Raw genomic sequence first — 57,671 nt, forward strand, 5'->3', positions numbered from 1 at the left:
TGACGATCAAGGCGGCGAATGGCACGGTGCTGTCGACGTCGAAGACGAAGCTGGAGCCGAATCCGCTGGTGTTCTTTGTGGCGGCTTCGTACAAGTTTTGAGGGCTGCGGCGTCTGTCATTTGCTGAGGCGCGCTCCCTCTCCCGCTTGCGGGAGAGGGTTGGGGTGAGGGCGGGAGCGTCGACGAAGTACAGGCCGTCGCAATTGCCAGCGCCTGCCCTCTCCCCCGGCCCCTCTCCCGCAAGCGGGAGAGGGGAGCAAACCCGCGAAAAAAAACGACGCGCCAAGGCGCGTCGTTTTTCGTTAAGGCAACCGTTAAGGCAAGGACTTACTGCGTCACCGTCCCCTGCTGCGCCGGCGTGCCCTGCTGCGCCACTGCACTGTTCTCCTGCAAGCCGCCGCCCAGCGACCGGTACAAATCGATCGCATTGTTCAGCCGCAGCTGCCGCGCCTGCACCAGCGCCTGCTCCGCGGTGAACAGCTGGCGCTGCGCATCGAGCTCGTCCAGGTAGCTGGCCACGCCGCTGCGGAAGCGCAGGCGCGACAGCTCGTAGCGAGCCGCCTCGGCGTTGCGCGCCTGTTCCTGGCCCGCGACCTGGTCTTCCAGCGTGCCGCGCGCCACCAGCGCGTCCGCCACTTCCGCGAAGGCCGTCTGGATGGTCTTCTCGTAGTTGGCGACCTGGATGTTCTTGCGCACGTTGGCCACGTCCAGGTTGGACAGATTGCGGCCGAAGTCGAAGATCGGCAGCACCAGTTGCGGCGCGAACGACCAGGCGCGCGTGCCGGCATCGAACAGCCCGGAGAACGTCGGGCTGATGGTGCCGCCACTGGCGGTCAGCGTGATGCGCGGAAAGAACGCCGCGCGCGCCGCGCCGATATTGGCGTTGGCCGACAGCAGCTGCTGCTCGGCCTGGCGGATATCGGGACGCTGCTCGAGCAGGTCCGAAGGCAGCCCCGGCGGGATATCGCTGATGATGCGCTCGTCCGACAGGCGCATCGGCTCGGGCAGGTTCTCGATGGTGCCGATGGGCTTGCCCACCAGCACTTCGAGCGCGTTATGCGCCTGCGCGCGCTGGCGTGCCAGCTGCGCCGCGGCGACGCGTGCCTGCGCCACCAGCGACTCGTTGTCGCGCAGGTCCAGCGCCGAGGTGGCGCCGGCCTCGAAGCGCTGTTTGGCCAACCCGTAGGTGCTTTCGCGCGCCTTCAGGGAGTCGCGCGCCAGCTCGTACTGCTCGGCGTACGCGCGCTCGGCCAGATAGGCCTTGGCGACTTCCGAGACCAGCGAGATGTGCGCCGAGCGGCGCGCCTCTTCGGTGGCGAAGTACTGCGCCAGCGCGGCATTGGACAGGCTGCGCACGCGCCCGAAGAAATCGAGCTCGTACGACGAGATCCCCAGGCCGACCTGGTACACCTCGGTCACGCCCGGCTGGCCGAGCACCGTCGCCGACTGGGCGGCGGTGGTGCGGGCACGGGTGTAGCTGCCGTTGACGTTTACCGTGGGCAGCAGGTCGGCGCGCTGCACCTGGTACAGCGCGCGCGCTTCCTCGATGCGCAGCGCCGCGGTGCGCAGGTCGCGGTTGTTTTCCAGCGAGGTCGCGATCAGCGCCTGCAGGCGCGGGTCGCGGAAAAACTCGCGCCAGCCGATATCGGCGGCGCGGCGGGTTTCGCCGCTCTTCACCTCGGCCGTGGCATAGCCTTCGGGCGCGGTCGGGAAGCTGTCTGCCACCGGCGGGGCAGGGCGGTCATAGTGGGGTGCCAGCGTGCACCCCGTCAGAACGCCGGCCACCAGCAGCAGTGTGGTCAGAGTCTTGGTCATGTTCAGATTTCCTCTTGGGGATCGTGCCACTTCTGGTCCAGCATGCGCTGGCGGGCACTGCCCTTGAAGCGCTTGCGCACCACCACGAAGAACACCGGCACCAGGAAGATCGCCAGCACCGTGGCCGTGATCATCCCGCCCATCACGCCGGTACCGATGGCGCGCTGGCTGCCCGAGCCCGCGCCGGTGGCGATCGCCAGCGGCAGCACGCCGAGGATGAACGCCATCGACGTCATCAGGATCGGGCGGAAGCGCAGGTGCACCGCTTCCAGCGTGGCTTCGATCAGGCCCTTGCCCTGCGCCTGCAGGTCCTTGGCGAATTCCACGATCAGGATGGCGTTCTTCGCCGACAGGCCGATGGTGGCGATCAGGCCCACCTTGAAGTACACGTCGTTGGGCATGCCGCGCAGCGTCACGCCCAGCAGCGCGCCGAGCACGCCCAGCGGCACCACCAGCAGCACCGAGAACGGGATCGACCAGCTTTCATACAGCGCGGCCAGGCACAGGAACACGATGATCAGCGACAGCGTATACAGGATCGGTTCCTGCGAGCCGGCCAGGCGTTCTTCGTACGACTGGCCCGACCACTCGAAGCCGAAGCCCGGGGGCAGCTTGGCGAAGTTCTCCTCCATCACGCGCATGGCTTCGCCGGTACTGCGGCCCGGCGCGGCCTGGCCCGCCAGCTTCACCGCCGGCATGCCGTTGTAGCGCTCCAGGCGCGGCGAGCCCATCACCCACTTCGAGGTCGCGAACGCCGCGAACGCCACCATGTCGCCGTTGCTGTTGCGCACGCGCAGCTTGGTCAGGTCGTCCGGCAGCCTGCGGTCGGCGCCCTCGGCCTGCACGATCACCTTGCGCACGCGGCCTTCGTAGATGAAGTCGTTGACGTAGTTGGAGCCGAAGGCGATCGACAGCGTCGAGTTGATGCTCGCCACCGAGACGCCGAGCGCCTTGGCCTTCTCGCGGTCGATGTCGATCTGCAGCTGCGGCGCGTCTTCCTGGCCTTCCGGACGCACGCCCATCAGCACCGGGCTCTGCGCGGCCATGCCGAGCATCATGTTGCGCGCTTCCATCAGCTTGGCGTGGCCCTGGCCGGTGCGGTCCTGCAGGCGGAAGTCAAAGCCCGAGGAGTTGCCCAGCTCGGAAATCGCCGGCGGATTGAGCGGGAAGATGATCGCGTCCTTGATGAACGACAGCGCGCCGAAGGCACGGCCGACCAGCGCCTGCGCGGTCTCGCCCTCGCCGGTACGCTCCTTCCAGTCCTTCAGGCGCACGAACGCGATACCGCCGTTCTGGCCGCGGCCGAAGAACGAGAAGCCCGCCACCGTGATCATCTGGTCCACCACCTTGCTTTCCTTCTGCAGGTAGTAGTCCTCGATCTGCTTGAGCACGCCGATGGTACGGTCCTGGGTCGCGCCGTTGGGCAGTTGCACCACGGTGATCATGTAGCCCTGGTCTTCATCGGGCAGGAACGACGACGGCAGGCGCTTGAACAGCACCACCACGCCGGCGATGATCAGCGCGTAGATGATCAGGTAACGGCCGGTGCGCTTGAGGATGCGCGCGACCACGCCCTGGTAGCCGGTCGAGGCCGTGGCGAAGGTGCGGTTGAACCAGCCGAAGAAACCCTTCTTCTCATGGTGATGGCCCGCTTCCACCGGCTTGAGCATGGTCGCGCACAGCGCCGGGGTCAGCGTCAGCGCCAGCAGCGCCGAGAACGCCATCGAGGCGATCAGCGACAGCGAGAACTGGCGGTAGATGTTGCCCACCGAACCCGAGAAGAATGCCATCGGGATGAACACCGCGGTCAGCACCAGCGTGATGCCGACGATGGCGCCGGTGATCTGGCCCATGGCCTTGCGCGTCGCTTCGCGCGGCGACAGGCCTTCCTCGCTCATGATCCGCTCGACGTTCTCGACCACCACGATGGCATCGTCCACCAGGATACCGATGGCCAGCACCATGCCGAACATGGTCAGCACGTTGATCGAGAAGCCGAACGCCAGCAGCGCGCCGAACGTGCCCAGCAGCGCGATCGGCACCACCAGCGTCGGGATCAGCGTGGCGCGGAAGTTCTGCAGGAACAGGTACATCACCAGGAACACCAGCACCACGGCTTCGAGCAGGGTCTTGATCACTTCCTCGATCGAGATCTTGACGAAGGCCGAGGTGTCGTACGGCACCGAGTACTCGTAGTCTCCCGGGAAGTTCTTCGACAGCTCTTCCATCTTGGCGCGCACCGCGGTGGCGGTGGCGAGCGCGTTGCCGGTCGGGGCCAGCTTGATGGCGATGGCCGCCGACGGCTTGCCGTTGGTGCGGGCCTGGGTTGAGTAGTCGGCGCCGCCCAGTTCCACGCGGCCGACGTCCTTGATGCGCACCGACGACCCGTCCGGGTTGGTACGCAGCAGGATGTTGCCGAACTGCTCCGGCGTGGTCAGCCGGCTTTCGGTGGTGACGGTGGCGTTGAGCTCGGTGCCCTTGGGCGAGGGCGTGCCGCCCAGCTCGCCCACGGCGACCTGGATGTTCTGCTCGCCCACCGCCGCGGTGACGTCGGTCGGGGTCAGGTTGAAGCCGGTCAGCTTGGCCGGGTCCAGCCAGATCCGCATCGCGTACTCGGTGCCGAACAGGTCGGCCTGGCCCACGCCGGGCACGCGGCGGATCGAGTCGATCACCTGCGCCGAGACGTAGTTGCCGAGCTGGATCGCGCTGGCCGTGCCGGACTTGGACGACACGGTCAGGAACATCATGTAGTTGTTCCCGGCCTTGTCGACGCGCACGCCCTGCTGGCGCACTTCCGCCGGCAGGCGCGCTTCCACGCGCTTGAGTCGGTTCTGCACCTCGACCGAGTTCAGGTCGACGTTCGAGCCCGGCGCAAAGGCGATGGTGATGCTGGCCAGGCCGGACGACTCGCTGGTGGAGCTGTAGTAGAGCAGGTTGGGGGCGCCGTTAAGCTCCTGCTCGATCACCGAAGTGACGGAATCCTCCAGCGTCTTGGCCGACGCACCCGGATAGGTGGCGGTGACCGAGATCGTCGGCGGGGCGATGTTCGGATATTGCGCGATCGGCAACTGCAGGATCGACAATATGCCGCCCAGCACGATGATCAGCGCGAGCACCCACGCGAACACCGGCCGGTCGATAAAAAACTTGGCCATAAGACTGGCTCCCTCTTTGTCTAGCCCTGTGTGCCGCGGCGGCTGGCGTCAGCCGCCGCGGCCCGGCGGTGTTCAGCCTTGCTTGCCCTCGGCCTTCGCTTCCTGCTTCGCTTCGGCCTTGGGGGCCGAGGCCGGGGCAGCGGAAGCTGCGGTCGGCGTTGCGGCCGGCGCCGAGGCACCCGCCTGCACGAACGGCACCGGCTTGGCCGGCGCGCCGACCTTGACCTTCTGCAGGCCCTCGACGATCACCTTCTCGCCGCCCTTCAGCCCTTCGGTCACGATCCAGCGGTCACCGATCGCCTGCGGCGCCTTGACCGGCACCGCCGCGACGTTGCCGTCGGCACCCACCACCATCACGCTGGCGCCCTGGGCGCCGCGGATCAGCGCGCGCTGCGGCACGGTCAGGGCGTTCTCGTCCACGCCCTGCTCGATCTTCACGCGCACGAAGGTGCCCGACAGCAGCTCGCGGTTCGGGTTGGGGAACTGCGCCCGCAGCGTGATCGCGCCGGTGGTCGGGTCGACCGTCATGTCGGAGAACAGCAGCTTGCCGGTGTGCGCATACTCGCGGCCGTCTTCGACGAACAGGTGCACGTTGGCACCGCCGTTGACGCCCTTGACCGCGCCGGACTCGATGGCGCGGCGCAGGCGCGTGACTTCGGAGGCCGGCTGGGTAAAGGTGACCCACATCGGGTCGACCTGCTCCACCAGCGCCAGCTTGGTCGCCTCGCCCTTGCCCACCAGCGCGCCCTCGGTCACCAGCGCGCGGCCGGCGCGGCCGCTGATCGGCGCGGTCACGGTGGTGTAGCCCAGGTTGATCTGGGCGGTGCGCACCGCGGCCTTGGCCGACGCCACGTCGGCATTGGCCTGGCCGGCGGCGGCGACGGCGTCGTCGTACTCCTGCTTGCTGACCGCGTTGACCGCCACCAGCGGCTTGTAGCGGTCGGCCTTCAGGCGCGCCGACACGGCGTTGGCTTCGGCGCGCTGCAGCGCCGCCTGGGCCGAGGCCAGCTCGGCCTGGTAGGGCGCGGGGTCGATGCGGAACATGACCTGGCCGGCCTTCACTTCGCCGCCTTCGGTGTAGTTGCGCGACAGCACGATGCCTTCGACGCGTGCGCGCACTTCGGCGGTGCGCACGCCTTCCAGGCGGCCCGGCAGTTCATTGACGACGGCGACCGGCGACGGCGTCACGGTGACCACGCCCACTTCAGGCGGCGGCGGGGCGCCGCCCTCGGCCTTCTTGTCGCCGCAGGCGGACAGCGCCACGGCCGACAGGGCCGCTAGTGCGTAAGCTGCAACGCGACTGATACGTTGGGACTTCCTCATCGATAACCCCATGATGGCAATTTGAGATCCGCCGTGGCGCCCCGGCCTGTCATCGGACAAGCGGGAACGACATGGCGCGCCGCAAGGCTTTGCGGCGGGCAAAAGCGTGATGCTAGCCACAAACCGCGGCGTCGCGGTGACGATTGCGACGAACGGTGGCTTTTGTGTAACGACTGGATAAATTGTCCGGCTGGCCTGCGGCAGGATCGCCCGCCGTGCTGGGTAGGTCACAGAGGGCGGCTGGCCGAATGCCGGGCAAGCGCGTATTATATATACATTCAAGCATGTATGTTAAGTTGATGTGGCGAAAGGGCCTTTCGGCGCACAACCTGCCCGAAAAGGCACGGCTAGACGCAAGACCATGCCGCTCCAGCGATCGGATCGGTACGAAAAGCGTCCACTCCGCCCCCGGATCACGGCGCAAACCGCCGGCTCGGGTTAGGATGCGCGCCGTCGTGTCGGCTCGCAAGCTTGGCAATGCCCATCATGTGATGACAACGACCCGCCGGGGCCCAGGCCACCGGCATGTGCGGCTGCCATGGCAGGCGCATCAGGGAGAGAACCAACCAGGCCGGCCATGCGCGCCCGATCGCGCCATGTCGCCGGCACCAGAGACAATCATGGTCAGACGCACCAAGGAAGAGGCGCTTGAGACGCGCCACCGGATACTCGACGCGGCCGAGGCCGTGTTCCACGCCCGCGGCGTGGCACGCCCGTCGCTGGCCGACATTGCCGAGGCCGCGGGGGTGACCCGCGGCGCGATCTACTGGCACTTCAAGAACAAGAGCGATGTGTTCGCCGCCATGTGCGACCGCGTCCATTTGCCGGTGGAAGCGCTGATCGAGCCGGAGCGGCTGGCGCGCCAGGAAGATCCGCTCGGCGGCATCCGCGACATCTGCGCCTATGTGATGCGCCAGACCGTGATCAACCCGCGCTGGCGCCGGGTCTTCGAGATCATCTTCCACAAGTGCGAAATGGTGCAGGACAACGGCGCCATCTTCGAGCGCCAGCGCCAGTCGCACCAGGACGGCCTGATCAAGATGCGCGAACACCTGCGCCTGGCGGTGGAGCGCGGCCAACTGCCGGCCGACCTTGACCTGGACCTGGCCGTCAACGCCTTCCATGCCGCGGTGGGCGGGGTGCTGGCGCACTGGCTGTTCTCGCCGCAGGACTTCAACCTCGACGCCAATGCCGAGCGCCTGTCCGACGCCTTCATCGATACCCTGAAATTCTCCCCGGCGCTGCGCCACGGCTACGTGCCGCGCCCGATGGCCGAGCTGGACCAGGAGCTGTCCACGCTGTGCCGGCAGGCTTGCGCCGGCGCGCAGGAGGGCGGTCTCGATACCCCCGACCTGGTGCCCTGAACCCAGCTGATTGCGGACGCCGCGCTAGCCGCGCATCGCCTCGCGCCAGCGCGCCAGGAACGCGCGCTTGCGCATCGCGTCCTGCGCCGCCAGCAGCCCCGGGCCGACGCTGATCGGCTTGAGCGCGTAGCCGAGCCGCTCCGACAGCGCCGCGGCGGTGTGCACGCTGTCGGTATCGGTGCGGATGGTATAGAGCTGCGAGGTCGACTTGGCCAGCAGCGCCTGGCCCTCGCGCGACAGCAGGTAATCCAGCCACAGCCGCGCCGCATTGGGCCGCGGCGCACGCCGTGCGATAAAGGCCACGCGCGACATCACCAGCGTGTAGTCGCTGGGGGCGATCACGTCGATCGCCGCGCCGCGCTGCATCAGCGACAAGGCATAGGACCCCAGCAGGTTGTAGCCCATCACCAGCTCGCCGCTGGCGATGCGCTCGATCATCTCGGCGGTCGACGCCGACAGCTGCACCCCGGCCCGGCCCAGCGCCTGCGCCAGGTACCAGAACTCGCTGCCCATGCGCGCGTCCTGCTGCGCCAGCAGGTAGCCCACCCCCGAGCGCTCCACGTCGTAAGTCACCACCTTGCCATGCCAGCGCGGCGCGTGCTCCTGCAGCAGCCGCGCCAGCCCGCTGCGGCTGCGCGGCGGGCGCATGCCGGCCAGGTGGTGGCGGTTGTAGACGATCACCGCGGGCTCGAAGGTGGTGCCCCAGGCCTCGTCGCGCCACACCGCCCAGCCCGGCAGGCCGGCGCGCTCGGGCGAGGCGTAGCGCTGCGCATGGCCGTCGTTGACCAGCTTGATCTGCAGGTCCATCGCGGTGCTCCACAGCACATCGGCATAGATGGCGCGCGGCCCCGGCGACTGGCCCGACAGCGCCGCGGTCTCGGCCAGGAAGCGCTGGTTGAGCTCGACCGTGTTGAGATCCTGGTAATGCACGCGGATGCCGGGGTAGCGCGCCTCGAACGCGGCAATCAGCGGCCGCGCCACCTCCAGGTCGGTCGACGCGTACACCGTGACCATGCCTTCGCGCAGCGCGCCGGCAATGGTGGCGTCGTATCCCGACGGATACCCCGGCGGCGCAGCCGGCGGCCTGGACTGGGCATGAAGGGGCCAGGCGGCGCCACCCAGCAGCGCGGCGCCCAGCAGGCGGCGGCGCTGCCCCGAAGCGGGCGAAGCGCGGTCGGTCAGGCACGGCGGGGAAGGCTGGAACGGCGGGGACGAACGCGGGGACACGGTGCTCGGGACGGAGGGACTGCCGGTGGTGCCGGGGAAAGCGGCAAGCGCGCCGGGACCGGCGGGGCGAGGGTATTATAGGCGCCCGCGGCGGGCGCGCTCCATCGGTGCTGCCCCCGGTTTTGCGGGCGCTTTCCAGGCCTTGTCCCACGCGTGTGCGCGCCGCAACTAACATAGAACCAACCGGCACAGGAGGAGACCGGCATGCGCATCCTGCTGGTGGAGGATGAAGTCGAACTGGCACGCTGGGTCGCCCGCGCGCTGGAGCAGGGCGGCTTTGTGATCGAGCACGTCGCCGACGGGCTGCAGGCCGAGGCGCGCCTGCAGGCCGAGGAATACGACGCCGTGCTGCTCGACCTGCGGCTGCCCGGCAAGGACGGGCTGGCCGTGCTCAAGTCGATGCGCGGGCGCGACGACCGCACCCCGGTGCTGATCCTGACCGCGCAGGACACTTTGGACGAGCGCGTGCGCGGCCTGAACCTGGGCGCCGACGACTACCTGCCCAAGCCCTTCGCCATTGCCGAGCTGGAAGCGCGGCTGCTGGCACTGATCCGCCGCAGCCGCGGGCGCGCCCATCCGCGCCTGCAGTGCGGCACGCTGGTGTTCGATGGCGAGACCCGCAGCTTCACGCTGGGCGGCGCGCCGCTGGCGCTGACGCCGCGCGAATCGACCCTGCTGGGCGCGCTGCTGGCACGCAGCGGCCAGCCGCTGACCAAGGCGCAGCTGCTCGACAAGGTGTTCTCGCTCGACGCCGACGTCTCGCCCGATGCGATCGAGGTGCTGGTCTACCGGCTGCGCAAGAAGCTCGCCGGGCACGGGGTCACCATCGTCACGCTGCGCGGCTTCGGCTATCTGCTGGAGCCGGAGGCGAAGGGCTGAGATGCGGCACCCGGTGCTGCTGTGGCGCCGCGGCAGCCTGCGCCGGCAGCTGCTGTTGCTGTTGCTGCCGGCGCTGGCGGCGATGATGGCGCTCGACACCTGGCTTACCTACGGCACCCTGCGCGACGCCGCCAACACCGCCTACGACCGCTCGCTCTACGGCTCGATCCGCGCCATCGACAATGCCATCGGCATGGCCGGCGACAACGTCCAGCTGACGCTGCCCGACGCCGCCATGGAGATCTTCGAGACCGCGGCGCAGACCCACGTGTTCTACCGCGTCTCGACCGAGCGCGCCGGCCAGGTCGAGACCGTGACCGGCTACAGCGACCTGCCGCTGCCGCGCGGCCCGCTGGTCAACAACCAGCCGCGCTTCTACGACGCCGAATACCTGGGCGAGGCCGTGCGCATCGCCGCGATGGCGCGCCCGGTGTACCGGCCCGACGCGCGCATGCGCGTGATCATCCAGGTGGCCGAGACCGCCGAGCCGCGCAGCGCGCTGATCGGCTCGGTGTGGCGCAGCGCGCTGGCGCGCGACCTGCTGCTGATCCTGCTCAGCGCCGCGATCCTGGTGGGCGGCGTCACCTACGTGCTGCGTCCGCTGGCGCGCGTGCGCGACGATGTCGAGGCGCGCTCGCCCGAAGACCTGACCCCGCTCGCGTTCGAGCGCGTGCCCGCCGAGGTGCGGCCGCTGGTCGATGCGGTCAACCTGCACGTGTCGCGCTCGGCCGCGATGGCGCAGTCGCAGGCCCAGTTCATCGCCGATGCCGCGCACCAGTTGCGCACCCCGCTGGCCATCCTCAAGACTCAGGCCGAGTTCGCCCAGCGCCAGCTCAACGCGCCCGATCCCGAGGCCGCGCGCGCCGCCGCCGGCGAAGCGGTGGGCGGCATCGTCACGCAACTTGAACAGGCCGCGCGGCTGACCAACCAGCTGCTGGCGCTGGCGCGGGTACGCCAGCACCGCGCCGACGCCGCGGCGCAACCGGGCGAGGCCGGCGAAGGCATCGACATCATCGATGCCGTCACCGTGGCCGAGCAGGTCGCGCTGGACTACCTGCCGCTGGCGCGCGGCAAGCAACAGGACTTCGGCTGGGAGCCGGTGCCGGGGCTGGCACTGCCGGTGCGCGCCGACCCCGCGCTGCTGCGCGAGGCGCTGGCCAACCTGGTCCACAACGCCATCCAGTACTCGCCGCGCGGCAGCCGCATCACGCTGTCGGCGACGCGCGCGGGCGATCACGCCTGCCTGGTGGTCGAGGACGATGGCCCCGGCATCCCGGCCGAGGAACGCGAGAAGGTGTTCGCGCGGTTCTACCGGCGGGTGGGGAATGCCGAGCCGGGCTCGGGGCTGGGGCTGGCGATTTCGCGGGAGATGGCGGCGCGGTTTGGCGGGACGGTGGAACTAGGCGAAGGCGGGCAGGGTACCGGGGTGCGGGCGGTGTTGAGATTGCCGGTGGAGGCTGGCTAGGTTTACGACAGGGTCCGGGCGTGCGTGGAGTTGGACGCCGGTCTTCGTCGATGCGCCGGCCCTCTCCCCCGCCCCTCTCCCGCGAGCGGGAGAGGGGAGACAACAAGCGGCTATGAAGGCGCGCCGTTAGCCGAACAATTCCTCCGCCACCGTAGGATGCACCTGCACCGTACTCTGCAGATGCGACTCCCTCACCCCCAGCCTTAACGCCACCGCCAGCGCCTGCACGATCTCCGGCGCCGCGTTGTCCATCAGATGCACGCCCAGCACGCGCCCGCTGCGCGCGTTGAGCACCAGCTTGAACACCGACTGATGCGGCGTCCCGGCAAAGCGATGCTCGAGCGAGACAAAGCGCTTGACCACGGTACGGATGCGCTCGGGCTTGCCGGCAGCCTCGATGGCCTGCGCTTCAGTCAAGCCCACCGCGCCGATGGCGGGCTCGCAGAACACCGCGGTCGGCACGATATCGAAATCCGCGCGATCGCCGCGCCGCCCGAACAAGCGGTCGGCCAGCCAGCGCCCCTGCGCGGTGGCCACCGGCGTCAGGTGCAGGCCGTCGATGGCATCGCCCAGCGCATAGACGCTGCGCACGCTGCTGCGGAACTGGCGGTCGACGCGGATGCCGCCGCGCTCGCCGAAGGCCACGCCCAGCGCTTCCAGCCCCAGGTCCTGCACATTGGAAACGCGCCCGATCGCCGCCAGCGCGGCTTGCGCGCGCACGGCTTCGGTCTGGCCCGCGCGGCTCGGGTCGTTGGTGGGCTGGTAGCAGACTTCGACCGCGCCGTTGGCCTGGCTCAGCAGGTGCACGCGCGCATTCAGGTGCAGCCGCACGCCGCGCGCGGTCAGCGCGTCGGCCAGCGCCGTGCCGATGTCGTGGTCGAAATGCGGCAGCAGCCGGTCGCCGGCGACGACCAGCTCGACCTTGACGCCGTAGCGCGACAGGATCGAGGCCTGTTCCACGCCGATATAGCCGCCGCCGATGACGGCGACGGATGCGGGCAGGCTTTGCCAGGTGAAGACGTCGTCGGAGCTCGCGGCCAGGTCGCCGCCGGGCACGTCGAGCGTGCGCGGACGCGCGCCGGTGGCGATCAGGATGCGGCGCGCCTGGATGGTCTCGTCGCCGACGCAGACTTCCTCCGGGCCGGTGACGCGCGCCTCGCCGCGCAGCACTTCCACGCCCGCATCGGTCAGGCGCTGGGTGTAGCCCACGTTCAGGCGCGCGACCTCGGCGTTGACGCGCACGATGGCATCGCGCCAGTCCTCGTGCCCGCCGGTGTGCGACAGGCAGCCCGACAGGATCGCCGACCACGAGGCGCCGTAGGACAGCATCTTCTTGGGCACGCAGCCGCGATTGACGCAGGTGCCGCCGATGGCGTCGCGCTCGACCAGGATCACGCGCGCACCGTGCGCCGCCGCGCGCCGCGCGCAGGCCACGCCGGCCGAGCCGCCGCCGATCACCACCAGGTCGGCCGCACGCGCCTTGTCGCTGCGCCGGGTGCGGCCGCTGCGCGCGCGCGGCACCTGCTGCACTGGTGGCGCCGCGCTGACTTCGCGGGCGCGCCGCGGCGCGCTGGTTCCCTGCACGGTGGAAAGCGGTGTCTGGCGTTTGGTCATCCAAGCCTCCTGTCGCGGCACGCGGGCCGCATCGACAATCATCAGGCCAGCGCCGGCAACACGGAAACTAGGCAGCGGGCCGCAGTTCGGTATTCAGGATCGACGGCCACTCGCGCAGGAAAGTTTCCCCGTCGCGGCGGCCCAGTTCATAGGCGTGCGTCATGGCATCGGGCCGGGTGTAGTCCCAGCTCGAGATCGGCACGCGCTGCGAAGGCTGCAGGTACAGGCGGCGCTGGCCGCCTTGCTCCAGCACGAAACGGCGTGGGCGCGGGTACAGCCGCGTCACCAGCACCAGCACATTGCCGGGCGCGCCATCGAGCGCGTCGACCGGCACGTTGTCGACCAGCCCGCCGTCCAGCACCGGGCGGCCGTCGCGGCGCAGCACCGGCGTGAACGGCGGCGTCGACGCCGACTGCAGCAGCAGGTCGGCCAGCTGCTCGGGCGAGGCGCAGTCCTGCGCGCGCACGAATTCGGGCCGGAAGCCGAGCTTGCGCCCCAGCCGCGGGTGCAGCGTCTTGAGCACGTGCTTGTCGATGTTGTAGGCCAGCAGCCCGGCCGCCACCGCCAGGCGCGGACCGCTCCAGCGCGGGATATGCGCCACGCCGATGCGGATCTCGGGGGCCTGCTGCAGGTGCGCGAGGCGCCCGTCGGCAAAGATGCTCAGCAGCGCGGTGCGGTAGATGCCGTAATGCGGGAATACGCGCTCGTTGCGCAGCAGGTTGCCCCAGTAGGCATTGCGGCGGTTGCTGGCCAGCACCGCGCGGTAGTAGTCCATGGTCTGGTGCGAGTCGTGCGCATAGACCATGCAGGCGGTGGCCGCGCCGGCCGAGATCGCGGCGATCACGCGCGGGCGCAGCTGCAGCTCCGGCGCGACCGTGTCCCACCAGCCCGCCTGCCACCAGCAGCGGTTGCCGCCGCCGGCAAAGACGACCTGGTCGAAGGGATTGGCGTCGCCGGAAAGCATCGGAGCTCCGCAGCGCGTCAGAGCAGCGCGTAGGTGGTGGTGGCCTGCACCGCCAGCTTGCCGTCGGTGCCGGTCAGTTCGATCTCGCCGAACACCACGGTCTTGCCCAGCCGCAGCACGTTGGCGCGCACCAGCACGTCGCCGTCGATCACCGGGCGCATGAAGTTGGTGGTCAGCGACACCGTGGTCATCGGCCGGAACGCGCCCAGCGCGCTGGCCACGGCGACGATCATGGCGGTATCGGCGGCGGACATCAGCACCTGGCCGCAGACCACGCCGCCCGCATGGCGGAACGATTCGCTGAACGGCAGGCGCAGTGTCACGCCGCGCTCGTCGACGGCTTCGGCGCGCAGGCCGAGCTGGCGTACCCACGGCGCCAGCACGCGCTCGAGCGTGGCGTCGATGTCGGCAAGGGTCAGGGCTTCGGGCATGAGGCTCCTTGTTCTGTCTGGCCGCGCCATGGCGATCCTGTGGCGGACCGCTATTCTGTCTCCTCCGGCGCGACGCGATGTTTGAGGCAATGATACAGGGGCCCGGTGGCCAGCACCACGAACGCCATCCGGATCACGTGGAAGGCGGTCACCAGCGGCACCCCGACCTCGAGCACCTTGGCGGTGATGCACATCTCGGCGATGCCGCCCGGGGTGGTGCCCAGGATCACCGTGGCTGGGTGCGCGCCCGACAGCGCCGACAGCCCCCAGCCGAACAGCGCCGACACCACCAGCGCCAGCACGGTGTACAGCGCCACCCCCGACAGGAAGCGCGGCGCGGTATGCAGGAACTCGCGCGAGAAGCGCACCCCCAGCGACACTCCGATCAGCAGCTGGCCGGCCCGGCTCATCCAGGTGGGGATGGCCGACAGCTCGATGCCGCAGGCGGTCAGCACCGCCGCCGCCAGCAGCGTGCCGATCACGAACGGGTTGGGCATGTTCAGCCGCTTCACCAGCAGCGCCACGCCCAGCGTGATCGCCACCAGCGCCAGCAGCCCCGGCGCGCTGACCACGCGCGGGCCCGGGATATACGGGTCGAGCCCGTGGATGCCGCCGTACTGGAAGATCGCCGGCACCGTCACCACCACCATCAGCACCCGCAGCGAATGCGCCGCCGCCACCTGGTCGATGCGCGCGCCGTTGCGCTCGGCCAGGTTGGCCATCTCCGAGGCGCCGCCGATAGCGGTGGAAAAGAACGCGGTCTTGAAGGCGACGCCAGTGGTCCGCCGCAGCAGCAGCGCTCCGCCCGCGCCGAGCGCCAGCGCGAACAACGAGCCCGCGACGATGTACGGCAGGTACTCCACCAGCCGCGCCACCACGTCCGGCGTGAAATACAGCCCGAGCGAGGCGCCGATGACCCATTGGCCGGCATTGCGCGCCTGCGCCGGCGCGCGCAGGTCGGCGCCGGCCATGCGCGCGGCGGCCACCGCCAGCAGCGGCCCGATCATCCACGGCAGCGGCGTATGCAGGAGAGTGCAGAGCAGGGCGGCGGCCAGCCCGAGCGCCAGCGTGGGCAGCGCGGACAGCCAGCGGTTGGCGGCAAGCGGCATCGGTCAGCGGCCTGGCGCTGAGCGCCGGCGCTTGTTGTTGTGACGAGAGAAAACAAAGAGGCCCGCACGCCATGGCGCCGGGCCCCGCAGAGACTATCGCATGCTAACGCGAATCACGCGGCGTTGTCTGCCTGCGCATGCGCGCTGCCGCGGCCGGCGTGCCAGCGCAGCAGGCGCGGGATCACCACCACCGCCACCGTCAGCGCCAGGATCGAGGCCGAGATCGGCTGGCGCAGGAACAGGCTCCAGTCGCCCTGGCCGATCGACAGCGCATTGCGCAGCTGCTTCTCCGCCATCGGCCCGAGGATCATGCCGACGATCACCGGCGCGGTGGGGAAGTCGAAGCGGCGCATCACCATGCCGAGCAGGCCGATCGCGAACAGCAGCAGCAGGTCGAACCACGACTGGCGGATGCCGTACGCGCCCAGCCCGGCGAAGATCAGGATGCCGCCATACAGCAGCGGCGTCGGCACGCGCAGCATGCGCACCCACAGGCCGATCGCCGGCAGGTTCAGCACCAGCAGCATGACGTTGCCGATATACAGCGACGCCAGCAGGCCCCACACCAGGTCGCCCGAGGTCTGGAACAGCATCGGGCCCGGCTGCAGGTTGTAGTTCTGGAACGCCGCCAGCAGGATCGCGGTGGTGTTGGAAGTGGGAATGCCCAGCGTCAGCAGCGGCGCCAGCGTCGCGGTCACGGCCGAGTTGTTGGCGGCCTCGGGGCCGGCCACGCCTTCGATCGCGCCGACCTTGCCGAACTCTTCCTTGTGGTCCGACAGCTTCTTCTCGGTCGCATACGACAGGAAGGTCGGGATCTCGGCGCCGCCCGCCGGGATCAGCCCGAACGGGAAGCCGATGAAGGTGCCGCGGATCCACGCCGGCAGCGAGCGCTTCCAGTCCGACCGGTTCATATGGGTCGAGCTGAGCTTGTTGTAGGTGCTGGGCGGCTGCGGGAAGAACGCATTGAACAGCGCCTCGCCCACCGCGAACAGGCCGACGGCGACCACCACGATATCGATGCCGTCGTACAGCTCCTGCACGTTCATCGAATAGCGGGTCTGGCCCGACAGCGAATCCATGCCGATCAGGCCGATGCCCAGGCCCAGGAACAGCGCAGTCATGCCGCGCAGCAGCGACGAGCCCAGCACCGCCGACACCGTGGTGAAGGCCAGCAGCATGATCATGAAGTACTCGCCCGGGCCAAACTGCAGCGCCACGTCGGCGGCCACCGGCGCGAACAGCGACAGCATCACGGTGGCAATGGTGCCGGCCACGAACGAGCCGATCGCCGCGGTCGCCAGCGCCGGGCCGGCGCGGCCGTTCTTCGCCATCAGGTTGCCTTCCATGGCGGTGACCATGGTGGAGGACTCGCCCGGCGTGTTCATCAGGATCGAGGTGGTCGAGCCGCCGTACATCGCGCCGTAGTAGATGCCGGCAAACATGATCAGCGCCGCGGTGGGCTCGACCTTGGCGGTCAGCGGCAACAGCATCGCCACCGTCAGCGCAGGGCCGATGCCCGGCAGCACGCCGATGGCGGTGCCGAGGAAGCAGCCCACCAGGGCCCACATCAGGTTGATCGGCGTGATCGCGACGGCAAAGCCGTGCATCAGCTGGTTCAGGGTATCCATGCGAAGACTCCTTGCGGGACGGGCGGGCTCAGAAGCCGGCGATGGGCAGCAGCGGCAGGTTGATGCCGAGCAGGAACTCGAACAGCGCCCACATCGGCACCGTGATGCACAGCCCGATGATGGCGTCGCGCACGACGCGGCGGCTGCCGTAGCCGCGCGCCACGCAGACCATCAGCAGCGTCGACGACAGCACGAAGCCGAGCGTGCCGATCAGCGCCATGTTCAGCACCAGGCCCGCGGCGACCCAGAGGAAACCGCCGAAGTTGTGCGGCGCATTGGGCAGCTCGGCGTCCTCTTCCGGCATGTTGCGGAAACCGCCGCGCACGCCCTGCCAGGTCAGCAGCGCGCCGCACACCGCCAGGCCGATCGCCACCAGCGTGGGCACGAAGCGCGGCGACAGGCCCGCATAGCCCTCGTCGCCGGTGATGCCGGACAGCCCGAGGAAGAAGAACAGCGAGATCGCCAGCACGGCGATGCCGATGGCGAGGTGCGAGGGTTTCATGGAGACTCCTTGGCCATGGTCGCCGAGCCGCGGGGGCGGGCGTGCGCGACGCTGGCGGATGCTGCCCGCGCGGCGGCGGGGCCCAGTGACATGTGTTGTTGTCTTCGGTATCGCAGGTGGACACCGGGCCCCGCGCCGTGTTTCCGGCCACCGGGATCACCGGCGGCGTCGGCAGGCACGACAGGTAAAGCGAGAGCGATGCGTTAAGACGGTATGGCGCGGGCGTAAGCCGCGCGCCGGGCAGGATTACTTGGCCACGCCCAGTTCACGCAGCGTCGCGCCCAGGCGCGTCGATTCGCTGTCGACGAACTTGCCGAACTCGTCGCCGGTCAGCAGGAACGGGGTCCAGTCGTTCTTCTGCAGCGTGTCCTTCCAGGTCTTGCTCTCGGTGGCCTTGACCACCGCGTCGATCATGGCCTTGCGCTGCTCGGGGGTGGTGCCCGGCGCGCCGTACACGCCGCGCCAGTTGTAGATCTCGACATTGACGCCTTGCTCCTTCAGGGTCGGGATGTCGGCAACGCGGTCCTTGGACGTGACCGCCAGCGCGCGCATCTTGCCGCTCTTGATAAAGGGCAGGAATTCCGACACGCCGGCGATGCCCACCGTCACGTGCCCGCCCATGATCGAGGCCGAGGCTTCGCCGCCGCCCTGGAACGGCACGTAGTTGACCTTCTTCGGGTCGACGCCGCTTTCCTTGGCGACCAGGCCGGCCAGGATATGGTCGATCGAGCCCTTGGAGCCGCCGCCCCAGCTGACGCTGCCCGGGTTGGCCTTCAGTTGCGTGGTCAGGTCCTTGATCGACTTGATCGGCGAGCTGGCCGGCACGGTGATGACCATGGTGTCGGCGAACAGGCGTGCGATCGGCGTGGCGTTCTTCAGCGTGACCGGCGGCTTGTTGGTCTCGATCGCGCCGACCATCACCGCACCGACCACCATCAGTGCATTGGGGTTGCCCTTGTCGGTGTTGACGAACTGGGTCAGCGCGATGGTGCCGCCGGCGCCGCCCTTGTTGTCGTACGAAGCGGCCTTGGCCTGGCCCGCGGCGACCATGGCCGCGCCCAGCGAGCGGCCGGTCTGGTCGAAGCCGCCGCCGGGGTTGGCGCCGATCATGACCTTGACGTTGTCCAGCGCGAACGCGGGCGCGGCCACGGCAGCGGCGGCAAGGGTGGCGGATGCCATCACGGCATGAGCGAAGCGGAAATAGGTACGGCGCATGGCGGTCTCCTTGGTAATACCGGTGATCGCTTGCCAGTCGATGGCGGCCGCGATCCGACCCGGGGGTTCCGGCGGCCATGGCGTTGCGGGACGGGATGCGGGCCGGTGGCGCGCAGCAGCGCGGCACCGGGCTTGTCTCCTGTCCGGCGCGGCGAAGGCTGGCCGGGACTGTTCTTGGATTTTGGTGAACGTCAGGCCGGAACTTCCAGCCTTGGGGCGGATTCTAGGCAGGGGAAACTGTCAAAAGGCTGTCAAATGGGCGGAGATGGGGTTGGGGTTTACGTGGATGGAGTGGGTGGGCAGGTGGAAGGGCGGCACTTCGTGGAGACGCCGGCCCTCTCCCCCGCCCCTCTCCCGCAAGCGGGAGAGGGGAGCAAACCGTCGGTATGCAAATGCGTTCGGGCTTGCTGCATCCCTGCGCAAGCGCTCCCCTCTCCCGCGCGCGGGAGAGGGGTTGGGGGAGAGGGCCGGCGTGTCCATGGCAAGCGGCCCTGAACCTGAAACATCACCTCACCCCGCCGGCTTCGCCTGCAGGCAAGGATCCTTGCGCTCGACCGCCGGCACCACCACCGCCATATCGAACTCGCCCTGGTCCGGCGCACTTTCCACATAGCCGATGCTGAGCGCCTGCCCGGCGTCACCGCCCAGCCAGCGCGGCACCCCCACATCGCGCCGCACATGCCCGTTCCCCGCGATCAGTACCGCGCCGCGCCCGGCATAAGGCCGCAACGCCTGCGCCATCACCGCGTCGCGTGCGGCCTGTGCCGCCAGCATGCCGGGCAGCATCGCCTTGGGGAAATTGCCGCAGTGCCCGCGGTCGAGCACCGCGGTCTGCGCCGCCACCAGGTCCGGCGGCAACGCGCCGGTCAGTCCCAGCTGCTGCCGCTCGTCCGCGGAAAACAGCCCCTCCAGCCCGCCACGCACGATCTTGCCCGCGTCGGCGCGCGACAGGTTGGCGGCGACCAGCGGCAGATCGTATTGAAGCGCCAGCGCCACCACCGGCTTGTACAGCGGCCACTGCCACGCGCCGCCGCCGGCCTGCGCGATCAGGTAGTCGGCATCGCGCGGGCGCTCGCGCCGGGCCCGGTCGATATCGGCCTGGCGCTCGCGGTCGAACTGCTCCATGGCGATGGCCGGACGCCAGCCTTGTTCGACTGCACGCGTCAGCGCGGCCAGCCGCTGCTGCTGGCCGGCGGCGTTGTCGTGCACCTCGCCCAGCAGCACGTAGGGCTTGCCGGCAAAGGCGGCGCTGACCGTGGAGGGAGCCGGCACCGACGCGGCACAGCCGGCGCCCAGTACGGCCACGGCCGCAGCCAGCGTGGCGGCCGCGCACAAGCGTACAAACAAGCGGAATGAGATCACGCGGTTTTCCTCTATCTCGTTTCGGTGGCCGGCACCGACGCCTGCGGCGCGGGCTGCTCCGGCACGTACACCATCGATCCGTCCTGCATCCGGTACGCCACGCCGGCCTTGATGCCGTCGCCGCTGCCGACCTGGCCGCTGGCCTGGTAGCGCACCACCTTCTCGCCCTGGCGCGACACGATCTCCATGTTCGGCTTGCCAGGATTCTTGATGATGGTCACGTCATCATGGGTGAACGGATTGGCCGGGTTCTGCGCGATCGCCACCAGCAGCGCGGCGATCACCACCAGGAACACGTCGATCAGGTTCACTACCGACAGGATCGGGTCGTCGGCCTCGCTCTCTTCCAGGAACTTCATTCGTCCACCTCCCACTGCGGCCGCGCCTGCGCCAGCCACACCAGTTCCTCGGCCAGCCAGCGCCGGCGCACGTTGACCACCCAGAAGGTGATGCTGGCCGCGATCAGCGCCAGGATCACCGCGGAGAAGGCGATGGTGAGATTCTCGCCCACATTGGCCAGGTTGCCACCGGACAGCCCCTTCAGCGCCGGCCCCATCGGGATCATGGTCGCCACCAGCCCCAGCATCGGCGCTACGCGCGTGGCGATGCGCGGGCGCTCCAGCAGGCGGTGCGCGGCGACATCGAGCGCGTCGGCATCGGCCACCCTGTGCTTGCGCGCCCAGGCCACCAGCACGTAGCCGCGCCCGCTGCCGATGGGATGGCGCCCGCGCAGCCAGGCCTGCATGGCGAACTCGCCGAGCGCCCAGAAGGCATAGAGAAACAGCAGCGCGATCAGCGCCAGCGTCGGGATCAGGAACAGCTGGCCGACGTCGTACATCAGGGTTTCGAGCAGGGTGGGTGTCATGTCTGGTCTGGTTGAATGCGATGGAATTCGTGGTGGCGTCAGCGCCGTTGCGGCAGCCAGCTGCCGCCGGCATCGGCCTGGCGCCGCCGCGCGCTGAGCGCGCCGCCCGTGATCGCGGCCGCCAGCGCGATGCCGCCGGCCAGCCACGACAGCACCGGCACGATCTCGGCCGCGGGCGGCTTGCGCTCCACCAGCTCCATGCCTTGCACGGGCTGCGGCTGGTTCGGCGCGAGTGCGGGCGTTGGCGCGGGTTCTGTGGCGGCAGGCTGCGGCGGCGTTGGCGCCGGTGCCGGACGCGGCGCCGCAGCGCGCGGCTGCAAGCCATAGCCCGGCGCGGCGGCCCGGGCCTGCTGCTCGCGATACTGGTTGAACGCGCGGTTGTGGCTGACAATGTCGTGCCGCTGCGCCAGGTCCTGATAGCGCTGCGCCAGTGTCTGCAAGAGCTTGCTGTCCGCCTTCCAGTATCCCTTGCGCGCGGCTTCGAGCATGCGTTCGATTACCTGCGCCTGGGCCTGCGGCGCATTCTTTTCGAACCACTCGTTGAGGCCGAGCTGGTGCTTGTCGTTGACATAGACCTCGGCAAACTCGGTCCACTGGTCGTCGCGCACGATCTCGGGCGAGACCGCGGTCCAGCCCCAGAAGTTGTTGACGGTGTCGAGCACGTTCAGCGCGCCGCTGTAGCCCTCGGCCTTCATGCCCTCGATCCAGCCGGGATGGAAGTAGCGCGTGCGCAGCTCGCTGGCAAGGAAGCCGGCGGCGGTCTCGGTGCGTGCCTGGCTGGCATCGCGCAGGTTGGAGATCAGCAGCTCCGGCGCCTTGCCGGTCAGGTGGCGCACCGCCAGGCCGATGCCGCCGAGGTACTGGAACGGATCGTCGGTGGTCAGCATGCCGTAAAGGTTGGAACTGCGCGCCAGCAGCGCACCGTCGACGCCCTTGAGGTTCTCGGCATACAGGTTGACCTGCGGCAGCGCCTCGTCCCAGTGCTGCTCGTCCGGGCCGTAGGCGTACTGCATGCGCGCGAGATACAGACTGGCCAGCTTGGCGTCGGCCTGCCGGCCGCTGCCGAAGGTATCAGTCGCCAGCGCCGCATCGTTCAGGCCGGTGCCGTAGTTGCCCGATTCGCTGGCAAAGATGCGCGTCACCGCGAGCGCGTCGAGCCGTTCGGCGGGGACATTGAGCTTGCTCAGCCGTTCCCGGACGGCGCGGGTATTCGCCGCAACGACGTTGCCGGCTTCCGGTTGCGCGGCGGCAAGCTTCACTGCCTCGGCCAGCCACTTCATCAGGTTCGGGAAGTGGTCGCGATACAGACCGGTGGCGGACAGCACCACGTCGACGCGCGGACGGCCCAGCTCCGCCGCGGCAATCGGCTCGACCCCGACCACGCGGCCGCCGTCGTCCCACTTCGGCCGCACGCCCAGCGCCGCCATCGCCTGCGCTTCGAGCATGCCCTGGTGGCGCATGGTCTCGACGCTCCACAGCGAGAACGCCAGCTTGTCGGGATAGCGGCCATGGCGCTTGCGCCAGTCGGCGATCATCGCCTCGGCGGCGGCCTGGCCCGCCTTCCACGCTTCGCGGCTGGGCACCTTGGAGGGATCGAAGCCGTAGAGGTTGCGGCCGGTCGGCAAGGTGTCGGGGTTGCGCACCGGGTCGCCGCCGGTGCCGGAGTGCAGGTGGCGGCCGGCCAATGCGGTCAGCAGCCCCGAGTTCTCGGGCGTTGCGTCGAGGCTGGCATAGAGCTGCCGCGCCCGCTGCATGTCCTCGCGCTGGCGCGCATCGGGTAGCTCCTCCAGCGACGCGCCCTCGGCCACGTAGCGCCGCACCATTGCATAGGGCGGTGTCTGCGCGAGCTGCGTGTAGTCGACCGCGAACAGCTCTTCGGGCTCGTCCGGGAACACGCGCCGGAGCCAGTCCTTGCCGAGCATCGCCATGGTCGTGTAGAGCCGCAGTCCCGGGTCCTGCGACTGGCCGAAGGTGTGCAGGCCATAGGGCTGCAGTGCGCCGCCGAGTTCGTGCAGGTGGATATGCAGCGCATCGAGGTAGCCGCTGAAATCCGCGCGCGCCCGTGCCGCGCTCCAGCCCATGTCCTGGAACAGATGCATCGACGCGCTGCGCGACAGGATCTGCTGGCGGATGGTGTCCTTCACCGCGCCTTGGTCCTGCTGCAGGTACGCGTGCAACTGGTCGTGCAGCGCGACCAGGTCGGTATGCAGCCCGGCCGGGCGGAACGGCGGCGTCTGGTGGCTGACGATCACGGCGCGGCCGCGGCGCTTGGCCTGGATCGCTTCGCCGACGTCATCGACGATATACGGATAGATCACCGGCACGTTGCCCAGCACCAGGTAGGGCTGGTCGGTGACCGACAGGCCGCGCTCCTTGCCCGGCGTCCATTCCTGCGTGCCGTGGGTGCCGTAGTGGACCAGCGCCTCGCGGTCCTGGCGTGCCCACAGGTAGGCGGCCATGTAGAAGTGGTTCAGCGGCGTGGAGGTGGAGTGGTACAGCGCCTTCTCGTCCGACTCGTTGCGCTCGCCGCGCGGCGGCACCGGCATCAGCGCGACGTTGCCGAGCTGCAGCCGCGGGATCACGAAGCCGGGTTCGCCGTGGCGCGTGGTCGCCATCGCCGATTGCTCCGGATTGCCCCAGCGCTGCGCCACCGCGGCGCGGAAGGCCGCCGGCTGCGCGTCGTACCAGCGACGGTATTGCGACATCGGCATCCACACCGCGAGGCCGGCATCGAGCAAGGGCTCGAGCCTGCCGCTGCGATAGAAGGGCGCCAGCAGCGCGCCGAGGTCGCGCTGCAGCCGCGCTTCGTCGGCGGCCTCGGTGGTGTAGCCCGCCGCGCGCAGCGCAGCCAGCGTGCTGGCCAGGCTCTTCGGCAGGTTCAGGAACGACGCCGACAGGTTCTTCTCGCCGGGGGGATAGTTGTAGTACAGGATGGCCACGCGCTTGTCGGCGTTGGGCAGGTGGCGCAGCCGCGCCAGCGCCAGCGCCTTGTCGGCTACTGCATCGAGCTGCGCCGGCAGGCCGACGATGGCACCGTCGCCCCTGGCGGTGGCGGCGGCCAGGATGGGATCGATCACGCCGGCCAGTTCGGGCTGCACCAGGTAGAACGGCGTATCGGTCAGGCTGATGCCGTGCGGGTCGTCCTGCCACGCCTGCGCGTCGCCCTTGCGGTAGGGCATGACCTGCAGCACCGGCACGTCGAGTTGCTCGAACTCGGCCTTGCGCCCGTGCGGGTTCAGCATGATCTGCCCGTTGACCAGCACGTCGACCAGGCGCTTGCCGCCGGGCATCGCCATGCGCGTGATGCCGTGCGCGTCCATCACCGGGCCGTAGAAGGTCAGCACGCGCGCATGGCGCGCTTCGAGGCGGCCGATCAGGTCGTCGATAAAGGCGCTGTCGAGGCCCGACACATAGGCCTGGTGGATGGCGATGCCGATCACCGGGCCGCTGCTGCCGGAGACGGCCAGCGCTTCCTGCGGCGAGGTGGTGATCACGCCGGCGAGCCTGGGGTGGTAGTAGGCAGCCTTCGGGAACACCACGGGCGCCGGGATGCCGTCGTCGCTGCGCAAGTGGAACTGGCGGGCCGCGATCGTGCGCATCATCGCGCCGAAGTTGCCGCGGCCGCCGTTGACGTAGTACGCCTGCAGCCGGGCGGCGAGCTCGTCGTCGACACCGTGCGCCTCATGGCGGTCGGTGGCGATCAACACGCGCGGCACGCGCGCCTCGCTCCACAGCGGGCCGAGGCGCTGCAGCATCGCGCTGACGATATGGTCGCGCGGCGCGTCGACGATCAGCAGGTCGGCATTGTGGATAAACGGCGCCACCTGCTGCGCCGGCATGCGCTCCAGGTACTGCGCCTCCAGCGTCATGCCTTGCGCCTGCGCCAGTTCGCGCAGCGGGCCGAACTTGCCCGCTGGCACCGGCGAGCTGGTCAGGATGGCGATGCGCGGCGCGGCAGCCTGCGCCGCGCCAGTCCACAGCAGCAGGCACAGCAGCGCCCACAGCATGCGCCTGGTTATGGTTTGTGGGGACATTCAGTACCTCCTTGAGCCGGCGTGACTCAGAACGACAGCTTCAGGCTGGCGGCGAAGGTGCGGCCCGGCTGCGTGTAGAAATCCACGCCGGGCTCGGTCGCCGAGACGCCGGTCTGGCGCACGTCGCCCCACAGCCAGTACTTCTTGTCGAACAGGTTGTTGACCGACAGCGCCAGGCTGACATGGCGGTTGAAGCGCCACCACGCCTGCAGGTCGACCACGCCGTAGCCGGCGGGCTTGAAGTAGGTGAACGACGAATCGTCGGTGCGCGTCACCGGCCGCGCGCCGCGCCAGCGGATCGCGGCACCTTGTCCTTGCACACGCTCCCACGTCAGCCCGGCGCTGGCGCGCAGCGGCGAGACGCTGTTGAGCGGCTGGCCGGTCTGCTCGTTGTTGCCATGCGCGTACGCCACCGCGCCATCGATGCGCCATTGCGGCAGGAAGCGCCACACGCCGCGCCACTCGGCGCCGTAGATGCGCACGCTGGTCTGGTTGCGGTACTGGTAGGTCGCGCGCAGGCCGGGCAGGCAGGCGGGGTCCGACGGGCAGGCCAGCTGCACCTGTTCGATGAAGTCGCGGTAGCGGTTGTCGAACAGCGCCACGCTGGTCTGCACGTTGTCGCTGGTATAGCGCGCGCCGATCTCGAACGAGCGGCTCTTCTCGGGGTCCAGGTTGGCGTTAGGCGCGGCACCATAGCCCTGCACCGGGTTGCGGAAGCTGCCGTTGACTTCCTGGTAGTTGGGCGCGCGGTAGCCGAACACGTATTGCGCCCACAGGTTGACGCGATCGGTCGCCTGCCACAGCGCCGACAGCTTGGGCGACAGGTGCGAATCGCTCTTGCTGACCGCGGGGCGGCCGCCGGCATTGTTGTAGACCAGGTCATCGCCGTCGGGCGACAGCGAGTAATGGTCGAAGCGCAGGCCCGGCGTCAGCGTGAAGCGGCCATCGAAGAAGCGCATCTCGTCCTGCGCGAACAGGCCGGTCTGGCGGGTCTCGCCGGTGGGGAAGTCGTGGATCGGGAAATTCTCGCCGGCCAGCGTCTTGGTGGTGGTACCGGTGGTCAGGTTGCGCACCGTGCCGTCGCGCGATTCCGACGAGCGCACGCGCATGAAATCGACGCCGCCGATCAGCCGGTGCGCGACGGCGCCGGTGGCGAACGACTTGTCGCCCTGCAGGTTGAAGCCGGTCTGCTCCTGCTTGAAGGCAAAGCCCAGCGCGACGTTGCACAGGCTGGTGCCGCGCGTGGTGGCCGAGCAGCCGGTGCTGGTGTTGCTGCGTACCTGGTTGGTCAGCGTGGTGGTCTCGGACTCCTGGTAGTAGACCTGCGCGGTGAGGCGATCGAGCACGCCGCCGGCCGGCTTCCACTCGTAGTCCAGGCTGACGCGGTCGCGGCTCAGGTCTTCATTGCCATTGGCGGCGGTGACGCGGGGCAAGGCCGTGGACAGGCGCAGCAGGTCGGTGTCGGTGTTGCCGTCGCGATGCTCGTAGGTGAACCTGAACTTGTGCGCCGGGCTGGCGTTGAGCAGGATCTTGCCCAGCCACGCCTGCGTGCGCACGTCCTGCGGGTTGGGCCGGGTGCGGTTGACCGAGCTGGAATCGTCGCTGCCCATGTTCTTCATCTCATGCGCGTTGCGGTTCGCGTACATGAACAGGCCCTGCAGCGTGTCGCTGCCGCCGGCCACGCCGGCGGTCTGGCCAAAGCCGTTGTCGATGCCGTTCCAGTTCAGCCCCAGCTCGCCGCCGACCTTGCGGCCCTGCATCAGGTCCGACGGATCCTTGGTCGCGTACGCCACCACGCCGCCAATCGCGTCCGAGCCATACAGGCTCGACGCCGGTCCGCGCAGCACTTCGACACGCTTCAGGAACGAGAACTCCGGCGCATCGCGGGTCGAGCTGGAGATGTTCGACGGGCCGCCGCCGTTGAAGAAATCCGGCAGCCGCACACCGTCGACCATCTGCAGCACGCGGTTGTCCTCGATGCCGCGGATATTGATGCTGCCGGCGCCGAAGCGGCGGCGATCGCGCGGCACGTCGATATCGGGCTCGTCGGCGAACAGGCCGGCCTCGTCGACCGGCTGCGCGCGCTCGACCTGCCGCGCATCGCGCGTGGTGATGGTCGACGCCACCGCGTCCGCGCGCTCTTCCGTGCGGGTGGCGGTGACCACCACCTCGTTCAGCGCGGCCAGCCTGGTGGTGGCGCCAGCGCCGTCCGCGGCGAAGGCTGGCGAGCCCAGCGCCGCGCATACGGCGGCAATGGGAGGCGTGACCCGGACAGAGGCGCGCAGGCGCGCCAGACAGCGACGTTTCATGGATTCTCCCCAGAAGAAAACGAACGCTGGCTGGCGGAAAACCGTAACGGGTGGCTGGCTCGCGTGCAGGCGCTGCCCGGCGGGTAGGCTGGGTGACGCCGTTTTAGTTAACGAGAATTATTATCATTTAAGTGAGATAGGTAAATGACTTAACTCAAAGGACGTGGCGCGCATGCCACATGTATGCAATGTTGGTCGCCTTGAACCACCTCGATCGTTAGCAAACTTTGTTTGCTAACGTGTTAGCAAGGGACTATGATCCTGCATGTTCGCCATTGAGTTCACCAAGCAGGCTGCTCAGGCGCTGCGGGCCATGCCCCGTAACCTTGCCGCAACGATCGTCGCGAAGATCCACGCACTTGCCGCCGATCCTTACGCGCCCAACCCGAACGCCAGAAAGCTTGCGGGCCGCGACGGCTACCGGTTGCGGGTAGGGGATTGGCGAGTCTTGTACGAAATTGAGAACGACCGGCTGATAGCCCTGGTACTGGCCATCAGCCCGCGTGGAGGTGCTTGCCGATGACCGATATCCAGTTTATTGAACGCGACGGCCGCCGCGAATACGCGGTAGTGCCCATCGAGGTATGGGAACGCGTCAAGCACCTGATCGAGGATGCCGGCGATGTCGTCCTGTTCGACGCGGCCAAGGCCGGCGACGATGGCTTCCGCGTGCCGGCCGCCGTGCTCGACGCCGAACTGGCCGGCGATCATCCGGTCAAGGCATGGCGCAACTATCGCCGGCTGACGCAGGATGCCCTCGCCCGGGCCGCCGGCCTGAGCAAGCCGTATCTCAGCCAGATCGAAAACCGCTCGCGCGCGGGCAGTGCCGAGGCGCTGCGCCGGCTGGCGCAAGCCCTGGACGTACCCGGCGACATTCTCGCGGAAGCGGGCGCTTAGCCGTAATTCCAGCCATCGCCCTCAGTGCTGCTGCACCGTCTCCCCGGTCACCTTCTCCGGCAGCCGGTTGCCGTCCGCATCGATCTGCAGCGGCCCGGTGCCGGAGAACCGGTCCAGCGCCAGGTAGATCACCGGCGTGATGAACAGCGTGATCACCTGCGAGAACAGCAGGCCGCCCACCACCGCCAGGCCCAGCGGCTGGCGCAGCTCGGCGCCGGCGCCCAGGCCCAGTGCCAGCGGCAGCGCGCCCATCACCGCGGCGAAGGTGGTCATCATGATCGGCCGGAAGCGCAGCAGGCACGCCTGGCGGATCGCCCTGGCCGGGGTCATACCCTGTTCGCGCTGCGCCGCCAGCGCGAAGTCGATCATCATGATCGCGTTCTTCTTGACGATGCCGATCAGCATCAGCACGCCGATCACCGCGATCAGCGACAGCTCGACGTCGAAGATAAACAGCGTCAGCAACGCACCCACCGCCGCCGAGGGCAGGCCCGCCAGGATGGTGAGCGGGTGGATGTAGCTTTCGTACAGCACGCCCAGCAGCGTGTAGATCACCGCGATCGCCGCCACCAGCAGCACGATCTGCGTCGCCTGCGACGACTGGAACACCGCCGCGTCGCCGCCCCAGCTGGTGAAGATCGAGGTCGGCATCGCGATCTCCTGCTTGTAGCGGTCGATGCGCGCGGAAGCATCGCCCAGCGCCGCGCCCGGGGCCAGGTTGAACGACACCGTCACCGACGGCAGCTGCCCCTGGTGGTTGACCGCGATCGGCCCGACCCGGCGCTCGGTGGTGGCGAAGGCCGACACCGGCACCATCTGCCCGGTCTTGCTGCGCACATAGAGCTTGGAGAACGCGCTTTCGTCGGTGCGGTCGACGTCGGCCGCCTGCAGGATCACGTAGTAGTTGTCGATCGGCGTGTAGATGGTCGACACCTGGCGCTCGCCGAAGGCCGAGTACAGCGCGGTGCGCACGTCCTGCATCTGCACGCCCAGCGCATTGGCCTTGTCGCGGTCGATGGTCAGGTGCGCCTCCAGCCCGGATTGCTGCGAGTCGCTGGTGACGTCGCGGAACAGGCTGTCGGCGCGCATCTTCGCCATCAGCTGGTCGGAGTAGTCCTGCAGCTGCCCGGCCTTCACGCTCTGCAGCGTGTACTGGTAGCGGCTCTTGCTCTGGCGTCCGCCCAGCTGCAGGTTCTGCACCGGCGCGAAATACACCGCCAGGCCCGGCACGCCGGCGACGTCGCGCCGCAATGACTCGATCACCTTCGGCATCGCGTCGCGCTCGCCGCGCGGCTTCAGTTCGACGAACATGCGCCCGGTATTGATCGCCGGCGAGGGGCCGCCGCCGATTGCCACCACGATGCTCTTGACCGCCGGGTTGGCGCGCATGCGCTCGGCCGCGTCGCGCAGGCGCTCCGACATGGCGTCGAACGAAATATCCTGCGGCCCTTCGGCGTTGACACGGATCTGGCCGATATCCTCTTCAGGGAAGAAGCCCTTGGGAATGGCCACGAACAGCACCGCGGTCAGCACGAAGGTCAGGCCCGCTGCCACCAGCACGGTGCGCCGGTGCGCCAGGCACCAGTCCAGCCCGCGCGCATAGCGGTGCAGCGTGAACTCGAACAGGTTCTCGAACCACTGCGTCGAGCGCATGCCCAGGGTCTGCTTCTGCGCCACCGCGGGCTGCGCCACCGGGTGGTCGCCATAGGCATGGTGCGATTCGTCCACCGGCACGTTCTCGGCCGACAGGAAGCGCGCGCACAGCATCGGGATCAGCGTCAGCGACACCAGCGCCGACACCAGGATCGACAGCGACACCACCGCGGCGAATTCGTGGAACAGCAGGCCGATCACGCCCGGCATGAAGAAGATCGGGATGAACACCGCCACCAGCGAGATCGAGATCGACAGGATGGTGAAGCCCATCTCGCGCGAGCCCACCAGCGCGGCCTTCAGCGGCGCCACGCCGTCCTCGATATGGCGCACGATGTTCTCGAGCATGACGATGGCATCGTCCACCACCAGCCCCACCGCCAGCGTGATCGCCAGCAGCGAGACATTGTCCAGGCTGTAGCCGAACGCCTTCATCAGCGCCACCGTGCCGATCAGCGAAATCGGCAGCGACACGGTGGGGATCAGCGTGGCCGCGGCGCGGCGCAGGAACAGGAAGATCACCATCACCACCAGCGCCACCGTCAGCGCCAGCGTGAACTGCACGTCGTGGATCGATTCGCGGATCGAGCGCGAGCGGTCGTTGACCACCGAGACGTTGATCGAGCCCGGCATCTGCTGGATCAGGCGGGGCAGGGCGGCATGGATCGCGTCGACCACGGCGACGGTGTTGGCGTCGGGCTGGCGCAGCACCGCCAGCACGATCGAGCGCTCGTTGTTGAGCCAGCTGCCGGTCTTGATGGTCTCGACGCTGTCCTCGACCTCGGCCACGTCGGACAGCCGCACCAGCGCGCCGTTGGGCTGGCTGGCGACGATGATATTGCGGAAGGCGTCGGCATTGGTCAGCTGCCGATTGGCCTGGATCGTCAGGGTCTGGCGCGCGCTGTCGAGCGTGCCCACCGGCGTGTTGGCGTTGGCGCGGTTCAGCGCGGTGGCCAGCTCGTCCAGCGTCAGCCCGCGCGCGGCCAGCGCATCGGGGTGGGCGCGCACGCGCACGGCAAAGCGCTTCTGCCCGAAGATCTGCACCTGCGCCACGCCCGGCAGCGTCGCCAGCGTCGGCGAGATCAGGTTGTCGCCGAAGGCGTTCAGGTCGGCCAGGCTCATCGCCGGCGAGTTGATCGCCAGCAGCAGCACCGGCGCGTCGGCCGGGTTGACCTTGCGGTATGACGGCGGCGTCGTCATCTCGATCGGCAGCGAGCGCTGCGCGCGGAACAGCGCCGCCTGCACGTCGACGGCCGCGTCGTCGATATCGCGGTCGCTGTTGAACTCGATGGTGATGCTGGAGTTGCCGAGCGTGTTCGACGAGCTGATCACCGACACGCCCGGAATCGTCGCGAACTGCTTCTCCAGCTGCGTCGCCACCGACGCGGCCATGGTCTCGGGGCTGGCCCCGGGCAGCGTCGCGGTGACCTGGATCACCGGCGAATTGAAGCTGGGCAGCGCCGCAATCGGAATGGTCGGATACAGCACGATGCCGGTGACGACCACGGCCAGGCACAGCAGCACCGTCATCACCGGACGGCGGATGCAGAGTTCCGAGAGCGTCATGGCTCAGTGCCCCGCGCTGGCAGGGCGGGCGGCAGCGGCCCCTGAAGCGCCGCGCGCCGCCGCTTCGCGCACCAGCGCGCCCGGGCGCAGGTTCTGCGTGCCTTCCACCACCACGCGGGCGCCGGGCTGCACCCCCTCGACCACGGCCGCGGCGGCGGTGGTGGTCAGCACCCGCACCGGCACGCGCGCCACCTTGCTGTCGGGCTGGACCACATAGACGAAGCGGCCCTCGGGCCCGGTCACCACCGCCTGCGGCGGCACCGACAGCGCGTTCTTGAGCGTTTGCACCACGGCGCTGACGGTGGCATAGGTGCCCGGCCACAGCCGCTGTTCTTCATTGTCGAACTGCGCCTTGACGCGGATGGTGCCGTACTGCGGATCGACCGTGTTATCCACAAAGCTGATGCGGCCGGTCACCGGCGCCTGGTTGCCGTCGTTGGGCTGCGCGGTGACCTGGACCGGGCCGGCGCGCAGTGCCTCGCGCAGCGCCGCCAGTTGGCGCTCGGGCAGGCTGAAGGTGACGGCGATCGGCTGCACCTGGGCAATCGTGACCATCGGCTGGGCGCTGCCTGGCAGCACCAGCGAGCCCGGGAAAGCGTTGATCACGCCGGTGCGGCCGCTGATGGTGGCGCGGATGGCGCCGTAGCTGACCGCCACGCGGCTGGCCTCGATCGCGGCCTGGTCGGCGCGCACGGTGGCGGCAAGGCCGTCGGCCCGCGCCTGCGCGGTATCGACCGCGCTCTTCGAGATGAAATTACGCTGCAGCAGCTCCTGGCTGCGCGCCAGCGCGCGGCGGGCATCGGCCAGGTCGGCCTGGTCGCGCAGCAACTGCGCCTGCGCCCTTGCCAGGTTGGCCTCGTCCATGCGGGTATCGAGCGAGAACAGCAGGTCGCCGGGCTTGACGGTCTGGCCTTCCTTGATATGGACGGTGCGCACGGTGCTGGATACCTGCGGCCGCACCTCCACCGTGGACAGCGCCGTGACATTGCCGTTGGCCGAAACCTGCAGCGGCACGTCGCCCTGCTGCACCGGCGCGGTCGACACCACCACTGCCGCGGGCGGCTTGGGCGCGGGCTTGGGCGCCAGCCACGTGCGCCACGCCAACCAGCCCAGGCCGGCGACGGCCAGCACGATCACCACCACCAGCCACGGCGACACGCGGCCGCGCCCGGTCCCGGCGGCCGCCCTCCAGTTGCTGTCGACGAAGCCCTTGGGCTGGTCGATCCTGTCAGATTTCATATTGTGTGGACCCTCTGCCCCGCGTCTTCAGCGCCACTCCCCGTGTACCGCCCGGCATGTTGTGCCCGATTGCTGCCGGTGCGTGTCGCGCAAAGACTCTACTAGTACCGCGCTTCGCCCGCCGGAGCCAGCGCCGCGTATTACAGTCCGTTACAGGGGTGCAAGGGTCTGGTAATGCCCGGCGCCGGCAAACGCCGCCCGGGCCACAGGGGAGGCCGGAGATGTGTTTAGCGGGGCGCTTGTATGGTTAGACAAACATTATCAGAAAAGCTGCCGCCGGCCATCGCGGCGCCACTGATTTACGCTGTCGACCGACAATTCCCGTGGTCCGGCCTGCACAATCACGGCATCGCCGGCGCGTACTTCGCCTTTCAGCACCACGCTGAGATAGACCCCTGAGTAACCGCTCTGCACCATGTCGCGCACCGCATGGCGATACCCCAGCGCGGCGTTGAACTTGTAGCAGGGCTGGCGCGGGGCCTCCACGCGCAGCAGGGCGGTGCCGACCCGCACCAGGTCGCCGATCCATAGCGCGGACTCCAGCAAACCCTCCAGCGTCAGGTTTTCCCCCATCGCGCCGTAGGGCAGCGGCGGCCCGGAGTCAGGCTGGGCACAGGCGCGGCGGCGGGCATTCCACCAGGCGTAGTGCTCCGAGGGGTAGGCGTAGACCGCCTTGTCGAGGCCGCCGTGCACGGTCAGGTCGCCCTGCTCGTCGCCGGCCAGGCCCAGCTGCTGCACCTGGACCCGCAGCGGATGCAGCAGCGTGCTGACCGGATGCTTGCGGATGCCCGACAGCACTACCGCCTCGGTACCCGCACCCGCCACCACCAGCGGGATGGCCTTGCCCAGGCTGACCGCCAGCACGCGTGCAAGGCCCGGCCAAGGTCTCGAATCGCTCACGTGCGCCCCCGCTTCGTGGTTGTGGAAAGGGATGTGGATAAGCTGCGGATATCCCTGAGGATAACGGGGCGGATAACGCTGTGGACAAGTGCTTGGTGCGGTTCCTCACAAGGCGCCGGCGAGGAATCGCGGCGCTTGTTTCAGGCCGGAATCAGAGCTGCCGGGCCGCCTGCGCAGGTTGCCAGCGGCAGCCCAGCAGGCGCGCGCGCTGCGACACCGCCAGCGCCGCCAGCATCAGCGCCGCCGCGCCCCAGTGCAGCGTGTCGGGACCCGCCAGGGTGTAGATCGCCGCGCCGGCCATGGCGCCGGCGGCCTGGCCGAGGTAGATCGAAGAGGAATTCAGCGAGATCGACACCGAGGCCCGCTCCGGCGCCAGCAGCACCAGCCGCGCCTGCTGGGCGCTGTTGGTGGCAAAGCCGCCCACGCCCCACAGCATGAACAGCGCCACCAGGGCCACGCTGCCGAGCCCGGCCAGCGGCCACAGCACCATCGCCGTGATCGACGTCAGCAAGGTCACCTGCACGATCCGGCTGGGCGTGACCCGGTCCATGCGCGACGCCGCCATGGCGTTGCCGAACACCCCGCAGGCACCATAGGCCAAGAACATCAGGCTGAGCGCGCCGCCGCTGATGCCATGGACGTCGCGCATCAGCGGCGCAATATAGGTAAACAGCGTGAACATGCCCGCCGACGAGATCATGGTAGTCAGCACCACCAGCATCACCGGCTTGTGGCGCAGCACCGCGCCCCAGGCCTCGCGCCCGGCGGGCGGCACCATCAGCCCGCGCGGCAGCGCGCGCCACACCGCCGCCGCCACCAGCAGCGCCATCCCCCCCACCAGCGCCATGCTGACGCGCCAGCCCAGCGTGCTGGAAATCCACGTCCCCAGCGGCACGCCCACCACGCTGGCGATGCTCCAGCCCAGGAACACGAAGCTGATGGCGCGCCCGCGGGTCTGCGCATTGACCAGCAGCGGCAGCGTGGCCGCGGTCTGCGGCGTATAGATGGCCGCCCCGATCGCGGTCAGGAAGCGGATCGCCATCAGCGCCGCAAAGCTCGGCGCCAGCGCCGCGGCCAGGTGCATCACCCCATAGACCAGCAGCGAGCCCGCCAGCAGCAGCCGGCGGTCGATGCGCGACCCCAGCGTGGCGAACAGCGGCGCCCCCACGCAGGTGGCCAGCGCAAACACCGAGATCAGCTGCCCGGCGCTGGCCGCGCCCAGCCCGAAGTCGCCGGCAATGTCGTTCAACATGCCGGTCACGATCATCGCACCGGTGCCGATGACGAAATTGCCGACGCAGAGCGTCACGAGCCTGGGGTCCATGCCGGCCATGGGAGAGGAGTAGAGCGATTGGGGGAGTCGTCTGCGACCCGGCGTATACCTTCAGTCCGGACGCGGCGCCCAGTGTAGCGGTTTTGTCCAATTCGGGTTGACGGCCGGCCAGGTTGCCGGGCACCCCCCATGCGTGGGCGCTGACTTGCTCCATTTCATGCCAGTAAGGTAGCCTATCGGGCTCCTTTGACCGGATCGCCGGTTCTATTGCCCTGATATGCCCGAAAATCGCCAGCCCACCGTGGCTGTCATCGTTCCCTGCTACAACGAAGCCGCGACCATTGCCGATGTCGTGCTCGCGTTCCGAAGCCATTTGCCTGGCGCGACCGTTTACGTATTCGATAACAACTCGGTGGATGCCACGGCCGTACGCGCGCGCGCTGCCGGCGCGGTGGTTCGGGCCGTGCCGCTGCAGGGCAAGGGCAACGTCGTGCGCCGGATGTTCGCCGACGTCGAGGCGGACATCTATGTGATGGTCGATGGAGACGGCACCTACGATGCCAGCGCCGCGCCGGCCCTGGTGCGCCGGCTCTGCGAGGAAGGCCTCGACATGCTGGTGGGCGCGCGCGTCAGCGAAGAGCAGGCCGCCTACCGCTTCGGGCACCGCTTTGGCAACGTGCTGCTGACCAGCTTTGCCGCCGCCCTGTTTGGCCGCACCTTCACCGATATGCTGTCCGGCTACCGCGTGTTTTCGCGGCGGTACGCCAAATCCTTTCCCGCGCACTCGTCCGGTTTCGAAATCGAAACCGAACTCGCGGTGCACGCGCTGGAGCAGCGCATGCCCGTCGGGGAACAGCAAACGACCTATCTTTCGCGACCCACCGGTTCGGAGAGCAAGCTGAACACGTACCGGGACGGCTGGCGCATCCTGATGACGATCCTGAAGCTGTTCAAGTCGGAAAAGCCACTGGCGTTCTTTTCCAGCGGCTTCTTCGCCTGTTCCCTGCTGTCGCTGCTGCTGGCGTTTCCGCTGTTGACGACCTACCTCGACACCGGCCTGGTGCCGCGCCTGCCGACGGCGCTGCTGTGTGTCGCGCTGGCCCTGCTCGGCATGATCCTGCTGACCTGCGGCATCGTGCTCGATACCGTCACGCAGGGACGGCTGGAAATGAAGCGCCTTGCCTATCTGCGCGAGCCGCCGCCACCGCCGGCCTGGAACGAACCTGCGGACAGTGCGGCGCTGTCGCGCGCCAGCATGGCCGCGGCGCCAGCCGGCGCTGCCGTGCACTCGTGATCCGCCGGCAGCTGACAGGGTTCCTGATCGCCGGCGCCATCGGTTTCGGCGTCGACGCCGGTGTCCTGTATGCCAGCCTCGCGCTTGGCGCCGGCCACTACACCGGCCGCCTGCTGTCCTTCCTCGCCGCCGCCTTTGTCACCTGGCGCATCAACCGGCGTTTCACCTTTCCCACGCGGAATGCCGAGCCGCCGTGGCGCGAGTGGCTGCGCTACCTGTCGGCCATGTCCGCCGGCGGCGCCATCAACCTGCTGGTATACAGCATCGCCGTCCACCACCTGGCGCCAGCGGCCTGGCGCCCGCTGCTGGCGGTGGCGCTGGGCACCGGGTGCGGGCTGGTGTTCAACTTCCTGTCTGCCAAGCTGTGGGTGTTCCGTCACCGCCCGTAAGCGCGCGCACCGCCGCCGGCAGACCAATATCCTTGCCAATGCGTTTGCTTGCTGCCACGTTGCCCCGCCTTGCCGCCCTGGTCGCCAGGCTGAGCGCACCCAACGCCCCGACGTGGGCGTGCCTGCTGGTACCGTTCGGATTCGGCCTCTATGCCCTGAAACTGGGCCAGGACCGGAACTGGGACCTGCTGAATTACCACCTGTACAACCCCTACGCGCTGCTCACCGGCCGGGTCGGGCTCGATCTGGCGCCCGCCCAGCTGCAAAGCTATTTCAATCCGCTGCTGGACGTGCCGTACTTCCTGATGACGAAGTACTTGCCGGCGCCGCTGGCGGGATTCGCCATGGGACTGCTGCACGGTGCGGCTTTTGTGCTGGTGTACGGGATCGCCTCGGCATTGCTGGTCTCGGCGCAGCAGGATCGGGCCCGGCAAGCGCGGCAGCGGCTGACCGCCATGCTGCTGGCCTTGGCCGGCTGCCTGGGCCCGGCGTATCTTTCCGAGCTCGGCAACACCATGGGCGACAACGCGACGGCGTTGTTCGTGCTGGCGGGATTCCTGGTACTGGTGCGCAAGCGCGATGCGCTGGCCGGGCCAGGACGCGCTGGCTGGCTCCATGCGGCGGCAGCGGGCATGCTGGTGGGCGCGGCCGCGGGTCTCAAGCTGACCAATGCGCTGTATGCGGTCGCTATGTGCCTGGCTTGCCTGTTCCTGGCGCAACACTGGCTGCGGCGGCTGGGCCTGGCGTGGTGGTTCGGCGTGGGCGTGCTGGCCGGCATCGCGGTGACTTCCGGCTATTGGTTCGCCATGCTGTGGGAAACGTTCCGCAACCCGCTGTTTCCGCAATTCAACGGTGTATTCGGCAACCCGCTGGCGGCACCGATCAGCGTGGCGGATACCCGCTGGCTGCCCCGCAGTGTGTCGGAAGCATTGCTCTTTCCCTTCGTCATGGTACTGAAGGCCCAGCGCGTCGGCGAGCTGCCGACCCGGCCCTTTGTCTGGCCCGTGCTCTATCTGCTGGCGGGGGCATGGCTGGTGCAGAGGGCGTGCCGCGCTGCCGGCGCCGGATCGCCGCGGGCGGATTGCGGCCGGCCACCGCTTGCGGCAGCGGCGCGCGCCCTGCTGGTCTTCCTGTTAGCGAGTTATCTGGTTTGGCTTGGCCTGTTCAGCATCTACCGGTACTGCGTGGCGATGGAACTGCTAGCGCCATTGGCGGCATGGATCCTGATGCAGCAACTGCTGCCGTCGAAGTCAGCCGGACGCGCCGGCGCGATGGTGCTGCTGGTCGCGACGCTGGCCAGCATGGCGACATCGCACACCTGGGAGCATGCGTCTTGGGCACGGCAGGCTTTTCGTGTCACGCTGCCGGCTGCACCGCTGGATGCGGGTACCAGCGTGTTTTTCGTTGGCGGCAGGGTACCGCAGGCCTGGATGGCACCGTATTTTCCCGCATCGGTCAGGTTCGGCGCACTCAGCTCCAATTTTCCGGAGGGGCACGGCTTTCGGGCCCGGCTCGATGACATGCTTGCCGGGCGCGGTGGTGCCGCCTATGCCGTGATACCGGCGGCGGTGAACCCGCGCGAGCGCATGGTGGCGCGCTGGAACACCATGCTGGCCGGAACCGGCATGCGTGCGGGGACATCCTGGTGCTCAACCCTGGAGTCGATTGCACAGAAGGTGCGCCTGCGGGCCCGCGTCGCACAGGGGATTATGGCCGGCCAGCCTTGCACGCTCGAATTGCTGCCACGAGACAGGCGCGACCTCGCCGCGGAAAACCTTGCCGAAGCTCGAACCCATGCCGCCGACCTGGTCCGCTACGGCCTGACGCTTGAGCCAGGCGCGTGCCAGACCTACGAAGCCTTCATCGGCGACCAGCCCGTGCCGTACCAGTTTTGCCCGTTGTCGGCACCGAACGCGCGCCGAACCGCCGACTGAACCCTCAGCGCGTCAGCACCGGCGCCAGCGCCTTCGGGTTGACGATGCAGTCATGCTTGCCACCGAGCACATCCAGGATGTTCTGGAAGGCCGTGCGGAAATACAGCTCGTAGCTGTCGCGCTCCACGTAGCCCAGGTGCGGCGTGCAGATGCAGTTTTCCATGCGCAGCAGCGCGTGGCCCTGCAGGATCGGCTCGGACTCGAACACGTCGATCGCCGCCATGCCCGGGCGGCCGCGGTTCAGCGCGGTGACCAGGGCGTTCTCTTCGAGCAGTTCGGCGCGGCTGGTGTTGACGAACAGCGCGGTCGGCTTCATGGCGGTCAGGTCGGCCTGCTTGACGATGCCGCGGGTGTCGTCGTTCAGCCGCAGGTGCAGCGACAGCACATCGCTGTCGGCGAACAGTTGTTCCTTGGATGCCGCCACGTCCAGGCCATCGGCGCGCGCGGCCTCCTGCGACGCCTCGCGGCCCCAGACCAGCACCTTCATGCCGAAGGCGCGGCCGTAGCCGGCCAGCAGCCGACCGATCTTGCCGTAACCCCATATCCCTAGCGTCTGGCCGCGCAGCACCTGGCCCAGGCCGAAATTGGGCGGCATCGTCGTCGATTTCAGCCCCGACTGCTGCCACGCGCCGTGCTTCAGGCTGGCCACGTACTGCGGAATGCGGCGCTGGGCGGCCATGATCAGGGCCCAGGTCAGCTCGGCCGGCGCCACCGGCGAACCCACGCCTTCCAGCACCGCCACTCCGCGGTCGGTGGCGGCATCCAGGTCGATATGGCTGCCGGGTCCGGCGCCGACCCGGCCGGTCTGGCTGATCAGCTTCAGTTTGGGCAGTTTTTCCAGCAATTGGCGCGTGATGCGGGTGCGTTCGCGGATCAGCACCACGGCTTCCACGTCCGACAGGCGCGCCGCCAGCTGGCCCACGCCCTTGACGGTGTTGTTGAACACCTTGACGTCGTGCCCCTCCAGCAGGCTGAAGCAAGGCAGCTTGCGCACGGCATCCTGGTAATCGTCGAGTACGGCAATCTTCATCGGCAACCCTGGTTATCTTCGGGACGTTGTGCCAGTTGGTGCGCGCGCACACCGAGGCGCGCGCTGGCCAACAGTATTGTTGTGAAACGTTTGCGAACCCGCACCGGCGCGCCGCAACCCTGATACGGCGCGGCCAAATACCGCGCCGGCCGACGCCGGCAATTGTTGCGCAGCAAAAAACAGGGGGGTGCGCCAGTGGTATCCTTGCCCGCTCTGGTGCCGCCGCGGATTGTCGGTCGAGCGTTGCTCCCGTCACGCGGTTGCCCCCGGACAAAGCCCGGCCGGCATCTGCAGGCCGCCCTGCGCGGGCGAAGCGCCACTGTAGCGCAGCCGCCGTGACCGCCGCGACCTTTTGCGCAAACCGGGCCGCCGCGGAGTTGTAACGGGATGTGACGCTCCCGCTTCGGCCATTGCAGGGACGCTGCAGGGACACAGCAGCAGTGACGGTTCCGCCCTCCGGCACGCATGACAACCCGCCGGCCAGGCTTTGCAAGGATTCCTTCCCTTCCTTCCCTTTACAAACCTGGAGTTTGCAGTATGAACCACCCCACGATGCAAGGTACGGCAGCCGTCAATGCGCCGGCCTGGGTCAAGCACCCCAAGCTGATCGCCTGGGTCGCGGAAATCGCCGCGCTGACCAAGCCCGACAATATCTACTGGTGCGACGGCTCGCAGGAAGAATATGACCGCCTGTGCGAGCAGATGGTCGCCGCCGGCACCATGAAGCGGCTGAACCCCGCCAAGCGCAAGAACTCCTTCCTGGCCCTGTCGGACCCGTCGGACGTGGCCCGCGTCGAAGACCGTACCTTCATCTGCTCCGAGAAGCAGGAAGATGCCGGCCCGACCAACAACTGGACCCCGCCGGCCGAGATGCGCCAGACCCTGGCCGGCCTGTTCGACGGCTGCATGCGCGGCCGCACCCTGTATGTGGTGCCGTTCTCGATGGGGCCGCTGGGTTCGCCGATCGCCCATATCGGCGTGGAACTGTCCGATTCGCCGTACGTGGCGGTCAACATGCGCATCATGACCCGCATGGGCAAGGCCGTGTACGAGGTGCTGGGCAGCGATGGCGCCTTCGTGCCCTGCGTGCACACCGTGGGCAAGCCGCTCGCCGCCGGCGAGCAGGACGTGGCATGGCCGTGCAACCCGACCAAGTACATCGTGCATTTCCCGGAAACGCGCGAGATCTGGTCGTTCGGCTCTGGCTACGGCGGCAATGCGCTGCTAGGCAAGAAGTGCTTCGCGCTGCGGATCGCCTCGACCATGGGCCGCGACGAAGGCTGGCTCGCCGAGCACATGCTGATCCTCGGCGTGACCTCGCCCGAGGGCAAGAAATACCATGTCGCCGCTGCCTTCCCGTCGGCCTGCGGCAAGACCAATTTCGCCATGCTGATCCCGCCCAAGGGCTTCGAGGGCTGGAAGGTCACCACCATCGGCGACGACATCGCCTGGATCAAGCCCGGCCAGGACGGCCGCCTGTACGCGATCAACCCGGAAGCCGGCTACTTCGGCGTGGCACCGGGCACCAGCGAGAAGACCAACTACAACGCGATGGCGACGCTCAAGGAAAACGTCATCTTCACCAACGTGGCGCTGACCGACGACGGCGACGTGTGGTGGGAAGGCATGACCAAGGAAGCGCCCGCGCACCTGATCGACTGGCAGGGCAAGGACTGGACCCCGGAGATCGCCAAGGCCACCGGCGCCAAGGCCGCGCACCCGAACGCGCGCTTCACCGCGCCCGCGTCGCAATGCCCGTCGATCGACGACAACTGGGACAACCCGGCCGGCGTACCCATCGATGCGTTCATCTTCGGCGGCCGCCGCTCGACCACGGTGCCGCTGGTGACCGAGGCGCGCAACTGGACCGAAGGCGTCTACATGGCCGCCACCATGGGCTCGGAAACCACCGCCGCGGCCGCCGGCCAGCAAGGCGTGGTGCGCCGCGACCCGTTTGCCATGCTGCCGTTCTGCGGCTACAACATGAGCGACTACTTCGGCCACTGGCTCGAACTGGGCAACAAGCTCGAAGCCGCGGGCGCAAAGCTGCCGAAGATCTACTGCGTCAACTGGTTCCGCAAGGATGCCGACGGCAACTTCGTGTGGCCGGGCTTTGGCGAGAACATGCGCGTGCTGTCGTGGATGATCGACCGCGTGGAAGGCAAGGGGCAGGGCGCCGAGCACGTGTTCGGCACCTCGCCGCGCTACCAGGACCTGAACTGGAACGGCGTCGAGTTCTCGCCGGCGCAGTTCGAGCAGGTCACCTCGATCGACCGCGATGCCTGGCAAAAGGAGCTGGCGCTGCATGACGAACTGTTCACGCAGCTCAAGCACCACCTGCCGCCGGCGCTGGCGCAGACGCGCGCGGCGCTCGGCAAGCGACTGGACGGCTGAGCGCCGGAAGGCCTGAGCCAGCCAACGCCCGCCTGCTCCAAGGCGGGCGTTTTTTTATGCGCCCTCGCTGTCCCCCAGCGTCTCCACGGCGTACTTCACCAGTCCGGCCCGACCCTCTATCCCCAGCTTGCGCTTCAGGTTCAGCCGGTGGGTCTCGACGGTGCGCACCGACACCCCCAGCTGCGCCGCGATCTCCTTGTTGGCCAGGCCGCGGCCGATGCCGCGCAGGATATCGCGCTCGCGCGGCGTGAGCGCATCGAGCGGGCCGGCCGACGGGCTTTGCTCGGCGATGCCGCGCGCGATGCGCGCGCTGTAGAACACGCGCCCGGCCAGCACCGAGCGGATCGCCGCGATCAGCTCGTCGGCCGGGGCGTCCTTGAGCACATAGCCGCGCGCGCCGGCGCGCACGGCCTGGCGCACGTATTCGAGGTTGTCGTGCATCGACACGATCAGCACCGCCAGCTCGGGATAGCGGTCGTGCAGCGCCGCCGCCAGCGCAATGCCGCCCATGCCGCGCATGCCGATATCGGTGATCACCAGGTCCGGCATCTCGGCCGCGCCGGCGCGGTCCAGCCACGCCAGCGCGGCTTCGCCGTCGTCGGCTTCGCCCACCACGCGCAGCCCGGGCTGCAGCGCCAGGTGCATGCGCATGCCGTCGCGCACCAGCGCGTGGTCGTCGATCAGCAGCACGCGCGCGGGCGCTTCGTTGTCTTCGCGATCTTCGGCAAGAAACTGGATCATGACTGCGAGGGTCCTGCGGTAGTGGCGTCGCGCGCGGCCGCCGCCGGAGAGGCCAGCGGCAGCGAGGCGATGATCTGGGTGCCGCCCAGGCCGGAATGGATGTCGAACTGCCCGCACAGCGCGGCGATGCGCTCGCGCAGGTTGCGCAGGCCAATGCCGCGCTGCGGGTCGGCCTGCATGCGCGCGACGTCAAAGCCGTGGCCGTCGTCGCGCACGGCCAGGCGCGTGGCATCCGCATCGAAGGCGAGCGACACGGCAACGCGCCGGGCACCGGCGTGGCGCTCGACGTTGGTCAGCGCTTCCTGGGCGATGCGGAACAGCGCCGTGGCCTGCTCGTCGGGCAGTTCGCGCGGGGTGCCGCTTTGCGTCACCACGATCTCGAGGCCGCTGCCGCCCTGCATCTCGCGCGCCAGGTGCTGGAGCGCGGCGAACAGCCCCAGGTCGTCGAGCAGCGCCGGGCGCAGGTTGCGCGCCACCCGCCGCACTTCATTGAAGACGGTGTCGAGCCGGTTCAGCGCCATGCCCAGCACCGGCGCCACCGCCGCGCCGTCGGCCGGAGCCAGGCGCAGCCGGTTGGCGGCGGTTTCCAGCACCAGCTTGACCGAGACCAGCAACTGGCTGATGCCGTCGTGCAGCTCGCGCGACAGCCGCGCGCGCTCTTCTTCCTGCGACTGCACCACACGCTGCGCCAGCTGGCGCAGCTTGGCGTCGGCCTCGCGGTGCTCGCTGACGTTCAGCGCCAAGCCGCTGGCAGCCACCAGCAGGATGCTGATGCCGGCGATCACGCCGATCCACGCCATGGTCTCGCGGATATCGGTCTCGGCGCGCGCGTCGAGCTGGCGCAGCGTGCTTTCGACGTCATCCAGGTAGATGCCGGTGCCCAGCATCCAGCCCCATTCGGGCACCGCCACCACGTAGCCGAGCTTGGGCGCCAGTTGCTGCGTCGAGGGCTTGCGCCACTGGTAGCGCACCGCGCCGCCGCCGCCCCTGGCCGCGGCGATCAGTTGCTGGATGGTGGGCGCGCCCTGCGGGTCGCGCAGTGTCCACAAGTCCTGGCCCACCAGCTCGGGCTGGCGCGGATGCATCAGGTTGCGGCCCTGCAGGTCGTACAGGAAGAAGTAGCCGTCGGGACCGTAGTCGAGCCGCGCCAGCGCTTCCATCGCCGCCTGGCGCGTGGCGGCGTCGTTGCGGCCGGAGCGCACCAGCGGCGCGATCGCGCTCTGCGCCAGTTCCACGTAGTGGCGCAGCTCGGTCTCCTTGCTCTGCAGGTAGGCGGCCTCGACCAGCGCGCGTTCATGTTGCGCGAGCTGGGTGGCCTGGTAGCGCACCGCCAGCGCGATGCCGAGCATCGCCACCGCGAGCGGCGCCACGGCGAGCAACAGGATTTTCTGGCGGAGTTTCATACAGGACCGGGGAAACGGGGGTAAACACCGATGCCGCGCAGGCGGCATGCCACCGTCGACTTGCGTAGTAGTACGCAGAAGTGCTGCGTAGTTACGCGCTTGTGCCGGGTTTGGCGGCTGTCAATACTACACGCCGGACGCGCAAGCCGCCCCAACATGCGGCGCGGGTCCACGCAGTTGGTGCACCGCCTACCCGGTTGGTGCATCGCCTGCCTGCAAGACGAGATCCGGAAACGACACGAACCGGGCGCGCAGCAATTCATTCCAGCAGTCCAGGAGACCCCTCACAGCCGGATTGCCCTCGCTGCCCGCCCCAGGCGCGCCCGCCGCCGACTCGCCCGTTGCCAGTTGCCAGTCCTTCGCCGCCGCAGGCTTTCCAAATCCCGGTCTGAGGAGACCCTTCACTATGAATCGCATCGGAGAACACCTGGTGTGGCTGGCCGTCGCCATCCTTGGCGCGTTTGCCTTCGGCACCGTCGCGCTGGCGCGCGGCGAGGCCGTTAGCGCGCTGTGGATCGTGGTTGCCGCGCTCTGCATCTACCTGATCGCCTATCGGTACTACAGCCGCTTTATCGCCGACAAGGTGATGCAGCTCGATCCCAAGCGGATGACGCCCGCATGGCGCCATAACGATGGCCTCGACTACGTGCCGACCAACAAGGCAGTGCTGTTCGGCCACCACTTCGCCGCGATTGCCGGCGCCGGCCCGCTGGTGGGCCCGGTGCTCGCCGCGCAGATGGGCTATATGCCCGGCATGCTGTGGCTGCTGGCCGGCGTGGTGTTCGCCGGCGCGGTGCAGGACTTCATGGTGCTGTTCATCTCGACGCGCCGCGACGGCCGCTCGCTGGGCGACCTGGTCAAGTCGGAGATGGGCACGGTGCCGGGCATGATCGCGCTGTTCGGCTGCTTCATGATCATGATCATCATCCTGGCGGTGCTGGCGCTGATCGTGGTGAAGGCGCTGGCGGACTCGCCGTGGGGCACCTTCACCGTCGCGGTGACCATCCCCATCGCCATCTTCATGGGCATCTACACCCGCTACATCCGCCCGGGCCGCATCGGCGAGGTCTCGGTGATCGGCTTCGTGCTGCTGATGCTGGCCATCATCGGCGGCCAGTACGTGCATGAAAGCGCGACCCTGGCGCCGCTGTTCACCTACGACGGCAAGGCGCTGACATGGATGCTGATCATCTACGGTTTTGTCGCCGCCGTGCTGCCGGTGTGGCTGCTGCTGGCCCCGCGCGACTACCTGTCGACCTTCCTGAAGATCGGCACCATCATCGCGCTGGCGGTGGGCATCCTGATCGTCGCGCCGGAACTGAAGATGCCGGCCTTCACGCAGTTCGCCGCGGGCGGCGGGCCGGTGTGGTCGGGCAACCTGTTCCCGTTCCTGTTCATCACCATCGCCTGCGGCGCGGTGTCGGGCTTCCACGCGCTGATCTCGTCGGGCACCACGCCCAAGCTGCTCGAGAACGAAACCCACGCGCGCTTCATCGGCTACGGCGCGATGCTGGCCGAGTCCTTCGTCGCCATCATGGCGCTGGTGGCCGCCGCGGTGATCGAGCCCGGCGTGTACTTCGCCATGAACAGCCCGGCCGCGGTGATCGGCACCACGCCCGAGGCGGTGGCACAGGCAGTGTCGACCTGGGGCTTCGTGATCACGCCCGACGTGCTGGTGCAGACCGCCAAGGACGTCGGCGAGAACACCATCATCTCGCGCGCCGGCGGCGCGCCGACGCTGGCCGTGGGCATCGCCCACATCCTGCACCAGGTGGTCGGCGGCCAGGCCATGATGGCGTTCTGGTACCACTTCGCCATCCTGTTCGAGGCGCTCTTCATCCTGACCGCCGTCGACGCGGGCACCCGCGCCGGCCGCTTCATGCTGCAGGACCTGCTGGGCAGCTTCGTGCCGTCGATGAAGCGCACCGACTCGCTGCCGGCCAACCTGATCGCGACCGCGCTGACGGTGGCGGCCTGGGGTTACTTCCTGTACCAGGGCGTGGTCGATCCGCTCGGCGGCATCAACACGCTGTGGCCGCTGTTCGGCATCTCCAACCAGATGCTGGCCGCAGTGGCGCTGGTGCTGGGCACCTGCGTGCTGGTCAAGATGAAGCGCGGCCAGTACGCCTGGGTCACGCTGGTACCGACGGTCTGGCTGCTGATCTGCACGCTGACCGCCGGCTGGCAGAAGCTGTTCCACGCGGACCCGAAGGTCAGCTTCCTGACCCACGCCGCCAAGTTCAGCGCCGCCATCGCCGAAGGCAAGCTGCTGGCACCGGCCAAGTCGATGGAGCAGATGCACCGCATCGTCTTCAACGACTACCTGGACGCGGGCCTGTGCGCGCTGTTCATGGTGGTGGTGCTGTCGATCGTCTGCTACGGCTTCAAGACCGCGCTGCAGGCCCGCGCCGTGAACCGCCCGACCGACAAGGAAACGCCGTTCGAGCCGCTGCCGGGCGCCGCTTCGGCCCAGTCCTGATCCACATCGACAAGGAGCCGCCATGCTGGAACAACTTGGCACCATGGGCCGGTACCTCGGGCAGTCGCTGCGGCTGATGGTCGGCCTGCCCGACTACCAGACCTATGTGGCGCATATGGAAAGCACGCACCCCGACCGTGCGCCGATGAGCTACGAGGAGTTTTTCCGCGAGCGCCAGGAGGCGCGCTACGGCGGCGGACAGGGCAAGTGCTGCTGACGGCACGTTGAGCTTCGCCGCCGAACCTGGTTCGGCGGCAGACAATGCAGACAGGCGATCACATGATCGCCTGTCTTTTTATTAAGTGTTGTATTTTCACCGCGCCTTTGTAATGGCCCGATACCGTTTCTGCAGGGGGTTACAGGGCTTTACAGGTGGTTACAGCAAGGCCGCGGCACCTTATCTACACTTGCGACACATCATGGCAATTCGAGGAAAAAACATATGACTCGCCATCCCATCCGCAACCTGACCGTTGCCCTTGCCCTCGCGGCCTGCGCGCTGCCGGCCGTCGCGGGCGACATGAACAATGCCCTCGGCGGCGCGCTCGGCGGTGTCGCCGGTGCCGCGGTCGGCGGCGCGCTGGGCGGCAGCACCGGCGCCGTGATCGGCGGTGCGGTGGGCGGCGGCGCCGGTGGCGCGGTCACGTCCAACCGCCGCGAGCGCACCGGCGCCATCATCGGCGGCGCGCTGGGCGGCGGTGCCGGTACCGCGGCTGGCAACGCCATGGGCGGACGCACCGGCGGCCTGATCGGTGCCGGCCTGGGCGGCGGCGCGGGTGCAGCGCTGGGCGGCAATATCTCGCGCAACAACTCGTACGACGACGATCGCCGCTACTACAACAAGAGCCATTACAAGCGCAAGAAGCACAAGCACCATCATCGCCACCACTACGACGATTAAGTCGTAGCGGGGTCAGCAAAACGGGCCGTCATGGCCCGTTTTTCTTTTGCGCCGCCACCGCCGGGTATTCACCAGACCTTGTTGCGTTGCGGCGTCTGGCATAATCGACCGCAGTCCGGGCCGGATCTGCCGGCGTCAGAAACAAAGAAGCCCGCACCGGGGCCGGTGCGGGCTTCTTCTCCAATAAAGCGGGAGAGACGCGGGGCGCTCTCCCAAAGACCTGTGGAGACCAGGTTCAAGCGGTGGACCGCGCCGGCTCAGAGCGGCGCGCGATCGGTCGTGGTGTCGTACTTCGCGCCTTCCGAGAAGGTGTCGAACCTGCCGGTGCGGGCGCCGTCGGTGAAGGCGTCGAACTTGCCGGCCTTGGCACCGTCCGTGTACGGGTCGAACTTGCCGGCCCGTGCGCCGTCGGCATAGACGTCGAAGCTGGCCACCTTGGCGCCGTCGGTGTAGACGTCGAACTTGCCGTTCTTGGCAAAGGCGGGCGCCGCGGAGAGCGCAGCAGCGACGGTGGCGACAGCGATGAGGGCGTAACGGTTGGTTTTCATGATTCAGGCCTTTCCTATAGCGTGGATGCCTGATTCGGCACCTTCTGGAGAAGGGCATGTTGCATTGCGGCATCCGATGGCTAGATATTAGGCATTTCCCTCATATCAATAAATATCAGGATCCACAATGATTAGTTTTGATTCGGACAATAAAATAAGCTGATTGCGTAAGAATTCAGCAAAGAACCGGGAGACTATGTCATGGATCGCTTGCAGTCGATGCGTGTGTTTTCCAAAGTGGTGGAGCTGGGCAGCTTCGCGCGTGCAGCGCAGCAGCTGGAAATGTCCAACGCGGTGGTCACGCGCTACGTGGCCGACCTGGAAAGCCACCTCGGCACGCGCCTGCTCAACCGGACCACGCGCAGCCTGTCGCTGACCGATGCCGGCGAGACCTACCTGCAGCGCTGCCAGCAGATCCTCGAAGACGTGGAGGAAGCCGAAAGCGTGGTCACTGCGCGCAGCCAGTCGCTGTCCGGCACGCTGCGCCTGGTGACGCCGGTGATGTTCGGCCTGCACCTGCTGCCCGAGCTGCTGTCGCGTTTCCAGCAGCTTTACCCGGACGTGGTGTTCGACGTGATCCTGTCGGACCGCAATGTCGATATCGTCGAGGAAGGCCGCGACGTGGCGGTGATGCTGTCGGACCTGGGGCTGGGCTCGCACCTGGTGGCGCGCCCGCTGCTGTCGGCCGAGGTGATCCTGTGCGCGTCGCCGGGCTATGTCGCCGCGCATGCGCCGATCCGCCATGCCCATGAGCTCAGCCACCATCGCTGCATCGCCATGCGCCTGCCCAACGCCGAGCACGAATGGACGCTGCTCGGACCCGAAGGCGAGGTAACCGTGCCGATCCGCCCGGGGCTGCTGTGCAGCAACGCCGAGCTGGCGCACCAGGCCGCGCTGGCCGACATGGGCGTGGCCATGCTCTCGTCCTACCTGGCGCGGCCCAATATCGAATCGGGCCGGCTGGTGCACGTGCTGCCGCAGTACCAGTTGCCGCGGCGCGATGTCAGCGTGGTCTATCCCAGCCGCAAGTTCCTGCCCACCAAGGTGCGCGCCTTTATCGACTTCCTGCTGGAAGAAGGGCAGATGCGAGGCAAGGAAGAGCAGGCCGCCGTCAGCCTTGGCACCCACGCCTTGCGTACCTGAACCAGCGCACGGCTTGCGTCCCGCGGAAAGCAAAACGCCCGGCAATGCCGGGCGTTTTGCATGGGCGACCGCGCTTACTCGCCGGCCGCTGCCGCGCGCGTTTTCTTTGCCGCGGCGGTCTTGGCGGGTGCCTTCTTGGCCGCGGCCTTCTTCGCCGGCGCCTTGGCGGCAGCGGTCTTGGTCGCGGTCTTGGTTGCCGGCGCCGCTTCGGCTTCGGCCGCGCCGCGCGATGCCGCCTTGGCCGGAGCCTTGGCCGTCGTCTTGGCGCCCGCCTTGGGCTCGCGCACCTCGAACTCGAAGCCGATCTTGCCGTCCGGCTGCTTGACCAGGAAGGCCTTGAAGTTGCGGCCGGTGCGCGACGACTTGAAGCCGGTCAGCAGGTCGGTCTTGCCTTCGTTGAGCAGCTTGCCGATCTGCTCGCGGCTGATCTCCTGCTGCAGGATGATCTTGCCGGTGGTGAAGTCGCAGCTCTTGGGGCTGGTGGTGCTGTTCTCGCAGACGTACTTCATGCCGTGCTCGAACACCGAGCCGCCGCACTTCGGGCACGTTCCCACGGGCTGCTGGCCGCTGAAATCGACCGGCTCGCCCTCGTTGTCGTCGTCATTCTGGCCGAAGTCGAACTCCATCTTGTAATGGCCGTCGTCGTCCTTGCCCAGCTTGAGGATGGCGGCGAACGGGCGGCCCATCTTGCTGCGGAAACCCTGCAGCGGACCGATCTCTTTCTTCAGCAGCAGCTCTTCGACTTCCTCGATCTCGAACTGGCGGCCCCCCGGGATCTTGCTGATCGAGAATTCGCATGCGGTGCAGGCAAAGCGGCGGTAGTTCTCCTTGACCTGGCCGCCGCACTGCGGACACGGTGTGTCCAGCGTGGCGTAGTCGCCGGGGATGGTGTCGCTGTCGTATTCCTTGGCGCGCTTGACGATCTGCTGCGTCATCTGCGCGATCTCGCGCATGAACTCGTCGCGCTTGAGGCGGCCGCGCTCGATCTGCGACAGCTTGTGCTCCCACTCGCCGGTCAGTTCCGCCTGGGTCAGTTCCTGCACGCCCAGGCCGCGCAGCAGCGTCATCAGCTGGAACGCCTTGGCGGTGGGGATCAGCTCGCGGCCTTCGCGCACCAGGTATTTCTCGGTCAGCAGCCCTTCGATGATCGCCGCGCGCGTCGCCGGCGTGCCCAGGCCCTTGCCGGCCATGGCTTCGCGCAGCGCGTCGTCGTCGACCAGCTTGCCGGCGCCTTCCATCGCCGACAGCAGCGTGGCTTCGTTGTAGCGCGCGGGCGGCTTGGTGGTCAGGCCAACGCCCTCGACCTTGTCGGTCTTGACCTTTTCATCCTTGGCCACCGGCACCAGGTTGGCGGCATCCTTGTCGCCCTGCGCTTCGCGGCCGTAGATCACCAGCCAGCCCGGGTTGACCAGCACCTTGCCTTCGGTCTTGAAGTGGTGGCCGGCGACTTCGGTAATGCGGGTGGTGACCTGGAACTCGGCCGCCGGGAAGAACACCGCCAGGAAGCGGCGCACCACCAGGTCGTACAGCTTCTGCTCCGGCTCGGACAGGTTCTTGGGCGCCTGCAGCGTCGGGATGATGGCGAAGTGGTCGCTGATCTTGCTGTTGTCGAAGATCCGCTTGTTCGGCTTGACCCAGCCCTGCGCCAGGATCTTCTTGGCGTGCGGCAGATAGTTGGGCGAGCTGTCGGCGAGCATGTCCATGGTCTGCTTGACCGTGTCCATGTAGTCCTCGGGCAGCGCGCGCGCATCGGTACGCGGGTAGGTCAGCACCTTGTGCTTTTCATACAGCGCCTGCGCCAGGCCGAGCGTGTTCTTGGCCGAGAAGCCGAAGCGCGAGTTGGCCTCGCGCTGCAGCGTGGTCAGGTCGAACAGCGCCGGCGACTGCTGCGTCGACGGCTTGGATTCCTCGGTGACGGTGCCGGGCTTGTCGCGGCACGCGGCGACGATGCTCTTGGCCTCGGCCTCGCTCCACAGCCGCGAATCGCGCGCCTCGGGGTCGAACTCGTTCTTCTTGAACTTGGGATCGAACCAGCGGCCCTCGTACAGGCCGGCGGCGGCGATGAACTCGGCGCGCACTTCCCAATAGTCGCGCGGCACGAAGTGCTTGATCTTCTCTTCGCGCTCGACCACGATCGACAGCGTCGGCGTCTGCACGCGGCCCACGGTGGTCAGGAAGAAGCCGCCGCCCTTGCTGTTGAACGCGGTCATGGCACGCGTGCCGTTGATGCCGACCAGCCAGTCGGCCTCGGAGCGGCAGCGCGCGGCGTCGGCCAGCGGCAACATGTCTTCGTCTTCGCGCAGCGCGGCAAAGCCGTCGCGGATTGCCTGCGGCGTCATCGATTGCAGCCACAGCCGGCGCACCGGCTGCTTGGCCTTGGCCTGCTGCGCGATCAGGCGAAAGATCAGTTCCCCTTCGCGCCCCGCGTCGCAGGCGTTGATCAGCGCGGTCACGTCCTTGCGCTTGATCAGCCGGTTCAGCACTTTCAGGCGCGACTCGGTCTTGGCGATCGGGCGCAGGTCGAAGTGCGGCGGGATCACCGGCAGATTGGCGAAGCTCCACTTGCCGCGCTTGACCTCGTATTCGTCCGGCGCGGCGATCTCGACCAGGTGGCCGACGGCGGAGGACAGCACGTAGTCATCGCTCTCGAAATACTCGTCGTGCTTGGTGAACCCCCCGAGGGCACGGGCGATATCCGCCGCGACCGACGGCTTTTCCGCGATGATGAGGGCTTTTGACATGGGAAGGGTCCTTGCGGGCTGCATTCGGCAACCCGCTAATTGCACTGCAAACGTAGTAATCAGAACGCCGGGGGGCTATGAGGCGCCAATAATAAGCGCGGTTTCGACAGCGGTGCAAGCCAGCCTCATGGCGGCTCGCCTGCCGTCGCGCGCGCCACCTAGGCGCCGCCGCGCCCCCCGCCAAGCAACCAGTCCAGCACCTCGGGCACCTCTTCCGCCGGCGCCGGCATGGCCGCGCCGCGCGTAAGCATGCGCGCGAGCACCTCGATATGCGGCAGCAGGGTGCCATAGAACTGCGGCGTCCCACCCGCGGCCGGCTGCACCAGTACGGTCGGGAAATTCTCGATATCGATATCGCCGAGCGCATCCGCATGGGTCTCGATATCGATCCAGACAAAGCAATCGTCCGGATGGCGCGCGGCCAGCGCCGTCAGCGCCACCAGGTAATCCCGGCATGTACCGCACCACTGCGCGCACAGGCAGGCCACCAGGCGGCCCTGCGGCCGCGCCGCCAGGCACTCGGCGATGGCGCCGGCATCACGCTCAGGAAAGTAAACGGTCATGGCATCGGAAACATGAGGTGCCCGCGACACACGGACAGCGGCGATTGTATCGGTATTGCGCGCGCTACCCCGGCGCGGCCTTCACGCAAGGCGTCGGAACAGGTTTCCCGGTAGACGCTCGACATGCCCGGCCAGTTCCAGCTCCAGCAGGTGTGCCGCGGCGGCATCCGGGGGCTGGCCGCTGCGCTCGCACAGCGCATCCAGCGTAACCGGATCGTAGCCGAGGGCGGCCAGCAGGGGGTCGGCGGCATCGACACATTCAGACTGGTCCGAAGCCGGAGCCGGCGCGGCAGGCTCGCATCGGACCGGTGCGGCCGGGCCCAGGTTGATCTCCTCGAGCACGTCCTCGGTGCGCTCCACCAGCTTGGCGCCCTGGCGGATCAGCAGGTGGCATCCCCGCGACAGCGGCGCGTGGATCGATCCCGGCACCGCGAACACTTCGCGCCCGAGCTCCGCGGCCAGCCGTGCGGTGATCAGCGAGCCCGAGCGCGCCGCGGCCTCCACCACCAGCACGCCGTGCGCCAGCGCCGCGATGATGCGGTTGCGGCGCGGGAAGTTGGCCGGCAGGCCCTGCATGCCGAGCGGGAATTCGGTGACCACGGCGCCCCGCTGGGCCACCTCATGGGCCAGGGCCAGATTGTCGGCGGGATAGACCCGGTCGGCCCCCGTACCCGTGACCGCGACTGTGCCGCCACAGCCAAGCAGGCCGCCGGCATGGGCGGCGGCGTCGATCCCCAGCGCCAGGCCGGAGATCACTGTCAGGCCTGCCTCGGACAGCTCGCGCCCGAACGCCTGCGCATCGCGCTTGCCCTGCTCGGTGGCATTGCGCGCGCCGACGATGGCGACTGCCGGGCGGGCCAGCAGCGCGGGATCGCCTTTGATATATAGCAACGGCGGCGGATCGTGCAGGTCGAACAGGCGGCGCGGGTAGGCATCGTCGGCCAGCGTCACCAGGTGGTTGCCGGGCGTGCCGAGCCACGCCAGCGAGCGTTCCACCAGCGCCGGCAGCCCGGCCTCCGGCGTGGCCAGCACCGCGCGCGCCAGCTTGGCCGGAACCACTGTCGACAGCGCCGTCACGCTCTGCGCCAACACCTGCCGCGGCAGCCCGAACGCCGCCAGCAGCAGGCGCACCGCGACCGGGCCGACGCCGGGGGCACAGGCAAGCTGCAGCCATGCCTTCAGGTCGTCGGCGTCGCGGATGGCGGCTGGCGCGCCGGCGCCGGCATGGCAAGGGGATGCGGCGCCGATAGGCGCCGCCGGAGATGTCACCAAGAACGGCTCAGCGCGGCGAGGTGGCGCGGTCGCCGACCGCGATCACGTTGGAAGCGTCGGTGACCAGCGCATACGACACGCCGGGAAACACGCGGAAGACGAAGGCCAGCCCGTAGCGCTCGTCCGGCAACCGGATGGCGCGGTTGCTGTCGGTCTTGTCGGTCACGGTTTCGCCGGTGCGCGACAGGGCCAGCACATGGCCCGGTTCCACCCCCGCCTGGCTGCCGAGGTTGAGCACCACCACCTGCCGCGCGCCACCGAACTCCACCCCGCCGTAGACCCTGGCGACGCGGCCGTCGAGCTGCGCATCGGGCGCGTGCGGCACGTAGCGCAAGGCTTCGCGCGCGGGCTGCGGCATCAGCAGCGTGCCGACGCCCATCTCCTGCCTCGCCTGCGTGACCTGCAGGGTCGAGACCGCGTCCGGGCCCTGCGCGCCGCGCGCCAGGCGCACATTGCCTTCATATTCGGCCTCGTAGCCGAGCACGGCCTGGGTCACCGGATCGCGCACCGGGGTGAGGGGGCGGTAGGCCTGCCAGTCGCTGCCTTGCGGCGCGTCCGCGGGGATGCCGCGCGCATAGCCGGTGTCGTCGCGGCCCAGGATCACGCGCGATTCCGACACCGCCACGATGCGCGCCGAGGTGTCGAGCGTGCCCTGGTCGACCACCAGCGGGCGGATCAGGAAGGGTTCGATGTCGGCGGCCGCGATGCTCAGGATGGCGGCGCCATCAGTAGCGCCGCTGCGCATCTGCGGCGACAGCCGTACTGTGTCGCCGCCGCCCGGCGTGGTCGACAGCCAGGCACGCCCGTCGCGCTGGATCAGGTAGAGGATCTGGCCAGGATAGATCAGGTGCGGATTGCGGATCTGCTGCCGGTTCATGCCCCACAGTTCGGGCCAGCGCCACGGCTGGCGCAGGAAGCGGCCCGAGATGCCCCACAGCGTGTCGCCGGCGCGCACCGTGTATTGCGATGGCGCGTTGGCGGCAAGATCGGCCACGGGAATGCCGTGCCGGTAGGTACGCTCGGCTTCGGCCTGCTGGGCCGCCGTGACCGTGAGGTCCGCCGCCAGTGCCGGCAGCGCGGCGGTGAAGGCCGCGGCACTCAGTAACGGATAAGCAAGAAATCTGGGGATGAACGCGTGCAGCCTGCGGCCCGACGCCGCCTGGTGTTCTTTGGTAAGATCGCGCATTTTCCTGACCGGCCGGTGGTTCGGCCGGATTGACCCGGGAGAGCGTGCCTGTTGCGGCGCGCCTTGAATTTTTGTACTTGCGCCCCGATTCTGCATGTAAACATCCGCCGCCGCAACGCGGCCCGGTTGCCGGCAGCGGCCGGCGTTGCGCCCCAGCATCATGGCAAAACTCGACATCCTGACCTACCCCGATCCCCGCCTGCACACCGTCGCCAAGCCCGTGGCCGCGGTGGACGACCGCATCCGCCAGCTGGTCAAGGACATGGCGGAAACCATGTACGAAGCGCCCGGCATCGGCCTGGCGGCGACCCAGGTCAACGTGCACGAGCAGGTAGTGGTGATCGACGTCTCGGAAACGCGCGACCAGCTCCAGGTCTTCATCAACCCGGAGATCGTCTGGGCCAGCGACAACCGCAAGGTGTGGGAAGAGGGCTGCCTGTCGGTACCGGAGGTCTATGACCGGGTCGAGCGCCCCGACCGCGTGCGCGTGCGCGCGCTCAACGAAAAAGGCGAAAGCTTCGAGCTCGATGCCGACGACCTGCTGGCGGTCTGCATCCAGCACGAGATCGACCACCTGCGCGGCAAGGTCTTCGTCGAGTACCTGTCGCCGCTCAAGCTCAACCGCATCAAGAGCAAGCTGCAGAAGCGCGAACGCACCCGCATGTAAGCCGCCGCGGCGGCAATAAAGATGTAACAGCGCGCCGGAATCCGGCCACCCGCGTGCGGCAGCGGCGCGGGGTCTGTTATCTTTATGACTTCCGAAGAACCACGATACCGGCCGCTATAGCGGCCGGTGCCATTTCCGGCCACGGAAACCTGCCATGTCCCAAGCCAGCCCCTTGCGTGTCGCCTTTGCCGGCACGCCCGAGTTTGCGCGCGTCGCGCTGGAAGCCATCCACGCCGCCGGCTTTCCGGTGGTTGCGGTGCTGACCCAGCCCGATCGGCCCGCCGGCCGCGGCATGCAGTTGCAGGCCAGCCCGGTGAAACAGTTCGCCGTCGCCAATGGCCTGGCTCCGGTACTGCAGCCACGTTCGCTGCGCCGCCAGGGCAAGTATCCCGAAGAAGCCACGGCGGCCATCGAAACGCTTGCCGGCATCGCCCCGGATGTCATGGTGGTGGCGGCCTACGGCCTGATCCTGCCGGCCGAGGTACTGACGCTGCCGCGGCTGGGCTGCCTGAATATCCACGGCTCGCTGCTGCCGCGCTGGCGCGGCGCGGCGCCGATCCACCGCGCCATCGAGGCGGGCGACGCCGAGACCGGCATCACGCTGATGCAGATGGACGAGGGCCTGGACACCGGCGACATGCTCACGCGCGCGGCGGTGCCGATCGGCGCGGACGACACCACCGGCACGCTGCACGACACCCTGGCCGCGCTCGGCGCGCGCATGATAGTCGACGCGCTGCGGCAACTCGATGCCGGCCGGCCGCTGCCGGCCACGCCGCAACCCGAGCAAGGCGTCACCTACGCCGAGAAGATCGCCAAGGACGAAGCGCCGCTGGACCTGCGCCGCCCGGCCGCCGAACTGGCCAACCAGGTGCGCGCCTTCAACCCGTTCCCGGGCGCCACCGTGCAGGTGGGCGACACCGTGATCAAGTGCTGGCAGGCCGTGCCGCTGGCGGCGGCCAGCAGCCTGCCGCATCCGCCCGGCACGGTGCTGGCTGCCGACGCCACCGGCATCCTGATCGCGTGCGGCGAGGGCAGCGCGCTGCAGGTCACCGAACTGCAGAAGCCGGGCGGCCGCCGCCAGCCGGCGCAGCAGTTCCTGCAAGCCTTGCCGCTGCCGCCGGGCACGCGCTGCGTGGTGCCCGGCAACGGCGCCGCGGCGGCTTGACCGGGCAGCCCTTGGGGGCACATGACGCTTGATGTGCCGCGCACGGCGCCCACCTGCCCGCGGGTGAGCAACATTGCAAAGGCCGTTGGACAGCCGTTGAATTTTCTGCGATCGGCCCCTATCTAACGGGCATCGCGTCAGCTTTTCCGGGGCGCGTCACGATTACACGGAGATCACCGCAATGTTCAACTGGGTCAAGACCTTCATGCTGATGGCGGCCATCACGGCGCTGTTCATCGTCATCGGCGGCATGATCGGCGGGCGCAGCGGCATGATGTTCGCGCTGCTGATCGCGCTGGGCATGAACTTCTTCTCCTACTGGTTCTCGGACAAGATGGTCCTGCGCATGTACAACGCGCAGGAAGTCGATGCCGGCAGCGCGCCGCAGTTCTACGGCATGGTGCAGGACCTGGCGCAGCGCGCCGGCCTGCCGATGCCGCGCGTCTACCTGATCAACGAAGACGCGCCCAACGCCTTTGCCACCGGCCGCAACCCGGAGCACGCCGCGGTGGCCGCCACCACCGGCATCCTGCGCGTGCTGTCCGAGCGCGAGCTGCGCGGCGTGATGGCGCACGAGCTGGCCCATGTGCGCCACCGCGACATCCTGACCTCGACCATCGCCGCCACCATGGCCGGCGCGATCTCGGCGCTGGCCAATATGGCGATGTTCTTCGGCGGGCGCGACGAGAACGGCAACCGTACCAACCCGATCGCCGGCATCGCCGTCGCGATCCTGGCCCCGCTGGCGGCCTCGCTGATCCAGATGGCAATCTCGCGCGCGCGCGAATTCGAAGCCGACCGCGGCGGCGCCGAGATCAGCGGCGACCCGCAGGCGCTGGCCAGCGCGCTGGACAAGATCCACCGCTACGCGCAGGGCATCCCGTTCCAGGCGGCCGAGGAGCATCCGGCCACGGCGCAGATGATGATCATGAACCCGCTGTCGGGCGGCGGCATCGCCAACCTGTTCTCGACCCATCCGGCCACCGAGGAACGCATCGCGCGCCTGATGCAGATGGCACAGACCGGCAC

General features: G+C 68.5%; 45 protein-coding genes (2 of these 45 running past the window's edge). 17 read left to right on the forward strand and 28 right to left on the reverse strand.

The window, feature by feature from the left end; genetic code table 11:
• A protein-coding gene (locus C7416_RS20640; RefSeq protein WP_111520645.1) for an OmpW/AlkL family protein crosses the window boundary here: on the forward strand, positions 1-101 show its end. The gene continues 739 nt to the left of window position 1, outside the view; 101 of the gene's 840 nt are visible here — the last part of the coding sequence; its start codon lies beyond the left edge, outside the window; its stop codon occupies positions 99-101.
• 226 nt (positions 102-327) lie between these two features.
• Here C7416_RS20640 and C7416_RS20645 read toward each other — a convergent pair whose 3' ends face one another.
• The 3 genes from C7416_RS20645 to C7416_RS20655 form a co-directional block, all read right to left on the reverse strand.
• Complete coding sequence (locus C7416_RS20645; protein WP_111520646.1) at positions 328-1,815, reverse strand: efflux transporter outer membrane subunit; 1,488 nt, start codon at positions 1,813-1,815, stop codon at positions 328-330.
• A gap of 2 nt (positions 1,816-1,817) precedes the next feature.
• Complete coding sequence (locus C7416_RS20650) at positions 1,818-4,970, reverse strand: efflux RND transporter permease subunit (protein WP_111520647.1); 3,153 nt, start codon at positions 4,968-4,970, stop codon at positions 1,818-1,820.
• Between the two features lie 72 nt (positions 4,971-5,042).
• Positions 5,043-6,293 carry an efflux RND transporter periplasmic adaptor subunit gene (locus tag C7416_RS20655; RefSeq protein WP_111520648.1) on the reverse strand — a complete coding sequence of 417 codons (1,251 nt, stop codon included), beginning with the start codon at positions 6,291-6,293 and terminating at the stop codon, positions 5,043-5,045.
• Between the two features lie 620 nt (positions 6,294-6,913).
• Between C7416_RS20655 and C7416_RS20660 the strand changes: the two genes are divergently transcribed.
• Complete coding sequence (locus C7416_RS20660; protein WP_111520649.1) at positions 6,914-7,657, forward strand: TetR family transcriptional regulator; 744 nt, start codon at positions 6,914-6,916, stop codon at positions 7,655-7,657.
• A gap of 24 nt (positions 7,658-7,681) precedes the next feature.
• On the opposite strand, the gene C7416_RS20665 is transcribed toward C7416_RS20660, so the two are convergent.
• Positions 7,682-8,884 (reverse strand): ABC transporter substrate-binding protein, encoded by a 1,203-nt coding sequence (locus tag C7416_RS20665; RefSeq protein ID WP_373424914.1) that lies wholly within the window; start codon positions 8,882-8,884, stop codon positions 7,682-7,684.
• A 204-nt stretch (positions 8,885-9,088) separates the two neighbouring features.
• On the opposite strand from C7416_RS20665, the gene C7416_RS20670 reads away from it, so the two are divergent.
• Both C7416_RS20670 and C7416_RS20675 read left to right on the forward strand, forming a co-directional pair.
• The gene (locus tag C7416_RS20670; RefSeq protein ID WP_012354366.1) at positions 9,089-9,763 is read left to right on the forward strand and encodes a response regulator; all 675 of its coding nucleotides are present in this window, start codon (positions 9,089-9,091) and stop codon (positions 9,761-9,763) included.
• A 1-nt stretch (position 9,764) separates the two neighbouring features.
• Positions 9,765-11,228 (forward strand): sensor histidine kinase, encoded by a 1,464-nt coding sequence (locus C7416_RS20675; protein ID WP_111520650.1) that lies wholly within the window; start codon positions 9,765-9,767, stop codon positions 11,226-11,228.
• Between the two features lie 126 nt (positions 11,229-11,354).
• Here C7416_RS20675 and C7416_RS20680 read toward each other — a convergent pair whose 3' ends face one another.
• The 12 genes from C7416_RS20680 to C7416_RS20735 all read right to left on the reverse strand — a co-directional run bounded on the left by C7416_RS20680 (position 11,355) and on the right by C7416_RS20735 (position 27,261).
• Positions 11,355-12,842, reverse strand: a complete 1,488-nt coding sequence (locus tag C7416_RS20680; protein ID WP_111520651.1) for a dihydrolipoyl dehydrogenase family protein — start codon at positions 12,840-12,842, stop codon at positions 11,355-11,357.
• A 67-nt stretch (positions 12,843-12,909) separates the two neighbouring features.
• Positions 12,910-13,806, reverse strand: coding sequence for a patatin-like phospholipase family protein (locus C7416_RS20685; RefSeq protein ID WP_111520652.1), 897 nt, complete (start codon positions 13,804-13,806; stop codon positions 12,910-12,912).
• A gap of 17 nt (positions 13,807-13,823) precedes the next feature.
• Positions 13,824-14,237 carry a PaaI family thioesterase gene (locus C7416_RS20690; RefSeq protein WP_111520653.1) on the reverse strand — a complete coding sequence of 138 codons (414 nt, stop codon included), beginning with the start codon at positions 14,235-14,237 and terminating at the stop codon, positions 13,824-13,826.
• 50 nt (positions 14,238-14,287) lie between these two features.
• A complete protein-coding gene (locus C7416_RS20695; protein WP_111520654.1) occupies positions 14,288-15,346 on the reverse strand; it encodes an AbrB family transcriptional regulator in 1,059 nt (352 codons plus the stop codon).
• Between the two features lie 113 nt (positions 15,347-15,459).
• The gene (locus tag C7416_RS20700) at positions 15,460-16,974 is read right to left on the reverse strand and encodes a tripartite tricarboxylate transporter permease (RefSeq protein WP_111520655.1); all 1,515 of its coding nucleotides are present in this window, start codon (positions 16,972-16,974) and stop codon (positions 15,460-15,462) included.
• A 28-nt stretch (positions 16,975-17,002) separates the two neighbouring features.
• Positions 17,003-17,476, reverse strand: coding sequence for a tripartite tricarboxylate transporter TctB family protein (locus tag C7416_RS20705; protein WP_111520656.1), 474 nt, complete (start codon positions 17,474-17,476; stop codon positions 17,003-17,005).
• Between the two features lie 246 nt (positions 17,477-17,722).
• Complete coding sequence (locus C7416_RS20710) at positions 17,723-18,691, reverse strand: Bug family tripartite tricarboxylate transporter substrate binding protein (RefSeq protein WP_111520657.1); 969 nt, start codon at positions 18,689-18,691, stop codon at positions 17,723-17,725.
• Positions 18,692-19,201: 510 nt separating this feature from the next.
• Positions 19,202-20,053, reverse strand: coding sequence for a ChaN family lipoprotein (locus C7416_RS20715; protein ID WP_373424913.1), 852 nt, complete (start codon positions 20,051-20,053; stop codon positions 19,202-19,204).
• Between the two features lie 11 nt (positions 20,054-20,064).
• Complete coding sequence (locus C7416_RS20720; protein WP_111520658.1) at positions 20,065-20,412, reverse strand: DUF2149 domain-containing protein; 348 nt, start codon at positions 20,410-20,412, stop codon at positions 20,065-20,067.
• Entirely contained in the window at positions 20,409-20,918 is a 510-nt protein-coding gene (locus C7416_RS20725; protein WP_111520659.1) for a MotA/TolQ/ExbB proton channel family protein, read from the reverse strand. The genes C7416_RS20720 and C7416_RS20725 overlap by 4 nt, the downstream gene beginning before the upstream one ends.
• A 38-nt stretch (positions 20,919-20,956) precedes the next feature.
• A complete protein-coding gene (gene cobN, locus C7416_RS20730; RefSeq protein ID WP_240988125.1) occupies positions 20,957-24,952 on the reverse strand; it encodes a cobaltochelatase subunit CobN in 3,996 nt (1,331 codons plus the stop codon).
• A 26-nt stretch (positions 24,953-24,978) separates the two neighbouring features.
• Positions 24,979-27,261, reverse strand: a complete 2,283-nt coding sequence (locus tag C7416_RS20735) for a TonB-dependent hemoglobin/transferrin/lactoferrin family receptor (protein ID WP_111520661.1) — start codon at positions 27,259-27,261, stop codon at positions 24,979-24,981.
• 265 nt (positions 27,262-27,526) lie between these two features.
• Here C7416_RS20735 and C7416_RS20740 point away from each other — a divergent pair, with 265 nt between their 5' ends.
• Together C7416_RS20740 and C7416_RS20745 are read left to right on the forward strand one after the other, a co-directional pair.
• Entirely contained in the window at positions 27,527-27,784 is a 258-nt protein-coding gene (locus C7416_RS20740; protein ID WP_111520662.1) for a type II toxin-antitoxin system RelE family toxin, read from the forward strand.
• Positions 27,781-28,158: a helix-turn-helix domain-containing protein gene (locus C7416_RS20745; RefSeq protein WP_111520663.1), complete on the forward strand. Its 378-nt coding sequence runs from the start codon at positions 27,781-27,783 to the stop codon at positions 28,156-28,158. Before C7416_RS20740 ends, C7416_RS20745 begins: the two co-directional genes overlap by 4 nt.
• A 21-nt stretch (positions 28,159-28,179) precedes the next feature.
• Here the strand turns inward: C7416_RS20745 and C7416_RS20750 are convergent, their stop codons facing one another.
• From C7416_RS20750 to C7416_RS20765, 4 genes are all read right to left on the reverse strand, one after another.
• A complete protein-coding gene (locus C7416_RS20750) occupies positions 28,180-31,377 on the reverse strand; it encodes an efflux RND transporter permease subunit (RefSeq protein WP_111520664.1) in 3,198 nt (1,065 codons plus the stop codon).
• 3 nt (positions 31,378-31,380) lie between these two features.
• Positions 31,381-32,616 (reverse strand): efflux RND transporter periplasmic adaptor subunit, encoded by a 1,236-nt coding sequence (locus C7416_RS20755; RefSeq protein ID WP_111520665.1) that lies wholly within the window; start codon positions 32,614-32,616, stop codon positions 31,381-31,383.
• Between the two features lie 261 nt (positions 32,617-32,877).
• Entirely contained in the window at positions 32,878-33,516 is a 639-nt protein-coding gene (locus C7416_RS20760; protein WP_018004991.1) for an MOSC domain-containing protein, read from the reverse strand.
• A 151-nt stretch (positions 33,517-33,667) separates the two neighbouring features.
• Positions 33,668-34,840 (reverse strand): MFS transporter, encoded by a 1,173-nt coding sequence (locus tag C7416_RS20765; RefSeq protein WP_111520720.1) that lies wholly within the window; start codon positions 34,838-34,840, stop codon positions 33,668-33,670.
• Between the two features lie 226 nt (positions 34,841-35,066).
• Here C7416_RS20765 and C7416_RS20770 point away from each other — a divergent pair, with 226 nt between their 5' ends.
• From C7416_RS20770 to C7416_RS20780, 3 genes are read left to right on the forward strand one after another with little or no spacing between them, the layout of a single operon-like run.
• Positions 35,067-36,083: a glycosyltransferase gene (locus C7416_RS20770; protein WP_111520666.1), complete on the forward strand. Its 1,017-nt coding sequence runs from the start codon at positions 35,067-35,069 to the stop codon at positions 36,081-36,083.
• Positions 36,080-36,472, forward strand: a complete 393-nt coding sequence (locus tag C7416_RS20775) for a GtrA family protein (RefSeq protein WP_306437553.1) — start codon at positions 36,080-36,082, stop codon at positions 36,470-36,472. The genes C7416_RS20770 and C7416_RS20775 overlap by 4 nt, the downstream gene beginning before the upstream one ends.
• A 38-nt stretch (positions 36,473-36,510) precedes the next feature.
• Positions 36,511-38,406: a DUF2029 domain-containing protein gene (locus C7416_RS20780; protein WP_146604297.1), complete on the forward strand. Its 1,896-nt coding sequence runs from the start codon at positions 36,511-36,513 to the stop codon at positions 38,404-38,406.
• A gap of 4 nt (positions 38,407-38,410) precedes the next feature.
• On the opposite strand, the gene C7416_RS20785 is transcribed toward C7416_RS20780, so the two are convergent.
• Positions 38,411-39,436, reverse strand: coding sequence for a D-2-hydroxyacid dehydrogenase family protein (locus tag C7416_RS20785; protein ID WP_111520668.1), 1,026 nt, complete (start codon positions 39,434-39,436; stop codon positions 38,411-38,413).
• 537 nt (positions 39,437-39,973) lie between these two features.
• On the opposite strand from C7416_RS20785, the gene C7416_RS20790 reads away from it, so the two are divergent.
• Entirely contained in the window at positions 39,974-41,830 is a 1,857-nt protein-coding gene (locus C7416_RS20790) for a phosphoenolpyruvate carboxykinase (GTP) (RefSeq protein WP_111520669.1), read from the forward strand.
• Positions 41,831-41,884: 54 nt separating this feature from the next.
• Here C7416_RS20790 and C7416_RS20795 read toward each other — a convergent pair whose 3' ends face one another.
• Positions 41,885-42,571, reverse strand: coding sequence for a response regulator (locus tag C7416_RS20795; protein ID WP_111520670.1), 687 nt, complete (start codon positions 42,569-42,571; stop codon positions 41,885-41,887).
• Positions 42,568-43,974 (reverse strand): cache domain-containing protein, encoded by a 1,407-nt coding sequence (locus C7416_RS20800; protein WP_111520671.1) that lies wholly within the window; start codon positions 43,972-43,974, stop codon positions 42,568-42,570. The genes C7416_RS20795 and C7416_RS20800 overlap by 4 nt, the downstream gene beginning before the upstream one ends.
• 406 nt (positions 43,975-44,380) lie before the next feature.
• On the opposite strand from C7416_RS20800, the gene C7416_RS20805 reads away from it, so the two are divergent.
• The 3 genes from C7416_RS20805 to C7416_RS20815 all read left to right on the forward strand — a co-directional run bounded on the left by C7416_RS20805 (position 44,381) and on the right by C7416_RS20815 (position 47,354).
• Positions 44,381-46,453, forward strand: coding sequence for a carbon starvation CstA family protein (locus C7416_RS20805; protein WP_111520672.1), 2,073 nt, complete (start codon positions 44,381-44,383; stop codon positions 46,451-46,453).
• 22 nt (positions 46,454-46,475) lie between these two features.
• Complete coding sequence (locus C7416_RS20810) at positions 46,476-46,670, forward strand: YbdD/YjiX family protein (protein ID WP_012354346.1); 195 nt, start codon at positions 46,476-46,478, stop codon at positions 46,668-46,670.
• Between the two features lie 225 nt (positions 46,671-46,895).
• A complete protein-coding gene (locus C7416_RS20815; RefSeq protein WP_062795941.1) occupies positions 46,896-47,354 on the forward strand; it encodes a hypothetical protein in 459 nt (152 codons plus the stop codon).
• Between the two features lie 257 nt (positions 47,355-47,611).
• On the opposite strand, the gene C7416_RS20820 is transcribed toward C7416_RS20815, so the two are convergent.
• The gene (locus C7416_RS20820) at positions 47,612-47,902 is read right to left on the reverse strand and encodes a hypothetical protein (protein ID WP_111520673.1); all 291 of its coding nucleotides are present in this window, start codon (positions 47,900-47,902) and stop codon (positions 47,612-47,614) included.
• A gap of 201 nt (positions 47,903-48,103) precedes the next feature.
• Between C7416_RS20820 and C7416_RS20825 the strand changes: the two genes are divergently transcribed.
• Positions 48,104-49,045 (forward strand): LysR family transcriptional regulator, encoded by a 942-nt coding sequence (locus tag C7416_RS20825; RefSeq protein ID WP_111520674.1) that lies wholly within the window; start codon positions 48,104-48,106, stop codon positions 49,043-49,045.
• Positions 49,046-49,119: 74 nt separating this feature from the next.
• Here C7416_RS20825 and C7416_RS20830 read toward each other — a convergent pair whose 3' ends face one another.
• The 4 genes from C7416_RS20830 to C7416_RS20845 form a co-directional block, all read right to left on the reverse strand.
• A complete protein-coding gene (locus tag C7416_RS20830; RefSeq protein ID WP_111520675.1) occupies positions 49,120-51,786 on the reverse strand; it encodes a DNA topoisomerase III in 2,667 nt (888 codons plus the stop codon).
• Positions 51,787-51,944: 158 nt separating this feature from the next.
• Positions 51,945-52,349 carry a thioredoxin family protein gene (locus tag C7416_RS20835; protein ID WP_111520676.1) on the reverse strand — a complete coding sequence of 135 codons (405 nt, stop codon included), beginning with the start codon at positions 52,347-52,349 and terminating at the stop codon, positions 51,945-51,947.
• A gap of 81 nt (positions 52,350-52,430) precedes the next feature.
• Complete coding sequence (gene dprA, locus C7416_RS20840; RefSeq protein ID WP_111520677.1) at positions 52,431-53,621, reverse strand: DNA-processing protein DprA; 1,191 nt, start codon at positions 53,619-53,621, stop codon at positions 52,431-52,433.
• Positions 53,622-53,628: 7 nt separating this feature from the next.
• The gene (locus C7416_RS20845) at positions 53,629-54,807 is read right to left on the reverse strand and encodes a LysM peptidoglycan-binding domain-containing protein (RefSeq protein ID WP_111520678.1); all 1,179 of its coding nucleotides are present in this window, start codon (positions 54,805-54,807) and stop codon (positions 53,629-53,631) included.
• Between the two features lie 160 nt (positions 54,808-54,967).
• Here C7416_RS20845 and def point away from each other — a divergent pair, with 160 nt between their 5' ends.
• From def to htpX, 3 genes are all read left to right on the forward strand, one after another.
• Positions 54,968-55,474, forward strand: a complete 507-nt coding sequence (gene def, locus C7416_RS20850; protein WP_018005004.1) for a peptide deformylase — start codon at positions 54,968-54,970, stop codon at positions 55,472-55,474.
• Between the two features lie 154 nt (positions 55,475-55,628).
• Positions 55,629-56,642 carry a methionyl-tRNA formyltransferase gene (gene fmt, locus C7416_RS20855; RefSeq protein ID WP_111520679.1) on the forward strand — a complete coding sequence of 338 codons (1,014 nt, stop codon included), beginning with the start codon at positions 55,629-55,631 and terminating at the stop codon, positions 56,640-56,642.
• Positions 56,643-56,823: 181 nt separating this feature from the next.
• On the forward strand, positions 56,824-57,671 hold the 5' portion of the coding sequence (htpX, locus tag C7416_RS20860) for a zinc metalloprotease HtpX (RefSeq protein WP_111520680.1). It continues 13 nt past the right edge of the window; the window shows 848 of its 861 coding nt (coding positions 1-848); it begins with the start codon at positions 56,824-56,826; the stop codon falls past the right edge of the window.

Source organism: Cupriavidus phytorum (genome assembly GCF_003254285.1).
In the GTDB taxonomy this organism is placed as follows: Bacteria; Pseudomonadota; Gammaproteobacteria; order Burkholderiales; family Burkholderiaceae; genus Cupriavidus; species Cupriavidus phytorum.

Bases quoted from the DNA above. Each gene is read 5' to 3' on its own strand.
- C7416_RS20805 (WP_111520672.1), top strand. From the start codon at position 44,381: ATGAATCGCATCGGAGAACACCTGGTGTGGCTGGCCGTCGCCATCCTT.
- C7416_RS20695 (WP_111520654.1), bottom strand. From the start codon at position 15,346: ATGCCGCTTGCCGCCAACCGCTGGCTGTCCGCGCTGCCCACGCTGGCG.
- C7416_RS20780 (WP_146604297.1), top strand. From the start codon at position 36,511: ATGCGTTTGCTTGCTGCCACGTTGCCCCGCCTTGCCGCCCTGGTCGCC.
- C7416_RS20845 (WP_111520678.1), bottom strand. From the start codon at position 54,807: ATGCGCGATCTTACCAAAGAACACCAGGCGGCGTCGGGCCGCAGGCTG.
- fmt (WP_111520679.1), top strand. From the start codon at position 55,629: ATGTCCCAAGCCAGCCCCTTGCGTGTCGCCTTTGCCGGCACGCCCGAG.
- C7416_RS20830 (WP_111520675.1), bottom strand. From the start codon at position 51,786: ATGTCAAAAGCCCTCATCATCGCGGAAAAGCCGTCGGTCGCGGCGGAT.
- C7416_RS20820 (WP_111520673.1), bottom strand. From the start codon at position 47,902: ATGAAAACCAACCGTTACGCCCTCATCGCTGTCGCCACCGTCGCTGCT.
- C7416_RS20755 (WP_111520665.1), bottom strand. From the start codon at position 32,616: ATGAAATCTGACAGGATCGACCAGCCCAAGGGCTTCGTCGACAGCAAC.
- C7416_RS20680 (WP_111520651.1), bottom strand. From the start codon at position 12,842: ATGACCAAACGCCAGACACCGCTTTCCACCGTGCAGGGAACCAGCGCG.
- cobN (WP_240988125.1), bottom strand. From the start codon at position 24,952: ATGTCCCCACAAACCATAACCAGGCGCATGCTGTGGGCGCTGCTGTGC.
- C7416_RS20740 (WP_111520662.1), top strand. From the start codon at position 27,527: ATGTTCGCCATTGAGTTCACCAAGCAGGCTGCTCAGGCGCTGCGGGCC.
- C7416_RS20670 (WP_012354366.1), top strand. From the start codon at position 9,089: ATGCGCATCCTGCTGGTGGAGGATGAAGTCGAACTGGCACGCTGGGTC.
- C7416_RS20735 (WP_111520661.1), bottom strand. From the start codon at position 27,261: ATGAAACGTCGCTGTCTGGCGCGCCTGCGCGCCTCTGTCCGGGTCACG.
- C7416_RS20815 (WP_062795941.1), top strand. From the start codon at position 46,896: ATGACTCGCCATCCCATCCGCAACCTGACCGTTGCCCTTGCCCTCGCG.
- C7416_RS20810 (WP_012354346.1), top strand. From the start codon at position 46,476: ATGCTGGAACAACTTGGCACCATGGGCCGGTACCTCGGGCAGTCGCTG.
- C7416_RS20790 (WP_111520669.1), top strand. From the start codon at position 39,974: ATGAACCACCCCACGATGCAAGGTACGGCAGCCGTCAATGCGCCGGCC.
- C7416_RS20745 (WP_111520663.1), top strand. From the start codon at position 27,781: ATGACCGATATCCAGTTTATTGAACGCGACGGCCGCCGCGAATACGCG.
- C7416_RS20725 (WP_111520659.1), bottom strand. From the start codon at position 20,918: ATGACACCCACCCTGCTCGAAACCCTGATGTACGACGTCGGCCAGCTG.
- C7416_RS20660 (WP_111520649.1), top strand. From the start codon at position 6,914: ATGGTCAGACGCACCAAGGAAGAGGCGCTTGAGACGCGCCACCGGATA.
- C7416_RS20785 (WP_111520668.1), bottom strand. From the start codon at position 39,436: ATGAAGATTGCCGTACTCGACGATTACCAGGATGCCGTGCGCAAGCTG.
- C7416_RS20765 (WP_111520720.1), bottom strand. From the start codon at position 34,840: ATGGACCCCAGGCTCGTGACGCTCTGCGTCGGCAATTTCGTCATCGGC.
- C7416_RS20720 (WP_111520658.1), bottom strand. From the start codon at position 20,412: ATGAAGTTCCTGGAAGAGAGCGAGGCCGACGACCCGATCCTGTCGGTA.
- C7416_RS20675 (WP_111520650.1), top strand. From the start codon at position 9,765: ATGCGGCACCCGGTGCTGCTGTGGCGCCGCGGCAGCCTGCGCCGGCAG.
- C7416_RS20685 (WP_111520652.1), bottom strand. From the start codon at position 13,806: ATGCTTTCCGGCGACGCCAATCCCTTCGACCAGGTCGTCTTTGCCGGC.
- C7416_RS20770 (WP_111520666.1), top strand. From the start codon at position 35,067: ATGCCCGAAAATCGCCAGCCCACCGTGGCTGTCATCGTTCCCTGCTAC.
- C7416_RS20650 (WP_111520647.1), bottom strand. From the start codon at position 4,970: ATGGCCAAGTTTTTTATCGACCGGCCGGTGTTCGCGTGGGTGCTCGCG.
- C7416_RS20655 (WP_111520648.1), bottom strand. From the start codon at position 6,293: ATGAGGAAGTCCCAACGTATCAGTCGCGTTGCAGCTTACGCACTAGCG.
- C7416_RS20825 (WP_111520674.1), top strand. From the start codon at position 48,104: ATGGATCGCTTGCAGTCGATGCGTGTGTTTTCCAAAGTGGTGGAGCTG.
- C7416_RS20800 (WP_111520671.1), bottom strand. From the start codon at position 43,974: ATGAAACTCCGCCAGAAAATCCTGTTGCTCGCCGTGGCGCCGCTCGCG.
- C7416_RS20750 (WP_111520664.1), bottom strand. From the start codon at position 31,377: ATGACGCTCTCGGAACTCTGCATCCGCCGTCCGGTGATGACGGTGCTG.
- C7416_RS20705 (WP_111520656.1), bottom strand. From the start codon at position 17,476: ATGAAACCCTCGCACCTCGCCATCGGCATCGCCGTGCTGGCGATCTCG.
- C7416_RS20710 (WP_111520657.1), bottom strand. From the start codon at position 18,691: ATGCGCCGTACCTATTTCCGCTTCGCTCATGCCGTGATGGCATCCGCC.
- C7416_RS20835 (WP_111520676.1), bottom strand. From the start codon at position 52,349: ATGACCGTTTACTTTCCTGAGCGTGATGCCGGCGCCATCGCCGAGTGC.
- def (WP_018005004.1), top strand. From the start codon at position 54,968: ATGGCAAAACTCGACATCCTGACCTACCCCGATCCCCGCCTGCACACC.
- C7416_RS20690 (WP_111520653.1), bottom strand. From the start codon at position 14,237: ATGCCCGAAGCCCTGACCCTTGCCGACATCGACGCCACGCTCGAGCGC.
- C7416_RS20645 (WP_111520646.1), bottom strand. From the start codon at position 1,815: ATGACCAAGACTCTGACCACACTGCTGCTGGTGGCCGGCGTTCTGACG.
- C7416_RS20700 (WP_111520655.1), bottom strand. From the start codon at position 16,974: ATGGATACCCTGAACCAGCTGATGCACGGCTTTGCCGTCGCGATCACG.
- C7416_RS20795 (WP_111520670.1), bottom strand. From the start codon at position 42,571: ATGATCCAGTTTCTTGCCGAAGATCGCGAAGACAACGAAGCGCCCGCG.